62 protein-coding genes and 1 pseudogene (1 of these 63 running past the window's edge) are annotated in these 47503 nt (G+C 38.5%); 27 read left to right on the top strand and 36 right to left on the bottom strand.

Annotated features, from left to right (window positions below; all coding sequences use genetic code 11):
- From G622_RS26325 to G622_RS0114685, 7 genes and pseudogenes are all read left to right on the top strand, one after another.
- Positions 1-225 (top strand): annotated as a pseudogene (locus G622_RS26325) (IS630 family transposase); the annotation flags it as partial.
- 92 nt (positions 226-317) lie between these two features.
- Positions 318-1514: a trans-sulfuration enzyme family protein gene (locus G622_RS0114705; RefSeq protein WP_026511329.1), complete on the top strand. Its 1197-nt coding sequence runs from the start codon at positions 318-320 to the stop codon at positions 1512-1514.
- A gap of 20 nt (positions 1515-1534) precedes the next feature.
- Positions 1535-1693 carry a nitroreductase family protein gene (locus G622_RS27165; protein ID WP_081675345.1) on the top strand — a complete coding sequence of 53 codons (159 nt, stop codon included), beginning with the start codon at positions 1535-1537 and terminating at the stop codon, positions 1691-1693.
- Positions 1694-1696: 3 nt separating this feature from the next.
- Positions 1697-1873: a hypothetical protein gene (locus G622_RS25875; RefSeq protein ID WP_155831514.1), complete on the top strand. Its 177-nt coding sequence runs from the start codon at positions 1697-1699 to the stop codon at positions 1871-1873.
- Positions 1860-2021, top strand: coding sequence for a hypothetical protein (locus tag G622_RS25870; protein WP_155831513.1), 162 nt, complete (start codon positions 1860-1862; stop codon positions 2019-2021). Before G622_RS25875 ends, G622_RS25870 begins: the two co-directional genes overlap by 14 nt.
- Entirely contained in the window at positions 2015-2332 is a 318-nt protein-coding gene (locus tag G622_RS0114690) for a glutaredoxin domain-containing protein (protein ID WP_026511328.1), read from the top strand. Before G622_RS25870 ends, G622_RS0114690 begins: the two co-directional genes overlap by 7 nt.
- Before the next feature lie 26 nt (positions 2333-2358).
- A complete protein-coding gene (locus tag G622_RS0114685) occupies positions 2359-2910 on the top strand; it encodes a flavin reductase family protein (protein WP_026511327.1) in 552 nt (183 codons plus the stop codon).
- A gap of 258 nt (positions 2911-3168) precedes the next feature.
- On the opposite strand, the gene G622_RS0114680 is transcribed toward G622_RS0114685, so the two are convergent.
- The gene (locus G622_RS0114680; protein ID WP_026511326.1) at positions 3169-3369 is read right to left on the bottom strand and encodes a hypothetical protein; all 201 of its coding nucleotides are present in this window, start codon (positions 3367-3369) and stop codon (positions 3169-3171) included.
- A 255-nt stretch (positions 3370-3624) separates the two neighbouring features.
- Here G622_RS0114680 and G622_RS0114675 point away from each other — a divergent pair, with 255 nt between their 5' ends.
- From G622_RS0114675 to G622_RS0114650, 5 genes are all read left to right on the top strand, one after another.
- Positions 3625-4902 (top strand): ATP-binding protein, encoded by a 1278-nt coding sequence (locus G622_RS0114675; protein WP_026511325.1) that lies wholly within the window; start codon positions 3625-3627, stop codon positions 4900-4902.
- A gap of 60 nt (positions 4903-4962) precedes the next feature.
- Positions 4963-6333, top strand: coding sequence for an MATE family efflux transporter (locus G622_RS0114670; protein WP_026511324.1), 1371 nt, complete (start codon positions 4963-4965; stop codon positions 6331-6333).
- Between the two features lie 296 nt (positions 6334-6629).
- A complete protein-coding gene (locus tag G622_RS0114660; RefSeq protein ID WP_026511323.1) occupies positions 6630-8183 on the top strand; it encodes a hypothetical protein in 1554 nt (517 codons plus the stop codon).
- Between the two features lie 28 nt (positions 8184-8211).
- Positions 8212-8757, top strand: a complete 546-nt coding sequence (locus tag G622_RS0114655) for a GNAT family N-acetyltransferase (protein ID WP_026511322.1) — start codon at positions 8212-8214, stop codon at positions 8755-8757.
- A 39-nt stretch (positions 8758-8796) separates the two neighbouring features.
- Positions 8797-9846: a hypothetical protein gene (locus tag G622_RS0114650; RefSeq protein ID WP_026511321.1), complete on the top strand. Its 1050-nt coding sequence runs from the start codon at positions 8797-8799 to the stop codon at positions 9844-9846.
- A gap of 156 nt (positions 9847-10002) precedes the next feature.
- Here the strand turns inward: G622_RS0114650 and G622_RS0114645 are convergent, their stop codons facing one another.
- The gene (locus tag G622_RS0114645; RefSeq protein WP_026511320.1) at positions 10003-10800 is read right to left on the bottom strand and encodes a class I SAM-dependent methyltransferase; all 798 of its coding nucleotides are present in this window, start codon (positions 10798-10800) and stop codon (positions 10003-10005) included.
- Positions 10801-11183: 383 nt separating this feature from the next.
- On the opposite strand from G622_RS0114645, the gene G622_RS0114635 reads away from it, so the two are divergent.
- On the top strand, positions 11184-11609 hold the full coding sequence (locus G622_RS0114635) for a DUF1284 domain-containing protein (protein ID WP_049945886.1): 426 nt from the start codon (positions 11184-11186) through the stop codon (positions 11607-11609).
- A gap of 170 nt (positions 11610-11779) precedes the next feature.
- On the opposite strand, the gene G622_RS0114630 is transcribed toward G622_RS0114635, so the two are convergent.
- Both G622_RS0114630 and G622_RS0114625 read right to left on the bottom strand, forming a co-directional pair.
- Positions 11780-12634 carry a MerR family transcriptional regulator gene (locus tag G622_RS0114630; RefSeq protein ID WP_026511318.1) on the bottom strand — a complete coding sequence of 285 codons (855 nt, stop codon included), beginning with the start codon at positions 12632-12634 and terminating at the stop codon, positions 11780-11782.
- A gap of 166 nt (positions 12635-12800) precedes the next feature.
- On the bottom strand, positions 12801-13826 hold the full coding sequence (locus tag G622_RS0114625) for a DUF2804 domain-containing protein (protein ID WP_026511317.1): 1026 nt from the start codon (positions 13824-13826) through the stop codon (positions 12801-12803).
- Between the two features lie 511 nt (positions 13827-14337).
- Here G622_RS0114625 and G622_RS0114615 point away from each other — a divergent pair.
- From G622_RS0114615 to G622_RS0114600, 4 genes are all read left to right on the top strand, one after another.
- Positions 14338-14562 (top strand): hypothetical protein, encoded by a 225-nt coding sequence (locus G622_RS0114615; RefSeq protein WP_242833009.1) that lies wholly within the window; start codon positions 14338-14340, stop codon positions 14560-14562.
- A gap of 186 nt (positions 14563-14748) precedes the next feature.
- Positions 14749-15138 carry a DUF4342 domain-containing protein gene (locus G622_RS0114610; protein ID WP_026511315.1) on the top strand — a complete coding sequence of 130 codons (390 nt, stop codon included), beginning with the start codon at positions 14749-14751 and terminating at the stop codon, positions 15136-15138.
- 59 nt (positions 15139-15197) lie between these two features.
- The gene (locus G622_RS26705) at positions 15198-15332 is read left to right on the top strand and encodes a hypothetical protein (protein WP_255347450.1); all 135 of its coding nucleotides are present in this window, start codon (positions 15198-15200) and stop codon (positions 15330-15332) included.
- 34 nt (positions 15333-15366) lie between these two features.
- Positions 15367-15561 (top strand): hypothetical protein, encoded by a 195-nt coding sequence (locus tag G622_RS0114600; RefSeq protein WP_026511314.1) that lies wholly within the window; start codon positions 15367-15369, stop codon positions 15559-15561.
- Positions 15562-15744: 183 nt separating this feature from the next.
- Here the strand turns inward: G622_RS0114600 and G622_RS0114595 are convergent, their stop codons facing one another.
- Complete coding sequence (locus tag G622_RS0114595) at positions 15745-16374, bottom strand: lactate utilization protein (protein ID WP_026511313.1); 630 nt, start codon at positions 16372-16374, stop codon at positions 15745-15747.
- Between the two features lie 48 nt (positions 16375-16422).
- Between G622_RS0114595 and G622_RS0114590 the strand changes: the two genes are divergently transcribed.
- From G622_RS0114590 to G622_RS23095, 6 genes are all read left to right on the top strand, one after another.
- Positions 16423-16797: a DUF4342 domain-containing protein gene (locus G622_RS0114590; RefSeq protein WP_081675341.1), complete on the top strand. Its 375-nt coding sequence runs from the start codon at positions 16423-16425 to the stop codon at positions 16795-16797.
- A 5-nt stretch (positions 16798-16802) separates the two neighbouring features.
- Entirely contained in the window at positions 16803-17003 is a 201-nt protein-coding gene (locus G622_RS0114585; protein ID WP_026511311.1) for a hypothetical protein, read from the top strand.
- Between the two features lie 207 nt (positions 17004-17210).
- Complete coding sequence (locus tag G622_RS25390; RefSeq protein WP_044915962.1) at positions 17211-17525, top strand: PspC domain-containing protein; 315 nt, start codon at positions 17211-17213, stop codon at positions 17523-17525.
- A gap of 118 nt (positions 17526-17643) precedes the next feature.
- A complete protein-coding gene (locus tag G622_RS25865; protein ID WP_155831510.1) occupies positions 17644-17814 on the top strand; it encodes a hypothetical protein in 171 nt (56 codons plus the stop codon).
- Complete coding sequence (locus G622_RS25860) at positions 17815-17973, top strand: hypothetical protein (protein ID WP_155831509.1); 159 nt, start codon at positions 17815-17817, stop codon at positions 17971-17973.
- Positions 17974-18231: 258 nt separating this feature from the next.
- On the top strand, positions 18232-19293 hold the full coding sequence (locus tag G622_RS23095; RefSeq protein ID WP_044915963.1) for a tyrosine-type recombinase/integrase: 1062 nt from the start codon (positions 18232-18234) through the stop codon (positions 19291-19293).
- A 41-nt stretch (positions 19294-19334) separates the two neighbouring features.
- On the opposite strand, the gene G622_RS24770 is transcribed toward G622_RS23095, so the two are convergent.
- Positions 19335-20315, bottom strand: a complete 981-nt coding sequence (locus G622_RS24770) for a C39 family peptidase (RefSeq protein WP_049945885.1) — start codon at positions 20313-20315, stop codon at positions 19335-19337.
- 154 nt (positions 20316-20469) lie between these two features.
- Between G622_RS24770 and G622_RS0114555 the strand changes: the two genes are divergently transcribed.
- Positions 20470-21024, top strand: coding sequence for an RNA polymerase sigma factor (locus tag G622_RS0114555; RefSeq protein ID WP_044957767.1), 555 nt, complete (start codon positions 20470-20472; stop codon positions 21022-21024).
- Entirely contained in the window at positions 21008-21907 is a 900-nt protein-coding gene (locus G622_RS0114550) for a DUF4367 domain-containing protein (protein WP_026511308.1), read from the top strand. Before G622_RS0114555 ends, G622_RS0114550 begins: the two co-directional genes overlap by 17 nt.
- Positions 21908-21990: 83 nt before the next feature.
- On the opposite strand, the gene G622_RS0114545 is transcribed toward G622_RS0114550, so the two are convergent.
- From G622_RS0114545 to G622_RS27160, 9 genes are all read right to left on the bottom strand, one after another.
- Positions 21991-22980, bottom strand: a complete 990-nt coding sequence (locus G622_RS0114545) for a DUF4825 domain-containing protein (RefSeq protein WP_081675338.1) — start codon at positions 22978-22980, stop codon at positions 21991-21993.
- Positions 22977-23456, bottom strand: a complete 480-nt coding sequence (locus G622_RS0114540) for a sigma-70 family RNA polymerase sigma factor (RefSeq protein WP_026511306.1) — start codon at positions 23454-23456, stop codon at positions 22977-22979. Before G622_RS0114540 ends, G622_RS0114545 begins: the two co-directional genes overlap by 4 nt.
- A 345-nt stretch (positions 23457-23801) precedes the next feature.
- On the bottom strand, positions 23802-24146 hold the full coding sequence (locus tag G622_RS0114535) for a hypothetical protein (RefSeq protein ID WP_044915970.1): 345 nt from the start codon (positions 24144-24146) through the stop codon (positions 23802-23804).
- 507 nt (positions 24147-24653) lie between these two features.
- Positions 24654-24824 carry a hypothetical protein gene (locus G622_RS25855; RefSeq protein ID WP_155831508.1) on the bottom strand — a complete coding sequence of 57 codons (171 nt, stop codon included), beginning with the start codon at positions 24822-24824 and terminating at the stop codon, positions 24654-24656.
- 39 nt (positions 24825-24863) lie between these two features.
- On the bottom strand, positions 24864-25928 hold the full coding sequence (locus G622_RS0114520; protein ID WP_026511303.1) for a helix-turn-helix domain-containing protein: 1065 nt from the start codon (positions 25926-25928) through the stop codon (positions 24864-24866).
- Between the two features lie 101 nt (positions 25929-26029).
- Entirely contained in the window at positions 26030-26401 is a 372-nt protein-coding gene (locus G622_RS0114515; protein WP_242833008.1) for a hypothetical protein, read from the bottom strand.
- Positions 26402-26450: 49 nt separating this feature from the next.
- Positions 26451-26756, bottom strand: a complete 306-nt coding sequence (locus G622_RS0114510) for a hypothetical protein (protein WP_026511301.1) — start codon at positions 26754-26756, stop codon at positions 26451-26453.
- A gap of 41 nt (positions 26757-26797) precedes the next feature.
- A complete protein-coding gene (locus G622_RS0114505; protein ID WP_026511300.1) occupies positions 26798-29059 on the bottom strand; it encodes an ABC transporter substrate-binding protein in 2262 nt (753 codons plus the stop codon).
- Positions 29060-29188: 129 nt separating this feature from the next.
- Complete coding sequence (locus G622_RS27160) at positions 29189-29338, bottom strand: transposase (RefSeq protein WP_196814226.1); 150 nt, start codon at positions 29336-29338, stop codon at positions 29189-29191.
- Positions 29339-29543: 205 nt separating this feature from the next.
- Between G622_RS27160 and G622_RS0114500 the strand changes: the two genes are divergently transcribed.
- Both G622_RS0114500 and G622_RS24765 read left to right on the top strand, forming a co-directional pair.
- Positions 29544-30827 (top strand): MFS transporter, encoded by a 1284-nt coding sequence (locus G622_RS0114500; RefSeq protein WP_026511299.1) that lies wholly within the window; start codon positions 29544-29546, stop codon positions 30825-30827.
- The gene (locus G622_RS24765) at positions 30817-31944 is read left to right on the top strand and encodes a helix-turn-helix domain-containing protein (protein WP_049945884.1); all 1128 of its coding nucleotides are present in this window, start codon (positions 30817-30819) and stop codon (positions 31942-31944) included. The genes G622_RS0114500 and G622_RS24765 overlap by 11 nt, the downstream gene beginning before the upstream one ends.
- Before the next feature lie 784 nt (positions 31945-32728).
- On the opposite strand, the gene G622_RS0114485 is transcribed toward G622_RS24765, so the two are convergent.
- The 21 genes from G622_RS0114485 to G622_RS0114375 form a co-directional block, all read right to left on the bottom strand.
- Positions 32729-33922 carry an ATP-binding protein gene (locus tag G622_RS0114485; protein WP_026511297.1) on the bottom strand — a complete coding sequence of 398 codons (1194 nt, stop codon included), beginning with the start codon at positions 33920-33922 and terminating at the stop codon, positions 32729-32731.
- 373 nt (positions 33923-34295) lie between these two features.
- A complete protein-coding gene (locus tag G622_RS27155) occupies positions 34296-34370 on the bottom strand; it encodes a GNAT family N-acetyltransferase (protein ID WP_442855611.1) in 75 nt (24 codons plus the stop codon).
- Between the two features lie 167 nt (positions 34371-34537).
- Entirely contained in the window at positions 34538-34828 is a 291-nt protein-coding gene (locus tag G622_RS27150; RefSeq protein WP_026511296.1) for a helix-turn-helix domain-containing protein, read from the bottom strand.
- A 212-nt stretch (positions 34829-35040) separates the two neighbouring features.
- Positions 35041-35178, bottom strand: a complete 138-nt coding sequence (locus G622_RS25850; RefSeq protein WP_155831507.1) for a hypothetical protein — start codon at positions 35176-35178, stop codon at positions 35041-35043.
- Positions 35179-35239: 61 nt separating this feature from the next.
- Positions 35240-35953, bottom strand: coding sequence for a leucine-rich repeat protein (locus G622_RS0114470; RefSeq protein ID WP_026511295.1), 714 nt, complete (start codon positions 35951-35953; stop codon positions 35240-35242).
- Entirely contained in the window at positions 35950-36648 is a 699-nt protein-coding gene (locus tag G622_RS0114465; RefSeq protein ID WP_026511294.1) for a leucine-rich repeat protein, read from the bottom strand. The genes G622_RS0114470 and G622_RS0114465 overlap by 4 nt, the downstream gene beginning before the upstream one ends.
- Before the next feature lie 51 nt (positions 36649-36699).
- Positions 36700-37263 carry a VanZ family protein gene (locus G622_RS0114460; RefSeq protein WP_155831506.1) on the bottom strand — a complete coding sequence of 188 codons (564 nt, stop codon included), beginning with the start codon at positions 37261-37263 and terminating at the stop codon, positions 36700-36702.
- 126 nt (positions 37264-37389) lie between these two features.
- Positions 37390-38073: a leucine-rich repeat domain-containing protein gene (locus G622_RS0114455; protein ID WP_026511292.1), complete on the bottom strand. Its 684-nt coding sequence runs from the start codon at positions 38071-38073 to the stop codon at positions 37390-37392.
- A gap of 243 nt (positions 38074-38316) precedes the next feature.
- Positions 38317-38601 carry a hypothetical protein gene (locus G622_RS0114450; protein ID WP_196814225.1) on the bottom strand — a complete coding sequence of 95 codons (285 nt, stop codon included), beginning with the start codon at positions 38599-38601 and terminating at the stop codon, positions 38317-38319.
- A 227-nt stretch (positions 38602-38828) separates the two neighbouring features.
- A complete protein-coding gene (locus G622_RS0114440; protein WP_026511290.1) occupies positions 38829-39566 on the bottom strand; it encodes a hypothetical protein in 738 nt (245 codons plus the stop codon).
- 368 nt (positions 39567-39934) lie between these two features.
- Complete coding sequence (locus G622_RS0114430) at positions 39935-42421, bottom strand: ABC transporter substrate-binding protein (RefSeq protein ID WP_026511289.1); 2487 nt, start codon at positions 42419-42421, stop codon at positions 39935-39937.
- 367 nt (positions 42422-42788) lie between these two features.
- Entirely contained in the window at positions 42789-43901 is a 1113-nt protein-coding gene (locus G622_RS0114420) for a M56 family metallopeptidase (protein WP_026511287.1), read from the bottom strand.
- Positions 43898-44278, bottom strand: coding sequence for a BlaI/MecI/CopY family transcriptional regulator (locus G622_RS0114415; RefSeq protein WP_026511286.1), 381 nt, complete (start codon positions 44276-44278; stop codon positions 43898-43900). Before G622_RS0114415 ends, G622_RS0114420 begins: the two co-directional genes overlap by 4 nt.
- A gap of 283 nt (positions 44279-44561) precedes the next feature.
- Positions 44562-45068, bottom strand: coding sequence for a GNAT family N-acetyltransferase (locus G622_RS23085; RefSeq protein ID WP_196814224.1), 507 nt, complete (start codon positions 45066-45068; stop codon positions 44562-44564).
- A complete protein-coding gene (locus G622_RS0114405; protein ID WP_026511285.1) occupies positions 45040-45492 on the bottom strand; it encodes a GNAT family N-acetyltransferase in 453 nt (150 codons plus the stop codon). The genes G622_RS23085 and G622_RS0114405 overlap by 29 nt, the downstream gene beginning before the upstream one ends.
- Positions 45470-46024 carry a hypothetical protein gene (locus G622_RS0114400; RefSeq protein ID WP_026511284.1) on the bottom strand — a complete coding sequence of 185 codons (555 nt, stop codon included), beginning with the start codon at positions 46022-46024 and terminating at the stop codon, positions 45470-45472. The genes G622_RS0114405 and G622_RS0114400 overlap by 23 nt, the downstream gene beginning before the upstream one ends.
- A gap of 32 nt (positions 46025-46056) precedes the next feature.
- Complete coding sequence (locus G622_RS0114395; protein WP_026511283.1) at positions 46057-46404, bottom strand: tetratricopeptide repeat protein; 348 nt, start codon at positions 46402-46404, stop codon at positions 46057-46059.
- On the bottom strand, positions 46377-46652 hold the full coding sequence (locus tag G622_RS0114390) for a hypothetical protein (RefSeq protein ID WP_026511282.1): 276 nt from the start codon (positions 46650-46652) through the stop codon (positions 46377-46379). Before G622_RS0114390 ends, G622_RS0114395 begins: the two co-directional genes overlap by 28 nt.
- A 229-nt stretch (positions 46653-46881) precedes the next feature.
- Complete coding sequence (locus tag G622_RS25845; RefSeq protein ID WP_155831505.1) at positions 46882-47025, bottom strand: hypothetical protein; 144 nt, start codon at positions 47023-47025, stop codon at positions 46882-46884.
- Positions 47018-47167 (bottom strand): hypothetical protein, encoded by a 150-nt coding sequence (locus tag G622_RS25840; protein ID WP_155831504.1) that lies wholly within the window; start codon positions 47165-47167, stop codon positions 47018-47020. The genes G622_RS25845 and G622_RS25840 overlap by 8 nt, the downstream gene beginning before the upstream one ends.
- Before the next feature lie 162 nt (positions 47168-47329).
- Positions 47330-47503, bottom strand: the 3' portion of a protein-coding gene (locus G622_RS0114375; protein ID WP_026511281.1) for a hypothetical protein. It continues 279 nt past the right edge of the window; only the last 174 of its 453 coding nucleotides appear in the window; its start codon lies off the right edge, out of view; the stop codon is at positions 47330-47332.

The following is a 47503-nucleotide window of genomic DNA, read 5'->3' as shown; positions in this document are numbered from 1 at the left end:
ATACACTATACTCCCAAGCATGGAAGTTGGCTTGATATTGCCGAAATAGAACTCAATGTTATGACAAGGCAGTGCCTATCACGACGGATATCAAATATTGATTTGCTTATAAAAGAACTCAGCACTTGGGAAGATGAGCGTAATTCAAATAAAGCAACTGTAGATTGGCAATTCAAAACATCTGATGCAAGAATCAAACTCAAATCGCTGTACCCTGTCCTTTAAGGCAGGGAGCGACTTTGATTAATTGTCAACATGTCAGTACACTAGTTGCTTGCTTTTTTCGCTGACTGATAATGTTCGGAGGTGACAAAAACATGGCAAAGAAAGATAATCCCTATAAGGGATTGGGAATTAATACACAAGCAATACATACAGGAACAGGTTATGATGCAGAAACAGGAGCTGTGAGGCGACCTCTTCACATGGCAAACAGTTACAAACTTCCGGATGATCTCTCACAGGTAAACTATTCTTCAACAGATATACTAATGTATGCAAGAAATGGTAATGCTAACCAGCATTGGTTGGAGGAAAAGATAGCAGCATTACATGATGCTGATGATGCAATTGTTTTGGCTAGCGGAGTGGGAGCACTTCACGCTTTATTCTGGACACTTCTGAAAACAGGGGACAGGGTTGTTTACCCAAATGTAAGCTACATGGCAGTCTACAGGATGTTCCATGAGCTTTTTAATAGGAAATTTGGTGTGGAAACAGTAATGGTGGATATGACCGATACCGAGGCTGTTAAGGCAGCAATAACGCCTGGCACCAGACTAGTACATATAGAAACACCGGATAATCCCACTAACGGAGTAACAGATATTGAAGCTATAGTAAAGATAGCACATGAGAATGGAGCGCTGGTCTCTGTTGACAATACCTTTGCCTCACCATTTAATCAGAAGCCACTTGAATATGGGGCAGATTTTGTAGTGGAATCTCTCACAAAATATATCAATGGTCATGGGGATGCACAGGGTGGTGCCATTATATCGAATGATCTTGAAACAATGGACCGTATACGTTATGAAGCGCAGGTTAATGTCGGAGCGGTGATAAGTCCATTCAATGCCTGGCAGATATTCCGTGGCTCTGTGACATTTCCTCTACGTATGCAAAAGATAAATGAGTCTTCTATGAAGATAGCACAGTGGCTGGAGCTACGGGATAATGTTACTTTTGTATCCTATCCGGGACTTTCAAGCAATTCAGGTTATGCGATTGCAAAACGTCAGATGAAGAACGGATTTGGCGGTGTTATATCTTTTGGTATCAATGCTGATGACAAAGAAGTTGAGAGATTCTGTTCAGCGCTGCAGATAATTACGTTTGCAGTTTCATTAGGACATGATGAGAGTCTTATTTTCCCGCAGCCAAGTTATGACGAGAGGATAGACCTGTATCCTGAAAAATTCAGAAAAGGATTTATCCGATTTAGTGTAGGACTTGAGGATGTGGAAGACATTATCGCAGATCTGGATCAGGCGTTAAAAACGATTGGGCTTTGATCCTACAAAAGATGTAGAAGATTGAATATAATCATTGCTTTGATAAGGATGAAGCTCCGGATAAAAAGATAATTGAGAAAATAATAGAAGCAGGACGCTTTGCATCAAGCGGATCTAACAGTCAGTCCTCGCATTTTCTTGTAATCACGGATAAAGAATTTCTTAAAGAGTTGTCATAGCTTGTGAAAACAGAATTTGGCAGAATGGAAATAACAGAAGACACCTATATTTCTCTAAAAAATTCTATAAATGCATCCAAGACAGGTAATTATAATTTCTATTACGGTGCACCGGTGTTTATAGTAACAGCAAACAGAAAAGGATATGGAAATGCCATAGCTGACAGTGCCTGTAGCTGACAGCGATGAAGTACTTCTTGTTGAAAAATGGCAGAACGTGGATGCTACAACGAGCCATGGTAAGCAGCCGCATTATAAAAAGCTTGGTGAGTTGAAAGCAGATTATGTAATAGATACAATAATAGAAAGATTTGAGGTAATATGTTAAAAGTATATGGAAGCGGAATGTGTCCTGACTGCATAGAATGTAAGTACAATCTGGACAAAAACAATATTGATTATGAAAATATCGATATCACTCAGAACTTGAAAGGCCTTAAGGAATTTTTGAAACTCCGTGATAAGGAAGAAGTCTTTAATGATGCCAAGGAAAATGGATATATTGGTATCCCTGCACTTATTACAGAAGATGGGGAAATAACCCTTGATTGGGAGAACTATTTTACAGAACTGAAAATAGAGGTAGTCCATCCTCAGGAAGAAGGTACTTCCTGTTCAGTAGATGGAAAAGGGTGTTAAAAACTACAAATAAAAGGAGATATAGAATGAGCAGAACAAACTTTGGGGCAAAGCCCCTTATGTATCCGCAGCCGGTCCTTATCATCGGAACATATGATGAAAATGGTGTACCTAATGCTATGAATGCAGCATGGGGTATCACAACAGATTTTAATGAGATCTCTATCAGCCTTTCAGAGCACAAGACAACTGATAATTTTACTAAAAGAGGTGCTTTTACTGTAAGCATGGCTACTGAAGATCAGGTAGTTGCGTGTGATTATGTAGGCATAGAATCTGGAAGAAAGGTTCCGGATAAGTTTGAAAAAGCAGGTTTCCATGCAACAAAGAGTGAATTTGTGGATGCCCCGCTTATTGACGAGCTTCCACTGGCATTGGAATGTAAAGTTAAGAGCTTTTCTGATGGAATCCTTGTTGGAGAGATAGTAAACGTAAGTGCTGATGACAGTGTGATTACAGATGGCAAGGTAGATATGAAAAAGCTGAAGCCTATAGCATTTGATCCATTTAACAATGCTTATATTGGAATTGGAGAGAAGGTAGGAAATGCCTTTTCAGATGGACAGAAAATTAAATAATTTTAAAATCGGGCTCTGGATGATATTGCGGTTTAATGTCTCCAGGGCCCGATTTCACAGGGGAGTGGGGCAGTAGGCCATGATGGTAAAATGCACTAATAATATATAAAATATTGATATATAATAAATATATCTATATCAAAATAGAGTTCTATCTAAAATCAGAAAAACAGATTTTGAGAATATTTCCTTATAAAATAGAGTTAAGGGTGTCTGTTCATACAGTTCTGTGCACTGTTGTGCTAAGCGTGAGATTATTTATAGCTTTGAATATTGGATTTGCCCCTTGCCAAAACCTCCTTTTGCTCTGAGCTCAAAATAATTGATGAGGTTGTCGCTGAAGCCACCCTCCTCATCATAGGACAATCCTCCCATAGTCATGGGAATTACAGCGAATCTGTTCTTGATTTCTAAATTCCCGATCTTGTACGGACTACCCAATACATCATACTTAGACATTTGAAATCTCCTTTCATACATTAAAATACCCCACCCATTGAAATGCCTATAGATATTTTACTATCAGCTGGTAAGAGTTGCGAACAATTTTATTGAACAAGACCTAATGATGATGTAAAACCAAAACTTGCACTACGAATGACCAAAAAGAGTAGGGAGTTATCTTAACCATGAGATAAATACGGTTGATTTCGTCGTGTGGACACGATAAAATAAACGTAGAGTATCGTTTAAACATGATAGGTGGAGGCCGCTATGAATCACAATATCTTGAAGCATGTTATTTTAGAGCAGATTGAGCTAATACAAAATGCTGAGATTATAGGCCGTGACTATGATTTCGAAAAAAATGTCAATTATATTTTGGTGGGACTTAGAAGAGCTGGAAAATCGACCCTTTTATATAAGATTGCCAGAGAACTTGTTGAAGCAGGGTGTGACTGGTCTCAAATAGTTTATCTTAATTTCGAGGATGACAGACTTTTGGGGTTCACTAAGGATGACTTTAATGACATAGTCGAGACTGCCTATGAGCTTACAGATGCCAAAGAAATATACTATTTCTTCGATGAAATCCAGATCATAGATGGATGGGAACATTTTGCCAGGAGAATGGCAGATCAGAAAAAACATGTGTATATAACCGGAAGTAACGCGAAAATGCTTAGCTCTGAGATGGAAAAAGTTCTTGGAGGCAGATATCTGTCCAAAATGATCATGCCTTTTTCTTTTAGAGAGTCTCTTGATTATAAGGAGATATCACATGATGATAAGGCACTTTTGACGACCTCTAAAGTTGCAAAGGTTCGTAGAGGATGCCAGGAGTATATTTCGAGTGGCGGTTTTCCTGAAGCACAGCTTTTATCAAACAAAAGAGAATATATTAAGAGTGTCTATGAGAAGGTTCTCCTTGGCGATATTATAGAACGTGAAAAAGTAAATAATAAGATGGCTCTCAGACTCATGATAAAGAAAATAGCCGAGACAGTAATGCATGAGATTTCTTTTAATACACTGGCGGGAAATGTAAAGGCAACCGGAATCAAGACATCAACAGACTCCATGATAGATTATACTTCTTATGCAGAAAATGCATATCTTCTGTTTAGAAACAGGAATTATGTCTCTAAGTTTGCAGAAAAAGAGAGTACTCCAAGATTCTATTTTTACGATAATGGCCTTTTGTCATTGTTCCTGATAGACAAACCATCTGCGCTTTTGGAAAATGCAGTAGCAGTGTATTTAAAGCGCAGGTTTGGCGAAGAGGTTTACTATTTCAAATCCTCACAAACAGGAATAGATATTGATTTCTACCTTCCCGAAGAAAACTGTGCTATTCAGGTTGCATATAGTTTGGAAACAGCAGAAGACAGAGAAACTAAAAGTCTCATATCTTTTGCTGAAAAAACAGAAGGTATACAACGCCTTATCATAGTGACCAATGAGGAAGAACGAATAATAGTTAAAGGTGACCATATAATAGAAGTAGTGCCCGTTTACAAATTTATACTGGGTAACACGGATGCAACATAATATCGCTTTGAAAGGAAAAAACTGTTTTATAATTTATATTACCGTTGTTTAGGAGATAATTTGAGAGATTCGTTATCGGTCATAAGGAATGGCCAGAAATTAACTACAAAAGAAGAAATAATACTTATATTGAGACTGAGTTTCCCGGCTATTCTGGCTCAGATATCATCAATAATTATGCAATACATAGATGCATCCATGGTTGGGCATCTTGGGGCAAATGCTTCAGCTTCCATAGGACTTGTGTCGAGCAGTACATGGCTTATTGGAGGTATACTGACAGCTGCAGCAATGGGCTTTTCAGTATGTGTAGCTCACAGGATAGGTGCAAAAGATGAAGAAGGCGCTCGTGTAATTGTAAGATGGGGACTTCTTTGTTGTCTGCTTTTTAGCTTATTCATTATGGTAATAGGAGTCATGGTAAGTTCAAAGCTTCCTGCATGGATGGGAGGAGAAGCTGCCATAAAAAAGGATGCAACGGCATATTTCCTTATTTTTGCCCTGTCAATTCCTGCAAGGGAGATGCTGTTTGCATCACAGGGAATGATCCAGTCAAGTGGAAATATCCGTGTTCCAAGTATACTGAATGTTATCATGTGTGCGCTGGATGTCTTTTTTAATGCACTTCTTATTCCTCATTATGGGGTAATGGGAGCAGCACTTGGAACAGCTTTTTCCTTTGTAATAATCGCAACGGTCATGTTGTACATACTACTTGTAAGATCATATTCACTTAGCATTGTCAGAAGAAGGGAAAAGAAACCTGTCGGATTAAAAGGATTTGTAGAAAATGAACTTATTGTAGCTTTAAAAATAGCGGTCCCCGTGGCTATTGACAATATCATCATGGGATTTGCCTATGTTGCATTTACCCGTATTGTTTCACCATTTGGAACGGTTTCCGTTGCTGCAAATTCATTCTCGATAACAGCAGAAGGCCTATGCTATATGCCGGGCTATGGAATAGGAGTAGCTGCAACGACGATAGTAGGGCAGTGTATCGGAGCAAGGAGAAAAAACCTCGGGAAAAGGCTTGGCTGGATGGCAGTCATATTGGGGATGATTATCATGGGTATCAGCGGAGCTCTCATGTGGGTATTTGCACCATTCATGATAGGGATTTTGTCCCCTGATACAGAAATCAGGAAACTTGGAACCCAGATACTAAGGATAGAAGCATTTGCTGAGCCTTTATACGGAGCATCAATTGTAGCTGCCGGTGTATTCAGGGGAGCAGGAGAGACTCTTTTATCAAGTGTTCTTAACCTTCTTAGCGTTTGGGTGGTCAGAATTCCTTTGGCATATATTCTCGGTTCAAAATACGGACTTAAGGGAGCGTGGATCGCCATGTGCTCAGAGCTTTGCATAAGAGGAGCGCTTTTCCTGATCCGTCTATTTTTGTGGGATACCAAAGATAGAGGATTTCTATAAAGGATAAACTTGGCAGAGAACAAGGACGCCAATGCAATGTATGAGAAGTATGGTTTTGTGAAAATGAATGATGAAATAGAACTTATTAAGGTACAAAGGTAGTTTCCGACTATTTTTAATCCAGGATAAATGAGAAAGAAAAATCGCGGTTTGTAGTGGAGAAACGTGGATATAGAAACGAGATCATTGACACCGGATTTGTTGGAATCTTATATAGATATTTTTTGATTTCGTTCTTCATTGCAGTTCCCGTGATCATTCGCCAAGGAGCTGTGGGTTTAATAGAGAAAAAAATAATGATAAAAAAAGCGATCAGGGTTGCTCTTACGATAGTATGCACGCTTGCAGGAATCCTGATAATATTTTTGTTGATGATAAAATACGAAATGTCATGGAAGATTACTAAAGTCGGGCTCGAAGAGTCTCCAGATGGGAGATACAGCATCCTTTTTCAATCGGTTGGAGAAGCTGACTGGCCTTTTGGTTATTCTCATGCCAAAGTAACGGTTAAGGACGGTGGCAAGATCATAGAGACATTTTGTGAGGATATAGCCGATGATGGAGGGCAGTTTAGACCGGACAATTATTCCGTGGAATGGATGAAGTATGGTGCTGTAATAACTTTTATGGGTAGCGAACAACCAGATCGGGAAGTCGAGATATTCTACGATGGTCGGGATTCTTTTTCAGGCTATACCAATGAAGAAATTGAGGATATCTTAAAGGATCGGTACGACATTCATAGGGTTGATAAGGTAATCAAAGATAAAGATGGGTATGCCATCAGAGCTGATGGTATTGATTTTCACGCGGATACTGGTCTGGCCATGCATGACAGTTATCCTCAGGAAGTATTTAAGGCTGTGACTGAAGAACTTTTCCCAGAGAGGTTTAACAGAAGCGTAGAATGGGATGTAAAAAAAGGAGAAGATCCTTCAGACATTGTATATATACCGGTTATATCTATGAACGGTCCCGGTGCTCTGGACATAAATCCCTATTGTGATGATATATGCGAGTGGCTTGACAACTGCTTTGAGCGGCTTCCGTACAACAAAGCGAAGACAATGTATGACGCAACCGGCTTTACAGCCGCTACTCCGGGTTATGGCAATGTGCGATTATATTTTAATAATATGCTCAGACTGGATAACTATTCTGAAGACAGGACAGGCTTTTACAATAACCTGTATACCAGTATAGAACGTTACTTAAATTATGAATATAGTGCGTTCGGAGGAGCAATGCCCATTGATTCTGCTGATACTGAATCTGCCGATGAGATTGAAGCTACTGATGAGATAACTGATGATGTAATAAAACAGTGGGCCACATATGATTATGAAGTGGCATATGATTTTTCTGATGGGAGAGAGTATGCTCTTGTGCCCATAGACCGCGCTTTGGGAAGCAGTTTTTACGTTCTTTTGGAATTTAATGAAAAAGGAAATCCTGACACCGCAGAGCTCATAAATCAGGACCCTTTCAACCAGCACGGAGGAGAGGCAAAGTTTATTTCATTCCTGGATGATGGGGATACCGGCTTTGCTGCGTTATCATACTCAGGTGGCAGTGAGGGTATGCTGTTCGAAACATTCGACGGAGGAAAAAGCTTTAGGGAGGTAATTCTTCCTTCCCCTAAAATAGAGCTTCCGACGGGAGAGTATTATAATCCCTTTGTAATGCTGGAAGAAGCTTGGGAAGAGAAGGATACTATCTACCTGAAGGTTGGTCAGGGGCCCGATGGAGATCATCATAGTGAAGCACTTGACGGAGCATATACCGTAGGCATTTATGCTTCAAAAGATGGTGGAAAATCTTTTGAGTTTGTTAGAGAAGAGGCGGAGTGATCAGGAGCAAAGACACAAGGATGAAATTATGCGTGAAGGGATGAAATTAGTATTTCCTACTTTAGTCTATAAAGATAAGGCAATTGAGTATATAAATGAGTTCTATGAATACGGATCAGAAATAAATGGAAGCGGAGCACTTGACTGGTTTTTAAAAGAATCTACATATGAAAAGTGGTTGGACAGACTTATTGGAGCTATGGATATAGCTAATCTGCAGGAAACGAAGGTGCCTGGTCTGACATATTTCTATGTTAGAGAAACAGATAACAGGATCATCGGGATGATCAACATTCGCCTTGCCTTAAATGATTTCCTTCGTAAAGAAGGTGGTCATATAGGCTATTCTGTTAGACCGACCGAAAGAAGAAATGGCTATGGAACAGACATGCTCACTGAAGGGCTCAAAGTATGTAATAAAATAGGAATTCGGGAAGTATTGGTTTCTTGTGATAAGGAGAACCTTGCTTCAGTGGGAGTAATAAAGAACTGCGGTGGATTGTTGAAAGAAGAATTCTATAGTCAGACTTATGATGAAATGTTGCAGATGTATGTAATAAAACTTGAGAAGTGATGGGGGCTCGACTGGGTAAGCCTGGCTGATGAGTTTATAATGCCGACAAACCGTATGTGTATTGAAGATGCAGTGACAAAATATTCAATCACTCTTTTCGATGGCGGAAAATACCATGATTACGAAGGTGATATCGGGGATGTGATTCTTGAATATAAGGACAGGGATCTTGATGGTGATCATAAACCGGACGTGATAAAGCGTGAAGGGCAGCATTATGTCTTTGAGTTTACCCGTAAAGGGACATTTACGACGGATGATTATTCTGCTAGTCCCAATGAGGGAGAGGTGATCCAGTTTCAGGATATTGCATGCAGAAATTTTGATGAGATAGAGATAGTCCATTTTACGTTCGTAACTGGCGGACCGTCTGCATGGGATACAACAGTATATTCCTGGCAGGATGGGGAGTGGAGAGCATTTACTGTCATTGATAAGGATGGAGAAATCAATTCGAGCCAGCTCCAGGAACTTGTTGCAAAAGAGACAGGAAGGCCTTACGAAGCAGGATCAGTAAGGGTTGCAGCTGTTAAAATGAATCTTCTCTTGCTTGATCTCGGAAGTAAAGACGGATCATCTCAAACAACGGATTACAGGACAGCAGATTTACATATGAACTTCTTTCCGCAATACCTTGTTGAGGGAGATTATGAGTGTTCGAGTTTAAATTTCGATATGGCGCTTGTCAGGACATGGCCTTTTGATGTGACCGGTGATTCGGTTGAGCTTACTTCCGGGCTGCAGCGAAAACTCAATATATTCCCGGGGAGGACAGGAACTTCCTTTCAATCAGAACCAAATATGCTATGGATTAATATACCAATCACACAGATGGAGGTGTTCATGGGTAAGATCAGCAAAGCTATTGAAAAGAAAAAGAAAGAGCTAATGTGGCTTAAGATAAAGCTTGGAATAAAGGTTGGTGCCATAGTTCTTTTACCTGTAATAATAGGGATAGTTATCCATATTATCAAAAAGAAGGCAAAAAAGCATGTTAAGAGTAAAATTCAGGAGAGCATCAGAAACCACGCTGTAAAAAGGCAGGAAAATGATGAAGAGCCTGAATTAAACGATGATACTATCGACTGATTTAGGAGTTGCTTTTTATCATCCGGGAAGGATCGATAGTCAACTACCCATTATCTTTAAGTGATGGGGAGTTGACATTAGTTGGATTATGTCAAATAAAATACTTAAGCCGGAAATCAGTATTTATACGGATTTCCGGCGATACTAATCTTTAAATCATTGATTTCTGCACACAGCAAGAAGGTGGCTGGAGCTTCCAAGGAGCTCTCGCTTTTCACAAAAGGCAAGATGGTATTTCACATACTTTTCGAAGTTCTCACCCTCAAGACCAAAGTCTTTTCGGCCCTCAGCAAGCTCAAGAATGCCATCTGTTGCAACTATAGTTTTAATCTCCAGGGGCGCCTTTGCAAGGAGCTGTTCAAATTCAACTATATCAAAACCTGTGAAAAGCTGCTCGGCAAAGTGCCTGTTCTTGAGGTTTTCTGTGAAGTTTTCATTAAAACCATCAATGAAGCTTCCACACTGGCTGCACACATAGTTGTTGTTCATGATTGCATATACAGATAGGAATGCTATAAGGATAATTCCGCTCTTCTTTGTTATACGCTTTGCTTCTCTAAGAGCCGCAAGCTGCTCCTCCTGTGTGTAAAGATGGTACATTGGACCAAAGAGCATTGTCATGTCAAAGCTCTCGTCATCCAGCATGTCCAGCCGCACTGCATCTCCATGAAAAGTCTTAATGTTTGGAATTCCTTCAGCATTTTTTTGGAGTTTGTCAAAATTGGAATCAGAGTATTCAACTGCTGTGACATCAAAGCCTTCCTTAGCAAGTTCAATTGAAAGTCTGCCTGTGCCTGCACCTATTTCAGCTACTTTTTGGCCATCGTTTAAGTATTTGTGGATGTAATGCATGGTAGTGATGTACTCGATCTTACCCTGTTTTGAACCATCCAGTCTGTTCTCCTCCGCATAATGTGCGTAAAAGCCCTTTACGATTTGTTCTCTTTTTTCCATAATTTGCTCCTCCAAATATTATTATTTTTCTGAAAATAATTAGTCTCGATTATAATTGTCAAAAAATAATGTGTCAACATGATTTTTGTCTAAAAAAGGTTTGTTCATCCTTTTGTCTGAAACATCATCTTGTAAATTAAAATTACCGGCTATAAAATCGATATTAGCTGTTTCAAAAAAGAGCCAATGCATCAATCAGCTTAGGAATGACTGGAGATATACACAAATGACAATAAGCGAAAAAGACAGGAAGCTCTTTAGGAAAAACCTCTCGGATGTGATACAAAGTAATCACAATGGATGAGCTTTCTGAATTTACTCCGGAAATAAAGAAATCCTTAAGAAATGGCACTTTAAAAATTCAAGAAAGAAGAAAAATATAAATGACAAATGACGATAAAATCATAAAACTACGCCCGCACCATCTTTTGTGTACGCAGGGCTACAGTGGAAAAGGTTACGATGAAAAATTTGTTCTTAACATGACACTGATAACAGACAGAATGAGGACAGATCCCGATCTCAAAGTCCGGATAGTTTTTTCCACGGACGATATATGCAGATTCTGCCCAAGAAAAAGAGGCGAAGGAATATGCGCTGATGATGAAAAGGTGCTCATATTTGATAAGAGAGCAGTATCCCTCCTTGACTTTGAAGAAAAGACCTATGATTATCAGGACCTTATAACAAAAGTCCATGAAAAGATGACTCATGAAAAAATGAAAGAAATCTGCGGCATCTGTGAATGGTATCATATGAGTGCCTGCGAAAAAAACATACTTACAGGCAAATACCTGCTAAGAAAATGATAGTTGAGTTTTTAAGATAACTTTTTTATTTGCAATAAAAACAGAATTGTGCTTGCAGGATCCTGAGAAAAATATATAAAATTTAAAAACTTACACACTTAACTTGACATTCTCTAAGGCAGACCAACATCACTTAGTATTGTGATAATGGTCTGCTTTTACATCATTCTTTATCTTTCTGAACCATAAAAAGCTTCAATCGCTTTCCCAATGTAATTTGCTGCTCCGTCACCGTAGACGGAATCCACTCCCTTTGCAAGTGCTTCGTTTTCCTGATACCCCTTAGCCATATCAAGCAGAAGCGCTTTGGCGTCCTTTACCTGGTAGAGCTGCTTTGCAACAAAATCGTACTCGCCTATCAGTTGACGGACTTCAAATGAATTAACATCCGTTCCGTTCTTGTCAGCGATTCTTCGCTGGATGCTATCCATTCTCTTTTGATATGAAGCAAACACCTCTGATTTGGGCTGGTTCTTCACAGTCTCCTTTACTGTATCCTTGTCTCCGTACCATTCAACCATCTTCGCAAAGTTCTTCTGAACCTTCTCATTGGAGGTACTGTCCAGCATGTGTTTTTCCCATGCCTCCATACTCCCATAATGATCAATAAAAATCTGCTTCTGTGACTCATTCATATTCTGAAGCATATCCGTAAACATTTCGCGCATTTCCGTCTCATCAAATACCGCAAAGTCCATATCAAGATCCCCTTTCAATATATCATCTATGCTGGCGATTATGCGCTCGATCCGCTGCTTTTTCAGACGCAGCATATCACGCTGTTTTGCCAGAATTGTGTTGCTATCAAGATCAGGGTTGTCCATAATGAGCTTTATATCAGCAAGAGGCAGTTCAAGTTCACGGAAAACGAGAATTTGTCCCAGTTTTTCAATAGCCTTATCGTCATAAAGCCTGTATCCTGCCTCAGTTACTTCGGTTGGCTTGAAAAGTCCGATTTCATCGTAGTAGTGAAGCGTGCGCACAGAGATACCCGTGATCTTCGAAACTTCCTTTACTGTTTTCATGCTTGTGATCCTCCTGTCTCTTGATATAGGTAATCTTAGACCCTGACGGAACGTGAGAGTCAACATTTTTTACCACAATTTGCAGATTATGTTAAAAAACAGTTTTTTGTAATATGGATTCAGAAGATGGTCTAAGGGTAACTCGATAAACCTCAAAAAGAGATTTTTAATATCGGTTATGTACTTTTTCTGCAAAGCACATCATATCTTTCACAGATATTTTAGTGCCATCATCAAGGACTGCAGTTCCACTCATTTTTCCGAAGACCTGATGCTGGTCAGATACGATAAGCTTGTAGTCGAGGCATGCGGATCTGTCCAGGACAGGGACAAAATCCATCTCGAATCTTTTATCTGATGAAGTGAATTTCCAGGGTTCAAGATAGCTTTTTTCCGGTAAATGAAAAGTAATATCATCGAGTTTATGCACTTTTCCGTTGTAGAAAAGGACGTTTTCAGTAGCGGCTTTGGTGTTACCAAAGCCATACCCGATATTAAAGCCAAAGGAATTTTCGTCAATGTCGATATTACCAGATCCCCAGTACCATGTGTTGTCATAAGTCCATACGCCTCTTCCCCAATCAAGGGTGCCGAAATCTGTTTTTGGATTAAATTCATATCGCTGACCGGCGTATTCCATGTAGCCGGATGCTCTCATGGTATTTATCTTTTGATTATAGTAAAATGCATGGTTTTTATTCCAGGGAGTAGCTATCACCATGGAATCCATGTCAGGCTGATTAAGAGATATGTCACATTCAAAGGGTTTGCCCGTATAGAAGTTGTCAAAATGGCATGTAATTCGCCTTTTTCCCTCATTTACTTCGAATTTCATCTGAAGGCGGTTGTCAGAATACTTGGTTATACCAGTTGTTGAAGAAGATGGGAGGGACAGTTTTTCCATTGGAAATGCATTCAATACCGTCTCTGTATGTTCCCAGGGCTTATCGTCAAAGACAAGAAGTGATACGGACTGAAGACCGATGTATCCATCGTCGGAAATAGTGAATGCTCCGGCAAAAGAATCAGACAGTACAAGGTAATAATCCCATTCCTTGATTCTCCATTTTGGAGCCTTGATCATGGATCTGTCGTATTCCTGGACAAGACTTCGCGACCAACCTGGCTCTACGAGATTTCCATCACTTCCAAGTAATGGATGGTTTGTTGTTACTTCGTGATTTCTGCTCATTTTCTACTTGATCCTCCTTACTGTGGAGATGTTTTAGAAAAATGCATACGCCCCCAAGTGATAATTTAATAGTATCACTTACTGTGTGTTCAGGAAACGCATTGTAATAAAAGATAATCTGATACTGTTTTTGCGAAATTTTCTTTAATATTTTCTTGTGCATTATTTAGAAAAAATTATTTCTGCAATTTCTTTGTAAATATTTCATAAATATGTGCATATTCTTTATAGTCATATGGCATGACAAGGAAGATGCAGTAGTCGAGGTACTGGAGGATAAGTTAAAAAGTCTTCAGCCGGACATAAACATCGTTCTTGAGAAAAAGAGTGACTTAACAGAATCATTGAAGAAGTACTCTTCGCTTTTTTCCATGGATTTTTGACATAAGATGCAAAGGATGAAAAATATAGATGTGTTTTTTGCGCTACCTGATATGTAACTGCTTCATCTTTTTGCTTACAATATGACTATAGACAGGAAACAGTTGTTGGAACATATAGAAGGATGGTGATGATCATGTTACTGACAATGCTTTTTATGATTTGTATATTTGGTTTTGTAGGAAAGCTCATAGGATTTGCTTTTAGGTTTTCCTGGAGCTTAATCAAGGTAGCCTTTTTCCTTGTGTTCCTTCCATTCATTTTAATTGCAATGGTAGCCTATGGTCTAATTTACATAGCACTTCCTGTACTGGTAGTTGCAATGATTGTTGGGCTATTGGTTAAGGAGGCTTAAGGAGTTTAAACATGATGGAAACAGTTAATGCCTAGATTACAGATTTTCTTAGCAGGGGCTCAAAGGAAGAGGTCCTTTTAAAGAAAATAGCGGCTATTGGTCTTGTAATGATAGTTATTTACAGGCTATGTTATATAGCTGGCTTAGCAATTTGTCATATAGTTTATTAAGAGGAGGAAGAATATTATGAATATCACATTAGAAGCTATTGAAAAAGTAATGAATGAGGCAGGAGTTGATTATTCTACTGCAAAAGAAGCGCTTTTAAATGCAGATGGTGATGCAGAAAAGGCTATAAAGGAGCTTCAGCCAAAGGCTTGTGAACTTGAAGAGGATGTGCAGAAGCTCATTGATAAGGTTAAGGCAGTTGTTGCTGAAGGAAATGCAGACAGAGTACAGATTCTTAAGGATGATGAGATAGTATTGAGTGTGCCGGTTAATGTAGGTATTGTCGGTGGCATTCTTGGTATTACAGCAGCGCCTTGGGCACTTATTGCAGGTGCTGCAGCAGCATTTGGCCTTGGATGCAAGCTCGTTGTTGTAAAAAAGGACGGAACAAAGGACGAGGTTAAATAAATATCAGCTGTGGCATTATTATTCGTGTCTTAAAGAGGGTTAAGAGTAAGCATACTATTGTGATGGACGATGCACCTGAAAGATCAAAGACCACAGGTTACAATAAAGAAGAAAACAGTTACTCGGCAAATGATTATTATGAAACAAGTGAACCTGTTGGTCTTAAGCTATTTCAGATGATTTTAAGATCATAGGATTTAGTATTTAAGAAAGAGATGGGGAATAAAGATGAACAAGGGACTTAAAATACTTCTTGCAATTCTCTTGGGAGTATATTTATTGTCTCCGGTAGATCTGGTATCTGCCTGTCCTATAGATGACATAATAATTCTTTTTATCGCAATAGCATCCAGTAAAAAACTTGGGCAGAATCAAAGAAGAGGATTGATTGAAGATAAAAATGAAAATGTAATAGATCAGTAGCCGCCATGAGCAGGTATATTATTATTGCATGTTACATCTAGCAAAAAACGAGTCGACCCTATCGACTCGTTTTGTGGTTAATGCTGATTATAGCTGTATAAGCAAGACTCACATTTCTGCATTTTTATTTAATGAGAAAGAGTTCCAAAGTAATTTAAGGAAACTACGCCTGCAGGCTAAAAATTAGAATCCCAGGTTCTCATCTACAAGGATTACGTGGATTCTGCCTTCATGTCTTGAATATCTGGTCATGAGGAATTGACAACAGATGGTATCGGGAGATTTGCAATCCATGCACTTTCCTGTTTTAGCGCAAGGAGTTGCAAGACCAAATCTCTGGGCGTTTATAGGTGCAGCTACATTTCGTGCTCTTTTCATGGCGCTGTCAACATCAGGACAAACCTTGTTCATGCCGACGATGAAGATTACTTTTTTGGGACCCTGAGCTATTGCTGATACTCTGTTCGCATTCCCATCAATATTTATAATAATACCGTCATCTGTCATGGCATTTGCACTGGATAAAAAAACATCAGCGTCATATGCAGCCAACATGGCAGCACGTTTATCTTCTGCCTTATCCCTGTCGATGAAGTTGTAGTCGGGAGTCTGCAGAGCGTCAACAAGACCGATTTCATGAGCGCTCATTGCTCCGCCCATGGTCACACTGCTTCCCTTAGGTATAAGTTTTAGGGCCAACCCCAGAGCTTCTTCCTTTGTTTTTGCATAATAACCGGACATGTTTCTGGATTTAAGTCCTTCGATGATTTTTGTGGACAAAAGATCATTTCGTTTTACAATGTTTTCATTCATAGCCATATTCCTCCTACAGTTTGCATGATGAATTATGATTAGTCTCCTTTGCTTATAAATGTATCATCCAACCGTAGTGATAGCCATAAGAAAATTCGAATTAAAAAATCACTGTACTATATATGGAATGTAAAGAAGGTCAGATGGGGCCTTCTTTTTGTGGTTTGCGCGCTTAAAGCAGATGTGCAGAAGCTCATTGATAAGGTTAAGGCTGTTGTTGCTGAAGGTAATGCAGACAGGGTCCAGATCCTTAAGGATGATGAGATCGTGTTCAGCGTACCTGTTAATGTAGGTATTGTTGGAGGAATCCTTGGATTTGCAGCTGCTCCTTGGGCACTTATTGCAGGAGCTGTGGCAGCTTTTGGTCTTGGATGCAAGCTTGTTGTAGTAAAAAAAGATGGAACTAAGGACGAGGTTAAGTAAGGCAAATGAAAAAAGTTTTATCAGCGGTGGCACTATTTACCGTGATATTTCTTGCAGGTTTTCTAGCTGCGTTGGTTAAGGCCATGAACCGAAATGTGGGTGTGGGGACATGTGCAGCTGCCTCGGCAGTCGTAGCACTTATATCCACGATAGTTTTCTACGTTAAGGGCGCTACTAGTAAAAAAGAGGGATACGAGGAATCGTAAATATCATTTGGGCAGGGCAGGCCGTTATCTTTGCGAGAGGGCTTGCTTATTATGGAAATTACCACTGGAAGGATATGACCAAAAAAATGCTCTAAAAGAAAAATAGCTATGCCGTTTTTGCCTAAATGAACATTTATCAGAAGGGCAGAAAATCCTAGAATAATCTCATAAACAATGAGTTGCTTCAAAGGAAGCGAGGGAAAGGTTATGAGAGAAAGAAGACTTAGAAAAAGTGCAGATCAGAAAGTTTGTGGCGTATGCGGTGGCTTGGGCGAGTATTTTGGGATTGACCCTACGATTATAAGAGTTATCTATTTGGTTCTCTTATTTACTACAGGCATAGGAATCCTTCCTTATATCATCCTTGCTATAGTAATGGATGATGCACCGGAGGGTGCAAAGACCACAGGTTACTATGAGAAAGAAAACAGTTACTCGGCAAATGATTATTATGAATCAAGTGAACCTGTTGGTTTTAAGCCTTTTACAGATAATTCAGAGATCAGAGGCTTTAGCATCTAAGGAATATAAAGGAGGAGTATCCGGATATCCTTTTGGATATGCAGGGCTGTTCAATTAAGCAGGATAATCTCTTTCTACTGACACAGCTATTACTTAAAGAAAAAGGAGATTAAAAGCGATGAAATTAACATCAAGATCAACATTAGTTATGGGAATAGTTTTTGGAATGAGCGGAATCATTTATCTCGTATCTGGCAAGCCACTTTTAGCAGGAATATGGCTTTTCTGCTCAGCAATTCACTTTATTGAAGCATACAGGCTTCATTGTAAGGAAAAGGAAGAGCCCTGATTGACACGACAACCATTAACGGAATATCGTGAAATAGGCAGATATCAGTGCCTTGGCCATGACAGTTTTGGTCCTTTCAAGATTGCGGGTGGGATCCAAAAGGGGCATCCGGATGAAAGTGAGCTCCAGGCGGCTGTTGAGTTTTACAAGAATTTATAATTCTAGGATTAACATTGTGTACGAACCTAGTACACAATTCGAAAGCTTAGCTGAATGATAATAAGAACCTAAGCCCTGAGAGGTGAGTCTACTTAGGGTGAAGACAAGGGCGTGAAAGCGTCCTTGTTTTGCGTTGTGCATAGTGAAATTTAAAGTAGCTTCCTTATACCGCGGAAAATATCAATTTTATGTGGTATAATGGAAATAACAGAAAGCTCCTGCAAAAATCGTATGTTTTTGCGGCTTCGGAGGTATGAAATGGGAAAAGATTCCAGATATTATGCTGAATTACGCAAGGATAAACTTGCAAGAATCACGGAAATCAAAAAGCAGCTTCCAATATATACACATAAATTTATAGAATCCTGTGTCCGCAAATATCAGATAAACACAGCGCTTGCGTATGCAAAGGATGTTCTTTTATTCTTTGAATTTCTTAAAGTACGGAATCCGCGCTGCAGATCTCTGGAAATTAAGGATATTTCCCTGGAAATTCTTGATGCACTCAATTACGAAGACATAAATGAATTTCAGGAATTTATGGTTCTTAATGAATCTGACTCCGGGCATATGGTCAGCAACCGGACGCTTGCCCGTAAAATGGCAACTCTCCGGAATTTCTTTGGATATATGGCTGATAAGGAATATATTGCAGAAAATCCCACGCTTAAAGCAGATAAAAACCAGAAATATGAGGAAAATGACATAAAACGTCTTGATGTTGATGAAGCAAAAAGGCTTATAAAGGCTGTTGAAGAAACCAAAACATCAACAAAAAGAAGCTCTGCAAGGTCCCAAAACACAGCAAAACGTGATCTTGCAATTGTAATACTTCTTTTAAATCTGGGGCTTCGCGTGTCAGAATGTGCCGGACTCGATCTAAATGATGTGAATTTTGAGGATAATACCATCAGAATTGTTAGAAAAGGCGGTAAGGAAGCAATTCTTTATATAAATGAAAAAATCCGCAACACGCTCCGTGATTATATAAAAAATGAGCGTCCCCTGCTGGCACAGGATCCAAAAGAAGAAGCTCTTTTCATATCACTCAAGAACAACAGACTTTCCGTTAGAAGCATTGAGGATATGCTTAAAAAATACGGAGATGGCGCAAAACTTACAGACCGCGTTCATCCCCACAAACTCCGCCGAACCTTTGGAACCACTCTTTACAATTCATCCGGTGATATATACATGGTTGCAGACGTCCTTGGCCACAAGGATGTGAATACCACAGTAAAGCACTATGCAGCAGTTGATGAAGAACACCGGAAGTCAGTGGCAAATTATGATCTTTTTGGTGATGATAAAAATGAATAGTCAGGGAACTGAATCAGAATCAATTAGACATCTAAACTATCCTAAGCATTGCTATATTTCCATACACTTTTCATTTGTGATACCAAAGAATCAACATCCCAATGCTTACTACTATTTTTAGGGCTGTTAGGATCGTTCACTATAATTTTTCCGTCTGCATCAATGCCAGTTAGCACAATAAAATGACCTGTCTTAGTAAAATCTCCGGGTGACATTGAACAGATCATCGGCGCCTGACTGGATAAATTAGCCAAGATGTAATCTGATGAAACATCGCCGGAAACTACATTTAATCCATAGTGTTTGGCACCTTCTGTCATTATGGACCAGGATGTGCCTTCGCCGTATGTGTAGAAACCTTCTTTTGACGCATAAGTTGCAACAACGAATGGATTAAGCTCCGAATCATTCTTAAGGCCGCATGCCACCATAGCTAAACAAGTAGGCCCGCAACCGGCAACGCCTACATAGTTTGCTCCATAGTTTTTATATCCCCATCGCTTGTCCCACTGAATAAAAAGTGGAATATCAGATGCAGCCATTTCCGCTGTGACATCCATATCTAAATCTTTATCAACGTATTCCGTGAAATTTTGGACGTATTCTCTTGCTTCCGGATATTTTTCACCGAACTCAATTACATTTTCCGGAACATCTCTATGAGTATCTTGATTAAAAAAATTGTAACCACCAAACCCTAGCCCAACCAGAAGTAATACAATCAATGTAAAAGTTAAAGCAGGCTTTCTCGTAGAGCTTTGCTTTTTAACAGCTTCTTGGCAATTTTTGCGCATGTTATTGGTTTCAGGACACCCAGACACATTTACTGTAGATTTATTATTCCTTCTAATTCTAATTATTCCTATCCAGCAATGTATTATTGCTGCAAAAATAAGAATAGAGAATGCCGCTTTATCAGTTAACCAGGATGGTGCAAAAAGATAGTCCAGTGCTATAAGACCTATAAATATCAAGATTAACAGAAAAATGCCACGTAAAATCCATAACAATACTCGTTTCATACCCACTTACTTCCCCTTTTAAGTATCCCCCTTATAATTGTATGAAAACTCTGATCATCTGTAAAATAAAATAACGGTGAGAAGTCATTAAACTTTTCCTACAAAACAGCTATTGTGTTATCATATTCCTATACTGATACGGGGAAACCAAAACATGCTATTACTCATACTTTCTGTTCTTGAAGATGATCAGAGAAATCTTGTTGAAAAAATCTATAAAGAGAACTACCAGGATTTTCTAAGAGTTGCGATGCAGATAACCGGATCCACAGCTGATGCTGAAGAAGCTGTAAGCTCTGCACTTCTAAAAATATCACTCAATATTTTAAAAATTTCCCATTTAACCTGTCCCGAAATGAAAGCCTTCTGCGTTACTATAGTGAAGAACTGTTCATACGACGTGCTGAGAAAAAGCAGCAGGATCATTCCTGATTCTGATGAAGCACTAAGCAAAATGGATTCATCCATACAGGGACCGGAGCACCAGATGCTGGATAAAGAAAAAAGCAAATCCCTTTTGAAAATGATTGAGGTCTTAAGCTCCGATGAAAAGGTTCTTCTTGAGCTGCGCTATACCTATGAGATGAAATACTCTGAAATAGCACGGATGCTGTCAATATCTGAAGAAGTAGCCAAAAAGAAAGGTCAGCGCATTATAGGTAAACTACGAAAGCAGTATGAGGAAAATTCTGATGAATACGACTTTTGAAGAATTATTATCCGGAACAGTAAAAGAGAATATGATTCATCTCCTCTCCCCGGAGCTAAATGAATGGGAAGAACGTGTTTGTGAAAAAAGGCTTTCTAGGAAAGATACATCAAGGCTTGCAGATTTCATATGCTCTCTTCCACAGTCCGGACAGTATCTTATATTAGGAACCTATACTTTTGGATTAACTCCGGAAAGCATAGAGATTCTTTATGGTATATCAGATGCAGGTGAGCGCCTTAAATTCTTTGAAAAAATTCTTGCCAGGGAAATGGAACTTGCCTCCGATGAACGCATTTCAGAAGATTCCCTTACATCTGCATGTAAAACTATAATATCCAATCTGTCAAAAGAAACCGCGACTACTCGCAATACTTCCAACATTGTAAGGATATTTACTAAAACAGCCGCTGCAATACTCATAGCCAGCGTTATCTCATTCGGCACTGCGTATAGTGTAAATGCTGAATTCAGGGAAGCGGTAACAAAATGGTTCATTGAAACCTTTAAAGAATATAGTCTTATCAGATTTGACAATACTACCATCTCTGGCAACAATTTAGAAGATTACAGGATTACTTACGTGCCTGAGCGCTTTAGCTTCGACCATATCGATAAGGCCGATTCCTTAATATCTTTCAGCTATCTTGATGCTGATGGTTATTATCTGAGTATAGACATTGAGCTTCCAGGTGGAAACAATTATGTGGATACGGAAAACACCCAGCTGGAAATCCTGGACTTCAGAGGCCATGAAGCTCGCTATTATTCTAAAGAGAACTACAGCCTCCTCGTAACGGAGCTTGATGGATATGCACTTTTCATATCAGGGCCTGTTACCAAAGATGAGATATTGAAAATTGTAAACGGAATAGAAAAATAGCAAAGTGCATGTTCACTAAGTTGAGTGAGCATGCACCATTTATAAGAGCCTTTGGTCACAAAAGGCACCTATTATAATGAATGTCAGAAGACAGCGCGTATGAGTCCGGTTTTCTGAAGAAGTGTATCCAAAGTGCGTATATGTTTACTACATTTCTTGATATCTTCTCCCAAAAACGTACTTGCATCTTCCGCAGTAATCGTAAGCATTTTTTCAACCCCTTCACTGTGATAAACGTATGTCACATGATCAAGATTCTCAATCAGCCCTAAAATCACATATCCAAAGGCCTCCATATCCTGCTCCTTCTGTGCAAGCTTATCCGAAGAAACATCCTCTGATAGAATTATCTTCCACCCATATGGTTCCGATGAAGTTTCAAGTTCATTTGTAAATGCTCCAAGAGATGTTCCCATATTCAAGGCCAAGGCGGTACGATTGTTATCGGACATAGCACCAATATAACTGTGTCTTGTGGCATAAAGATCTGATGCAAAAGACGTCACCGGAGCTCCTTCAGACCAGACAATCCTGTTTCCGATGCGCACTTCTTTAATGGTTTCGGAAGCAACATACCGCCCTTCCAAATTCCCCTTGTGAAATGGACTTACCAAAACAGTTCGGGCATGCATCATAACAACACCAGCTTCCTCGGTATAGTAGATCGAAGCAACAGCATTACCGCTTCCAAATGGCACCGCTAAAAAATCCAACTCGTTATCCTCAACATTAAGATGCATAGCCATCCAATTGGTATCGTTCTTAGTACCTACCACAAAACAGCCTAATGTTATAATAAAAAGGACAAGAAGAAATGCTCCAACTACACTTCCTATGATAATTCTGAAGTTTATTTTTTTATTTTTCCTTAAAAAATCAATTTCCTTTTTATCTTCAGGCGACATTTCCAATATCTCTGAAGACGTTTCTTTCATAGCAGCCAGCACGCTTCTGCATTTCTCGCAACCGGTCAAATGCTCTTCAATCACCACATTAGTCTTCTCGCATGTAAGGCCATCAATATAAGAAGGAAACAAATCCTGTATCACTTCGCAATCTATATTGTTCATCATATTTCTTCCTTTCTCAGTTTTTCTTTTGCACGATAGAAGGTGACACGAGCCCAGTTTTCACTCTTCCCCTGTACCTCTCCGATTTCCCTAAATGACAGTCCACCAAGAGCTCTCAGATACATAACTTCGCGGTAGGGATCTTCAAGTTCATGTAGCTTTCTCAATAGTTCAATCCTTGAAATCTGACTGATTGCATCATGCTCAGCCGAGTCCGCCTGAAGCTCAGATGCTGCCTCTCCCTCGATTTCCGCCAACACTGGATGTTTTCTCTGATAGGTGAGAAGTACATTTTTGGCTATGCCGCACAGCCAGGTCGATATTTTACAGCTACCATCATAGTGATCGATGCTTCGTATTGCCTGATAAAAAGTCTCTTGGGTCAGTTCTTCCGCCAGATCAGCATTACACGTGCGCGCCAGCAAGAAATGATAGACGTTCTTCGCATAACGCTGATAGATTTCGTCCATGGACTGCAACTCCTCACCTCCTTTCCTTAGTTTTCATTAAGTTAATGCAAATTATGATTGTTTCGTTACAGGAATTTAAAAATAAAAAATGCTGCCACACCATATAGTGGGGCAGTGTCAGTTTCAATTGCACTATATATTCTAATATCTATAGACTAACTCATCTCATCCACCCAAACTCATTCATATATGCGCAGTAATCGGATGTAATATATGCGATACATTCATCGTTCAGTAAGAATTCAATTTTCCAGACAGCATATTCTGCGTCTTTATCTGTCTCACTAAACACATCCCAGTCATTAATCTGATACAAGTAATTATATAGAGAATAATCTTTCTTTAGGATAAGCCTTATACCACTATTCCTACCACTTCCATTAATGCAAGAATAAGCAAATATGTAATTAAACATATCCCAATCACAAATGGAATGCCGGTAATGATTCCAGGCAGTAATACCAATACTTTCTTTTTTCTGTTTGTTATTCCGTAAGATGATATCAGGAATAGACAACTTATAAGCATCGGAACAAAGCCTATTCCGAGAAAATTTATACATCTTTCGTATATTGTTTCAGGAAATATAGCATTCGGATCTATAACTATATTTCTTCCTATTATTGCTCCAATTACCAGAAGTAAAACACAGAATACACCTATGCTATAAATAATTATTGCTATAATCTTTTTATTCATTTTTGTCCTCTGCTTTTTATAATCAAAAAATATTTCACAAACTAAAAGCAATCAACCCATCCACAGCTTTTAATATCTTCAAAAGTAATCTGTTGTTCAACCTCTTGCATAGTATCAGTAAAAGACTCTGATCTTGGCCTTAAGATGAAAAATATCGCTGTCACAATAATTGCAGTTACGACGACCCCAAACCATAATATTATTCGCTTTTTTGCATACATAGTTCACCCTCCGAATTCATTATTCCTATATATATAACGCGCGAGCTGCCCATTTCGGGACACAAAGTATAGAAAAAAATGTAATTTTCCATAAAAAAGTAGATACCAGTAAAACACTGGTACCCACCACTATGCGTCTATTTCTTAATCAGAAGCATGCTCCGTTTCCTGAGTCCGGCATAGAGCAAAACTCCCAATTTTAACGCTGCCCACTTGAAATATATGCCGTCTAAAAAGCCTTTTAAATACAGCTTTCAATCTGCCCAGAGAGTATTTCTCCCTCTTCTTAACATCCGCATCCCCCCATGTGCCACATTTCAGCATGCGATACAGTGCGTTCCAATTGTTCATTTTTTGCCCATGTTGGAACAGTATGCAAATCTCTTTTACTTATTCCATATTTTGCTTCTATTATTGTCTGGGTATCCATGATGATTTCCTCCATTAACTTCCTCATGAAATACCCTTCGGCCGAAAGGTTTTATATCCTTTAATACTATTTTATCTTGTCTATCAGTCTTCTCTTTTCCTCCTGAAGCGCATCAACATCCGCGCCTTCAGTAATATTCCATTCCTCTTCCAGATACTTGATCTGAAGCTCAACATACCTGATGGCATCTTCATATTTTCCAAGTATTTCATAAATCCTTGCCTGTGCCTGGAGATGATCCATGCAAATATGTTCCTTATGGTTAGTTACATATATCTCCTCAGCTTTGTGATATCTTTCCAAAGCCTCCTCATATCTTGCATTGGATGCAAAAATGCCTGCTACTTCAAACATTGCATCATAGCTGTCATGGAACTTTTCCTCGATATCAGATACTATTTTCCATGCGTCCTCAGCACGATACTCAGCAAAAGCAATGTATGCTTCATATACCGGAACAAGAACATCCTTATGATCCGGCATTTTTGAATATGAAGTCAGATAATCTGCAGCCTCTTTAGTGCGATGATCCGCAATAAGGTTATCCATAAGAAATAGATAATTCCTGCCAATTTCAGGATGTTTTTCTACTAAATCCTTGAAAAACTCTATAGTGCTGTTATGCTGCCTTGCGTTCCAGTCCCAAACAACTGCACCTTCACTCTTTTGCAGAAGCCACTGGTCCTCCTTCGCATCAGGATGAAAATTCATGGCTTTTCTTGCATACAAACTAACATATCTGCTGTCACTAACTATTCTGTGATGATAAAGATGGGCCAGGAACGTGTAAATCCTGCCATCCATCCTGTCCGGATGGCTCTCATCATACTCATCTTTTATATCCAGCAGGAACTCCTTTGTATTATTAAACGCTTCATCCGTGAGTTCATTTTCATAATCAAGCATGTTTTCGATACGGTGGAGCTTTAGCTCTACTGATAGATCAAACAGTTCATCAATCGTAACCCCAAAGAATTCCGATATGGACGGGAGCAGTGATATATCCGGGGCACACACATTGTTCTCCCATTTTGATATAGACTGACTACTCACTCCTAGCGCATCTGCAAGAGCCTCCTGTGTTGTACTAGACTTTAAACGAAGTGCCTTAATTTTGTTACCAATATTCATTTTCGCGTCTCCTTATATGATTTTGAAGAAACGAAGCTTCATTTCAGTTCTTACAAGAATAATTGTAGAATATAGTCGTATTGCCCACAATGACGCAGTTTTCAAGTCGGTACAACCTGAGGTTGATTATTTATAGCGTATTCTCTGAACACAGTCGCTCTCGAAAGAGATATATCCGACATAACCTGTTCTACAGAAAGGTGCTTGTTCTCACAGATCATGTCGTAAATCTTCTGCTGGCGCTCAGTTAATGTCTTATTATCCTCTGCCTCAGCTGCAGCAGATTTATTCAACGGAATTGAAATCCTAAACACATCATCCTCAAACAATTCCGGTTTTCCCCCATCTACATATATTGGAGTATACATATATAGGTTTCTAACACCGGATCCAATTGAGTCAGTCCTACCTATATTTGCAAAAAAGCTCTGAATAAGCGGATTTTTTGGATATGGTGTAAATTCATCACTCATGATGTTTCCATGCTTGCGCGGAATGCTGTTATTCATATTTCATTCCACGCTATTTACCATTATTTCTTCGAATATCAGCAGTGTCCTGAACTGCCTTAGGCAGCCAATCTTCTTTGACATAATCAAGTGGAATAACCAACTCTTGAATTTTGTCATCCTTGCCAGGTCTCTTGATATCGTCTGGCAAATAATCCAGCCCGACCTCCCTTAAGCTCATGACACTATCATAAATCCAGCCAACAGCCTGATTATCACAATACAAACAATAGCACCCAAACATCTTTTTTACTTTTACATCAAGCTTTATGAGTGCATCTAACCATTCTTGAACTATTTGCGGATCTTCATAAGCCATCTTATTCCCTCCGTAACGGTAACGCTATTACAGTTCCTATTTTATTTTTCATCCAAATAGATCTGCACCCTGCTATTCATCACGTTTGCAGCTTCTTCTGCTGTTCTTTCTCCCGCAAAGAACGGGGCCAGTTCCTCGGAGATGATATCACCAATATAAAACAGTTCGTAATTTATTGGATTAGCTTCCTCTGCCATCATCTTTAGCTTCTCTGCATTTTCCTCAGATACGCCTTCTCCCTTATAGCTTATGCCATTCATATAGCTGGAAGCGCCCTCAGATGTCTCATTTGCCTTAGCAAGTTCCAGCTCCTTATAAAAAGCTTCTTTTTCTATCGGGAAATGACCACCATACTTCTGCTCATTAGTTTTCGAATACTTACTCTGCGCATTCTTCATCTGGGCATCGTGAGAAATGATAAACTTAAGGAACTCTTTTGCACCTTCAGGGCAGGTCGCCTTTGCATTAAGGTACAGCATATTGCAAAAGGCATACGCACCGCTGCCTTCATTTCTCGGATATCCGGCAAGAGATACATTTCCATCAAAACAGGCATCAAGGTAATTCATCACTTCTGGACTACCTACGCTCAGATTTTCAGATATTATCTTCCCTGTGTCGATTTTTTCCTTATAGTTGTTTTCATTGATATTCTCAGGACAAGCATATTTTGAGGCAAACATTATCAACTGGACAAATTCAGGGCTATCAAGATGGCTTTTCCTGTTATCCCAGTCAATAAAGGAATGATTAGTTTCGTCCAAAAGTCCATAATAGAAAACGATATCTTCACCTGATGTATTAAGTGCTATTGCCTCTGCATCAGCTTCTTTGGTTATCTCCATCATTTCCTTAAGCGAAAGAGCAGCTCTGTCACCAAGAATTCTCTTTGGATAGGCTGCAGTTTCCATGTAGAATTCATAAGGGATTCCATATTGTTCACCCTCGAACTGTCCGTTCTGGAGTACAGCATCAAAATATTTTGATTTATCCTGAATCAGATCACCCACAGAATTTATCAGTCCATTTTGAACCATGTCCTTCTGTTCCATTATTCCATTGATAATGAGGTCAGGTCCTGTGCCAGTAAGAAATGCTTTCTTAAGATCCGTCTGATATTTCTCCATATCCTCAGGATCTTCAGGAAGACTAACATTTATGTGATAATCTGCATTAGTCCGGTTAAACATGGCTATATAGTAATCAAGACTGGCAATCTTAAAGGGCATGGAAATAACAACTTCCTGCTTTTCCGCTTCTCTTTTTGAGTCGAGATCAGCCTCCAGTACATAATGGCTGCCTTCAAAGTCAGTAAGCACTTTAAGAGTGTTATCCTGTTTTTCAATCTTACTGATATTACTTAGGAAGTATCCCCTGTTTTTCCAGTCTATAAGCTTATCCTCACTGCCGCCCTCTTTCAGAAGCATTAGTGATTCAGTATCCGTAACATACCAGCCATCTGTTGTTTTAGCCATAGCCTGAATAGCAGATATATCACCATCGACTTTATAGGAAAAAGCGCTTTCCTTTTCGTCTACCGCACCTGCACAAAATGTCTCTTCGTTATTACCATACCAAATCGCAGAAGCATCTTCTGACAAGTCTATTCCTTCAATTTTACCGGAATAATTGTCCTGACGGATTTCTTTTGTGCTGAGATTATATGTGATAATCCTGTTTTCAGCAGGATAGTTCTTATAGGAATAAACAGTATCTTTCCCATCAAAAAAGAACTGGTTGTCAGACCACTGGTTTTCCGGTTCTTTTTCCGTGATAGGATACTCTGAGATCAGTGAAAAAGCACCATCAGCATCCATTTTTCCAAATGCATAGTAGTTCTTATCATCATCCAGATATCCTGATGAGACAAAGTAAACCGCATCTTCATAGATTCCTGCTATCCTGCACGGTTTATAGCCATGGCGGATATCTACAGAATCGTATTCTCCATCCAGGTTCAAATATGGGGCCTCATAATTCTTCCACTCATCGAACGGATACTCAGAAATCTGGATATAATATCCCAAATCCATTTCATCATTATATTCCGTATCCTGTCCCCAAAGCTGGGCAAGGCGATAAACCTTATTCCTAGCCATTTTTATATCAAGTTCCTTAACCCAGTCATCACTATTCTTGATCAGACCGGAATCCGCATCCGGTAATTCATGCTCTTTTATCTGGCATTCAAATATCTTTTTGCTTTCGGCTGACTCTATGCCGCCTATAGCATTCTTATCTCCACAAGCACTGCACAATACCACAGCAGCACATAATAATCCTATACCTCTTACTTTTTTCATACCCTATAGAATCCTCCAAACATTTCCCCCACGCCATATTATACCCATAGAAAAAACAGTACACAAATCAAATATGACTCATGTACTGCTCAGATACTGCTAACTTTTAATGCTAATACTCTAATAAACCTATACTGTCTCAAGTGAAACGGACCCGGTTGTGGCGCAAAAATAGCTCCTGCTCCAGAAAAGAGCATCTCCCCACATAAATTTTTCCAGATGCTCAGGATATTTGATCCTGACTTCTTTAGAGAGCTGTGACTTTAATAATAATGACACGTCTGAAACCCAGACAAAAAGGAGCTTCTGGCACCGTCTTCTGAGAGGGAACCCCTGTACTATACATGTTTAATTAAGCTTGCAATTGTAGTTATTTTCTTAGCAAGAAAGATTTTAATTTACCACTAATACTAGTAGGGTATTATAATAAATATTATAACGACATACAATGAAGCCATACTTGAATTAACAGGAGGGCTTCAATATGAAACAAGCCAGCATTACATACACAACAATTATTAAAGATAGTAACTACAGAAAACTCATTTTTTCAAAAATGATTGACCGCTTTGGCGATTCAGTGGATGTTATTGCCTTTACGTGGCTGATATATCAAATAACGCATAGTGCCATGTGGTCTGCTTTAATATTTGCTTTCAATATGCTTCCAAATGTAATTGTTCAACCATTTGCAGGAGCTCTTGTTGAGAAGAGAAATAAGAAAAATGTGATCATAGCCGCTTACATGATAAGAGCTGTAGTAATAACTCTATTTGCCACTTTGTATATGTTAGGGGGAGTCAATGCACCTATAATGGCAGTCCTTACACTTATTATTACTACCATTGAATCCTTTAGCCTACCAGCAAGCTCTGCTTTTACAGCTCAGGTCATCAAAAAGGAACATCTTACCTCTGGTATGAGTCTTTCAAAAGTACTGACAAATTCTGCTTCGCTTGTAGGGACAGGAATCGCAGGCGTGATAATCTCATTATGGGGCGTGGTTCCTGCCATGATCATTGATATCTCAACATTTATCATTGCATCAATACTCATTCTGCTGATGAATACTAAGGAAATCACACACAACAGAACAGATACTGATACAAACAGTCCTTCTGAAAAGTTCATCACGCTTTTTACAGATGGAATGAAATATGTTACAAAAACGCCTATGGTTAAGAACTTCTGCATATTATGCGTGGCGCTTAACTTTATGCTGGTCCCGATAAACGCTCTTCAGGCACCCATTGCGGAAGAAATATTTAAAATGGGCAGTGAGCTTCTAAGCTTTGGAGGTGTTTTCGCTTCACTTGGTGGCATTGTGGGAGCAGCTCTTTTACCCTTGTTCGCCAGAAAGTTTTCAGCCTTGCAGTCAGTCTGCATCGGAACAGGAATCGAAGGCATAGGTCTTTTTGGAATTGCTATGGGAGGTATTGTGAGTGGTGAAGCAATTCTATGCTATATAGATGTGAGCGCATGTTTTTTTGCCATGATGCTTGCCGCCACACTAATTGGTGGCATCATCGGAATACAATTCATGAAAACAGTTGATTTAGAGTATATAGCACGGGCCTCTGCTGTATTTAATGCTTTTTCCACAGCTGCAATGCCCATTGGTTCACTACTTGTCAGCTTGTTCGTATCACATATATCCACTAAAAATATCATGTTATTTGGTGTTGTCTTTGCTGTAGTTGTTTTATTTGTAATACTGGTATCAAGACCGTCTTTAGAAAAAGGGGAAGAAATTGTCGATGCAGCTTAATTTATGTGAAAATATAAAAAAATACCGAAAAGAGATGGGATTGACACAAGAAGAACTCGCTGAGGCCTTTGGAATCACAGTTGGCGCAGTATCGAAATGGGAAAGCGCCAGTACCATTCCTGACATAATGACCTTAATCGAGCTGGCAGACTTTTTTGGTATTTCCATTGACGTACTGCTTGGGTATAGCATTTCATCAAAAAATGTGGATGATACAATCAAAAACATTAACGCCCTTCTTAGGAAAAACAATTATAATAAAGCAATATCCGAAGCTGACAAAGCTCTGATCAGGTATCCAACAAACTTTAAGATAATCTATGGAAGTGCAAAAGCCTATAAGGTAGCTGCCTCTGCTAACGTATACAAAAAGTATCTGGACAAAACTATCAATCTTTATGAATCAGCCCTTCGATTGATAGACCAAAATACCGATCCCGACATCGATGAATTCTCAATCAGATTATGTATAGCAGAACTCAAAAGTCAGGCTAGTCCCGAGGAAGCCCTTGAAGAATTTAAAAAGATCAACTATAAGGGAATTGCTGATATTAATATCGCAAGAATTCTGATGGATATGGGCATGCATGAAGAAGGGATGGATAGATTTACAAAGGTTCTGGTATCTATCCTATTAAACAGCCTACAATATTCCAATAGTATGGCTATTGCGCTTGTTAAAACCGGTAAAAAAAATAATATCATGGAGGCCCGTGATGTTTTGGACTGGTGCATAAAAATATATGAAGCAACAGCAGGCAGCGAAATAAGCTATCTTACTAAGATGCAGGCCATTTTACTGATTCTTAAAGCTATGACTCTTTCTTGTCTTGGGGATTATAAAAACATGAGACAGTCTATAGATGAGGCATATAAACTTGCTGTTAAATTCGACAGATCTCCAGTCAATAGTATCGACGGAAAGATACGATTTTGGCATGCTAAAGAGAATTATAAGCCAATGCTATACGATGAACTTGGAGTAGGCGCCGTTGAGAGCATTGATTCATTATTTTCTCAGGAGCCTCACCCTACCAATCCCATGCCTGCCAGCATTCAAAAAATGTTAAAAAATGCTGAGAAATACTGGAAAGAGATAAAAGAACATGAGCTATAGATTTCTTTTAACCATCACAACTTCTTCATTTTGATACTTAATCATGAATCCATGGCCATGACAGTTTTGGTCCTTTCAAAATAGTGGGTGGGATCCCAAAGGGGCATCCTGATGAAATTGAGCTCCAGGCGGCAGTAGAGTTCTACTAGAATTTATAATAGTCAAAAGTGATATCATACTTTTTATAAGATTTCTCCAGTTCCTTGTTTGGGGAATAAATGCTGCTTTTTCTGTGATACAATGGTTTCTATGATGACTTGCTAAGGAGGCCAGCATGGACATTATCTATAAGGGAGAAAGGCTGAAATACTAAAACAACTACGCTAACAACTGACATATACCGGATAAAACTATTTATTGCAGCTTGTTTTTGATTTCGTGATGAAATGCTATTATGCTGGTGCTCTTGTAACCATTCAAGAAATCTAATGATATTTTCATATGTCAAATCGGATAACGTTACTTTATCAGCGTCAATGGATTCCTCTTCTGAATAGTATTGCAATCCCCACACAAACAACTCGTGCAAACAGCATTCCTTGTAACAGCCATTAAGAAAGACCTTCGAAAAACTGACTTTCCGAAGGTCTTTACACAAGCCATTATTCCATATTCTACACCCCAAAATGTATCACAAACTTCCGCTCCCTCTCTGCGACCACCAGCATTTCCATCAGCCGCCTCATTTCGGGCACATCCTTGACTGCATAAGAAATAATTTACATTTAAATTCGGAACCGTATATCTATTAGCCATTTTTAATTTTTTTCTGCTTTTGGCTAATTCATGCCTCTAACAGCCAATCAGCTAAATCGACAATTTTTATACCTTCGTATTGGTATTCATCATTTCTTGTACGTGCGATAAGCATTTTAGGATATGCATCTTTTATCTGCAAAAGTGGTGAAACTTCTCTCTCAAAAGTCTTATCATCGCTTATGTTATCGGATACTTGAATATAGATTTTTTCGCTACGTTTTATCGCCACAAAATCTATCTCTTTTTTATATAATACCCCGACATAAACCTCATACCCTCTGCGAAGAAGTTCTATAGCCACAATATTCTCAAGGATTCTTCCATAATCCATATTTCTTGTGCCGAGCTTGGCATACCGAAATGTATGATCACTGAGATAATACTTATCATTACTTGATAAATATTTTTTCCCTTTGATATCGTATCTACGGATTTTATAAAATGCAAATGCATTGCATAGGTATTGCATGTACGATCCAACCGTTGTATGGTGGATTTTCTCATTCATGCTGCCAAGGACATTTGTAATATTCCTGGCCGATGAAAGATTTGAAATGTTATCCATAAGAAAATCTACAATTCTGTCCATCAACTGAGTATTTCTTATTTTATATTTCTGTCTGATATCCCTTACAATCAGAGTGTCAAATACATCTGCAATGTAATCATACTTTGCTTCCGGATCTTTATATAGATAAGAGCCTGCCATTCCACCATATTTAATATACGATGATAGGGCCTCATATCTGTCGCTCAAATCAAAATACCTGACATATTCCTTGAAGGAAAATGGAAAAACTTTTATTTCAAATGTTCGTCCAGTAAAAAGTGTGGCAAGATCTGAACTAAGCAAAAAAGCATTTGAACCGGTTATATATATATCATACTTTTCGGATGCATGCAGTCCATTGATGGCCTTTTCAAAATCCTCACACATTTGAACTTCATCTATCAAAACAAAGTTCTGCATATTCTCTTTATACAAAGAGTTTATATGTTCATACAGCGCTCGAAAAGTGAGCAGTTCTTCAAACTCCGGCAGGTTAAAATTGATATGGATTATATTTGCATCTTGTATATTTTCATCTATATATTTTTTAAATGATTCCAAAAGCTTTGACTTTCCGCATCGTCTTACACCGGTAATGACTTTTATATCCGGAGTTCCTATTACATTGATTATTTTCTCCATATAGGAATTTCTTGGGATGAGCCTCATAATATCCATTTCTCTCCTTCTGTTTGATGAGATTATTCTATCATGTCTATTAGCCATTTTCAAATATTTTCCATTTTTGGCTAATAGAAGCATAGCGTTAAAAAACAGCACCGGACATTTGACTATCCGATGCTGTGTAATCTATCTGCTAATCTGGGTCTCAATATAGCTTGTTACAAATGAAATAATGTTGATATTTTTTCTTGGTCTCCCAAATATCGAGTACCATACCGAGTACCACGGGAGTACCATTTTTCTATAAAATACATAGAGTTATAACAAGTTAGATGTGAGCTGTAATTTCTGCAAGTCCAGTATTTATGCGGATTCATAGAGTTTTATAACTCTTTATGGAGATATATGAAAACAGGCTTCAAATAACATACTCTAATAAATCAGAACCATAGCCATTGTTTTGATGTTCAGGTATCACATATAAATCCTCTATAAGATCATTTTTTCCGATACAATGGCAAATAGCTCATAATCTTCCTCTCATATTCATTTTATTTCCCATACTAATAACCCATTATTATGGCTTCCAAACAAACAATCCTTCCCCTGATGATATTGCTGTGATTAGCCTTATCAGCTTCTCGTCCGGATTATATACTGTCATATGGAGATCATCCGGTTCCGAAGCAATATTTCAAAGAACTGTCCCTTACTTTCCCTCGGGACTTGTTCAGGCAATATATCAATGACCCAGTAAGGTTTTTGAAGCAGCTCATCAGTTGAAATTTCAAGTAGCCTTGCTATTGGCGCAACCAATCCTATGTCAGGAAGTGTATTCCCATTCTCCCATTTATTTACAGCAGGAGTTGTTACTCCCAGACGAGCCGCCATCTCTTCCTGGGTTATACCCATTTCTTTACGATATTTTCTGATAATCTTTCCGATATTCATCTGTTCTACCTCCAACATAATATTGGAACCGGTTCAATTGATATGATATCGAAGATAGTATCAAAAATCTATTGAGCACTTGTTAAACAAAAAAGAATTTTATTAACCAATAAGCAAATAACCTCTCTTCCGGATTACGGTCGAGAGGTTATCGTCCTTCGTTAGCCAGATTATCACCTGACTAGAATAACTCGATTTATTCCTACTACAAATCAATTATTCACAGGAAATGCCATCATTCCCGCCATTAAAAACACAATGAAAAGTACCAGTATTACACCTATAGTGTATGCGAGCTTCACATCAAAAATTGTTATGTCTTCATCCCCAAATGCCTTTCTCCCGTACAAATATTCCCTTTGATTATTCTTAAAATGTATTTGCCGTTGTCCTAAGCTACACCTCAATCCATTACTTGAGGCATCGTGCAGGTTTAAAGTGTCTACCTATAACGTTCTTGCCACCAGCCTTCTTGAATAATGACTTCAACTTTTTCATATGCTTCGAGTTCATATCAAAACCAACAATTTTCATCATAACAGATCTTGTATCTCTGAAGGCATCATTACCTACTCGTTTTAATTTATTTCCTTTTAACTCAAATTTATACATGGATTTGCAGCCATAAAAAGCTCTTTCCTTGATCATTTTAAGGCTATCAGTATCGCTGATAGAAAAGTACCTGAGATTTGTACATCCTTCAAATGCACTTTTTCCTATATATTTTAAAGGAGCAGAATAGACTATAAACTTTTTTATCATCTGGTTGTCCCTAAAGGCATTATCAGCTATTCCGACAATCTCATAGTCTTCTAAGTAATAATCTTCACAAGCTACATTTTCATAATTCTTTTTTGTATATTTTGTTTTTGGAGAAGGATTAAATCCTGTTATTTCAACTTGTATGTACTTATTTTTAGATTCACTTGCGGTTTTTACAACCCTGAATTTGAATAGATCATATTTTTCACATATAAATTCGTCTCCCTTCATGAGGTGATCAGCACTGACCTCTTCACCTGTTGAGACATATGTCTCGGCACATGCATTTATTGAATATATATTAAATGAAAAAACCATAGCTAAAACTGCCATCAAATACCAATATATTTTTTTCATACTCATTTTTTGTCACTCCAATACTTTTTTCTTTTCTTGAAACATACCTTTTTAGCACCTGCTTTTGTAAGCAACTTCTTAGTCTTTTCAAGCTGCTTCGGACTGATGTCATAGGCTCTTAACTTGAGTTTAGGCTTCGTTTTTGCAAATGCCTTTTTACCTACGCGTTCCAACTCACTTTTATCAAACATAACTTCACTCAGTTCGCTACAGCCATAAAAAGCTCTTGCTTTAATCTCAGTAAGTCCTGACGCAAAATAATAGTTAAAACTTCTAAGCTGAGTACATCCTTCAAATGCACTTTTTCCTATATATCTGAACTTATCGACATTTTTAATATTGACCTGTTTAATATACTGATTGTTCTTAAAGGCGTTATCCGCTATCCCAACTACATGAAAATCCCAAAAATCATCTATATCCCCTATAACATCAACCGTTTCAAACGGATATGGATATGTGTCGGTAAGCTCCTCATCCGGAGTAGGATTAAATCCGGTAATTTCCACTTCTCCATATGAGTGTATCGTTGCAGGCTTTAGTACTCTATAAGTACAAAACTCATACGCAAATTCTGCCCCTTCCGGCAGGTTGTCCCCATAATAATCGTAGTAGTCGGCCGCAGTAGACTTTATAGGATGCACATTAAAAATGGCAATCATAGCCAGTACTGCCCCCATAGCAAATAAACTTTTCTTCATTCCAACATCTCCTTTATATTTTTAAAATATGCGTTACATATTAATAACGTTTCACCTTCTGATTTCGGGACATCTTTTTCTTATTACTGTTAAATCCCACACTTCCAGACTCAGATATCCCATAATTCCGCCTAAAACATTCATGATGATATCATCCACATCAAAGCAGCGTCCGCCACTCATCTGTATAATTTCAATAATCAGCGTTGCCATGAAAGAAAGTATAAAAATTGAAACCAAACTCCATCTTTTCCTGGTAAATACTATTGGTACTAACAATCCCAAAGGAACGAAAAGTATAATATTTGCCACCGCTTGCGACCAGCAAATGTTTTCAAATGGGACAAGATTTCTCATATATCCGCCAATACGTAATGTATATAGGCTTAACTTCATTTCAGCCAATCCGGTAATTCTTAGTAAAACAACAATGTATGAAATGAAAATGGCATTCTTGGCCATCTGCCATTTATTGGAAATTCTTTTTCTAAAAAAGATAATTTCTACGAGGAAAAATAATACAGAAACAAAAACCATAAATGTGAAGACGAACAATCCAGCATAAAATATTCTCTCCCAACTTCTGCTAGTAATACTCATAAAACTGTAAACCACCCCACTTCCGGCAAAGTAATCTCCTCCACGTTTTCCAGACTTGTTCCTGGATCTGAAGTTGTCTCGCTTTCACTACTATATGCTCCGCAAAAATCACTTATAATGAAAGACTCTTTATACTTTTCATTAATGACAAGGATCCCTCTTTACCTTTTTGTAATAATCCATTTTAAAATACGTCTTCTTTGCACCTGCTTTTTTAAATAGCTTCTTTACTCTTGCTTCATGCTTTGTACTCATATTATAGGTCTGGATCTTTATTTTGTGCTTATCATTTCTAAAAGCATCCTTCCCGACATGTTTTAACGCATTTTCATACAAGATAAATTCTTTCAATGAAGTGCAGTTATAAAATGCTCTTGATTTGATTTTACTGAGTTTTTCACTACCACTACCAAAGATCTTAAGATTGGAGCAACCCTCGAATGCACTTTCCCCTACATATTTTAAACTTCTTGGAGTATAGAATTTACGAATGTTCAAGTTATCTTTAAATGCATTGTCAGCTATTCCGACTATATGGTAATACTCATCTGGCCATAGATCACTTACATGATAGTATCCACCTTTATTCCATCCCCAATCATAATCGGCATCAAAACCTGTAATTTCAACTTCTCCTATGCACCTCTTTTTTGTTATTGGTTTTGTAACTCTGTAAACAAACCCCTCACATTTAAATTCCCCTCCCTTAGGAATATAGAGATCATTTTTAGTATCATAATACGCATTGGATTCTGCATGTACTTCTGCCATTGGTGTTGAAAGCGCAATAACACTAGCCATCATTAAAGCGAATACTTTTTTCATATTCTTAAAACTCCCTTCAATTATTATATTTTTGCTTGTGTGTAAAGCATTTACTATATTGATTATAAAAGCAGTTTCGTGATTGTCATTATTTAATAGTTACATACTAATAACGTTTGAACATATCATTTCGGGACACAAAAATTGGAAATTTCTGATTACATAATAATAATGTTTGATGACTTGCTCTTTGTGACATGCTTTGCCTGATTTTTCTCCCCCCCCTTGTTTTTCAATATGATGTCAGCTTATAAGCATATTTGCCCTTTCCAAATTCTTTTTACTTACAAATACGTGATATACATATGAAACAGGTCCTGCTGACTGTGAAAAAGTAAAGGCTCCCCCACCACCTACACTAGCTCCCATTGAACCATGCACCATAGTTCCAATTGAAGATTCATTCTTTTTTGTAACACACTCATATTCAATATTGTTCTGCTTTAAGATCTCTGTAATTCTGGCAATTTCCATTGCTGATGAATCTGTTAAAAGCTTTGCTTTATCCCATGGCATTAACATACTCATAATCTCCCGTAAACACGTACTAATTGTTTTTCTAATTCAGTCCCATAGGCTCATTTTTTCCGCTTTTTCAGATAAGCTTCTGCCTTTCTGATCAAGGCCGCTATTATCTCTTCTTTTCTTCTAATAAATTGAACAATCAATAATACTATTAAGACTTGTAATGTGAAATTAATTATTTGAGTAAATAATATCATTTCTCCGTACCTCCACTCATAATCTGCAAGAAACTAATAGTAAAATTCAATCGTTCCGGATTCATAACATTCATCATTTCCGAAAGCAGCTTCTCCTTTGCACCATCCACTCATGAAAAACAAAACATTTTCATATTCAAACGTGCTATCCGCAAGGCACTGCTTTGTATCATATACATATTCTATAGCATAATCCTGCTTCGCTTCTGAAACAGTCTCATCCTCTATCATAGTCTCAAGTTTTTCTGTTGATGGGACTTTTAGCATTTTAACAATCTTGTTATATTGAGATGAACCTTCATCATAACGCTCTGTAGTTCCATCTTTATAAACTACAACATGATCCGGCTCCGGAAGCATTTCTATTACTGCATTTTCATCAATGGTACTGCCTTCAACATCGGAAAAATTTAATACAATCCGCACAACAGCACAGACAATAACTAACGCAAAATACCCCCACGCCTGCCATTTTTGTGAAAAGGATTCGCCATCAATCTTTTTAAACATAGAATGAAAGAACAGAATAGTTAGAATTCCATACGGTAATGCCATTGCTAATATTTCTCCAAATCCAAGTGACGAAGGAGCGCAGATTATAACCCAAGGTAGGCAGGAAAAACCATACCCGCCAAACAGAAAAATAATTAATCTGGTTAGTTTTTTATTATCAGGACTCCATGCCCATCGTTCTCTAATAAAGAAAAATATTATAGCGATTAAAAGAGTAATTCCGATAGCCAAAAATGCATTCCAAATGTTAGAAAGCATACCGATTCTCCTCTCAATGTAAACAGTTTTTCTATGATTCTTATATATATAACGTTTGAGCTATACATCTCGTGACATAGAATATTCTTTTTATTAGTAATGAAAAATCATTTTTTTCTGATTTCTTCAAGACAACGTCCAAGCGGTGTTTCACCCTTCTTACATGGAATATTGGGTGCTGTTCCCTGAACTGCATTAATACTTCCATCAGGATTTTCGCCTACGCAGTCTGAAAAACCGATCAGTATACCCGAATCAGGAAGTAACAATAGAATCGGTGAAGTATGATTACCATCCCCCGATGTCTGTGTGCCTACTACAGTAGCCCAACCAGTAAATCATCAGATATAACAGTTTCAACCTCTGCATCATCTATTCTCACTAAGGTAAATGCTAACCCTGCTCTGGATGATATCGGCTACTTCTTCCGCAGATTTCTGATCCTCATAGAAAGCATCTGCCTCTTCATATATGATGGTCCATATCTTATTTTCATACGATACAGTATTTGTCAGGGATTTGATGAAATCCATAAGTCTGTCTGTTTCTTCCTTTGACATCTCTGTAATCTCAACTTCCTCTCCTCCTGCATACCAGGATTCAGAGGTCTCAACTTTTTTGCCATCACTATCGATGTAATACGGCTTATGCTGAGCCTTCTCAGCCTGAGCTTCCAAGGCACTTGTCTTGATTGGGAATCCATAATCCAGACGGTCCTGATAATCATCTACAAGAAACGATTTCATGAATTCCCATGCTGCTTCCTTGTTTTTACAATCCTTGTTCATTGCTATTTGTGTATTAACTGAAATATAAGACTCTCCACCATCGACTGTGGGAAAGCCGTTAAACACTATATCTTTGCCAAAATATCCCTTTTCCAGCACCTGATATTCTTTGAAGGAAGAAATATTATAAGAAAGGAGAAGTGACTTGTTTTCCCTGTAATAGGTATCATATTCTTCGTAATCCATATCCTCATCCATTTCCTCAGGGAACTGTTTTACAAATTTCAAAAGATCAACAAAGCCTTCAGAATCATAGTTGCAGGTCGCATTTTCATAGTTTATATATGTAGTTCCTGTAGTGGCATACAGTTCAGAAGCTGAATTTCTGGTCATTGCTCCCATGCCGACAGCAGGGTCTATACCGTTCTTTTCACAAATATCCTTATAATTCCCAAGTGTGACCTTTTCATCTCCTACATTATCCTTAGCAGCAACACAAGTGCTGACCGAGAACGAAGGAACAACTGTATAAAGCTTTCCGCCAACACGGGTCGAATCCACAATATTTGTCACATAATCAGAGAGCTGTATGTCGGTATCGTTTTCAATATAGGAATCCAAAGGCTCAAAAACGCCCTTTTCGGCATAGCTCTGAATCGGCATATCATAGTCAACAATCAGCATATCCGGGCCCTGTCCCTGTACAAGGTCAAGTCCCAGTTTATTTATGGAATCGCTGTAGGCATCGCCTGTATCATCCAGGTTATCCTCTGCATAGTCGATCAGACTTATCCTGTATTTGTCGCTCTTTCTGTTGAACCTGACTACCTGCTTTCTAACATCCATTGGTGTCCAGACGGTACCGATTGTGATCGTCTCCTTATCAGCAATTTCTGACGGATCAACTTTTACCATGCTTGCAAGCATCGGTTTACTGTCTTCATCGTTATTAAGCACATACAGCTTTCCACTCTCATCATCTCCTATATAGCTGAAATAATTGGACAGTATGTCAGATGATGTCAGATCGCAGATAAGGGTTGTTTTCTCATCACCAATATTAAATGCACTTATGCTTGTTGAATCAGCTATATAAAAATCATAGCATTTTCCGGGATATAAACTGCTTCCGCCATATACGCCTTCTGGAAGGGATGCCTCTCCGTCAAATGACATGTTATCCGGGTTGAATTTAACAAGCCCTGTCGAATCACCATCCCAATTATCTTCATAGATGTATATGCTGCCATCCCTCATGGCATACATGTATGCATAATAGTAATCGTCATCACCATCAGGCTTTCTCTCTGCGATCTGTTTTCCCTCACCGGTATTCTCATCATAGAATGAAAATTTTCCACTACTCTGAGTAAGGATACCTTTGTCCTTAACATATATCATGGAGCGGACATAATCCTTGGCATCAGATTCCGTGAGAGGCTGTTCCCATATAACATCCCCTGAAGGAGACAGCTTGACCATAGTGGTTTTGACATCGGAATCAGTAGCTTCTTCTGACATTGTTGTATCGTCAGTTGCTGCTTCTACATTTTCTTCATTATTATTAGCTGAGTCTGCTTCTTCTGTAGCCTTATCTGAATCTTCATCCTCTTTTGAACCAGCTTCTTCCACGGATGTTTCTTCCGCTGTTTTAGCACTTTCGCTATCTGAAACAACTTCTTCATCAGACTCTTCTTCGTCCTCCATCGCCTGGATCTTAGCCATGTATTCATCAGAGTACACAGTCTTTATAAGATAAAGATTCTCTTTCTCATCAACTGCCAAACATCTGTATGAGGTATTACCTTCTGTATCAAGCGGGATCTTCTCGACATTTTCTGCATCAAATCCCATTTTGAGCAGGGAGATCTCATCCTCATCTCCACCATAAAAATCTACCAGCGTATAGAAATTCTCCTTTGTTGTACAGCAATTCTGAATATAGCTGTCCCCATTGACCGGCAGTTCTATATCCTCCATCCGGTAGACATGATCCTTATCAATCTTGGATTCCACTTTGGTTTTTTCCTGCTCAAGTGCAGTCTCTTTTTTCCCACACGCACTTGTAAAAACCATGGTGCATACCATCCCCATGGTAAGCACCTTCTTCCAAAAACTCTTTTTCATAACCCTTTTCTCCTATTTTGAAAGCCTTATCTCCATCTCGCTTTGCTGATCTTACTAAGCTTATGTCTCGCCCCTATTGGGCATTGCTTTCTTTCTTGAAATTTCTGCCTTTTCTACTGCAATACAGCCCAAGACAAAGTACAACGCACCCAAACAGTCCTATAACAGATCTCCAAGCCATACCTGAAATCCCCAGTAATGGCGGAAACGGACAAATATTAGCCAATATAATCAGCAATCCCCCAATGACCATTGCAAATATATTTTTCATGCAAATCCTCCCAACAAAGTTTTTCCCTTCTCAAGTATCTTTAATTCCCTCATTTATATAACGCATGAGCATTTAATTTCGGGACAGAAAATCTACTTATTTTTTATATTTCTTTAAGTCACAGTATGGCTCCGCCCCAATTTCTTCTTTGCCAATAAGATCTATGTATTCCCCATCAACATAGAGTCTGTATCCCTCACTACATTCAATAAGCTCAGCATTATCCTCTGTTATGAATATTTCGTCCTCAACATAAGGCGGATCATAGTGAGGCTGTATGACCGGTACGTATGATGCAAAAAGAAGAACCAGTCCCAGCATTATGATCACAGAATTCTTCCTTTTATCTGTTCTTATATCCAAGAATACCCGGCGTGCTCTTGATACAAGCATTCTTTTCTGCGTAATTCCTGAAAAGCTTGCCACGCTGTATCCATAAGGCTTCATCGCTCTTATGACTGCCATCTTTTTCATGGTCTCGATATAACTGATCTTCTCTTCCTGTGAGTAACCTCTTACAGCAGCTTCATCGCATCTTCTTTCAGAAAGCATTTCAAAATCAACTTCAAGGAGTCTAAGCACCGGATTCCACCACAAAATACAGCTCGCAAGATGAAGCAGCATTTTGGTCAGGACATCCCTGTGTTTGATATGTGATGCTTCATGGAATAAGATATTTCTGATATCCAGGTCCGAATAATCCACCGCTGGCAATATCACACCATAATTTATAACCCCAACCGAAACAGCCTCTTCAATAAATTCAGACATTACTATTTTCTTCGGATCCAGGCCCGCGCTCCTTGCTATAAAGGCATATTCCTTAGGAAGCTCTTTACCCTGTATAATTAAAAGTCTAATACTGTTTCTGTTTTTTAAGACCTTATATCCCCAGAAGCCAATTGCAAAAGCAGCACCGGCAATCCATATGACTATCATCAGTGAACCTATAGATATAACATTGCCTATCCTTGAGTTCAAAAAATCATTAAGGCCTGTCATCACTATCCTCGATGGGATTTCAAATGAAATGCATGTTTCTATGGGAATTATGATCCTTACGAGAAGCATGACAAATGCTGCAATCCATGGGGTCATTCCTGCGGAAAACATGTTGCTATCTCTTTGCACAGCTATATGAAAAGCCAGCGCAACCGCTGTTCCAAAAAACATCGCAGTAAACACAGACCAGGTACTTATACTTATCATTTCCCGATTTCCTTCTTCTTTTCTTTTACAAGTCTGTCCAGTTCTTCTATTTCATTTGCATCAACTTTTCCAGTCCCAATTATCCCTGAAACCAGCTGAGGCAAAGATATCTTCCCTTCATACTGCATCAGTTCTTCCATCATATATTCCGTGCAGCTGACCTCAGGTGCAAAAGTCCTGGCAATTGTCTTCCCACTGTGAGTATATCCCACTTCTTTAAGAAGGCCTTTTTTTATAAGACTGTTTATGATAGAAAAACCTGATCTGTCCTTCCAACACCTGTTAGGACTTGCCTCGATCAACTCTGCCAAAGACATCTCTTTCTCCGCTGTCCAGTATGCCTGCATTATCTCCATCTCACTCTGTGTTAAGTACATCCGTTATCTCCCTGTATTTTTTTTACAATTTGAATTTCGCCTGATACGGCTGATTTCCCCAAATGTCACAATAAAAGTATATGTCATTTGTTAGTATGAGTCAATTTGATTTGACTGTATCTTTTTGCTTTTATTAAACAAAAAAGCTCTTAGGAAATCCCAAAAGCTTTTCAGTAAATCATTTTATAAATCTTCTCGAACCATTCTAATTTCTACAGCGCCAAGACTCTTAGTTTCCATAGTTTTTATTATGATTTCTATATCATAATCACCCTTTCACAATTCATAATTCTTTAACCTGTTGCGATATTCTGACATTACCTCCACGGATAAGCTGCTCCCCAACTTCATGAATACCCATATTTGCGTGAAAAGCCAGACTCTCTTTATTATAAGGAACAGTAGTAATCGCAGCGCCTACTATCTCTATGTCATTTCCTTTGGCATAATCGAATGCATATTGATATAACTTACGTCCTATACCCTTTTTCCAGTATTCTTTATCAACAACAATTCTGTCTATATAAAGGAATTTGGAATACCGCTCTTTAAACCATCTATAACTCTTGAAATCATAGTCCTCAAGACCTTCTCGTAAGGCAATGATAAAACCAGCAGGACTCTCATCTACATAGATAACATGAAAGAGCACTGCTTTTTCTGCAAAATATTCCAGTTCTCCTCTGTCCGTAGGTATCAGGACATCGACATATTCTTCATTTAATTTAAGGATATAATCATAAACCTTAGGTTCTATTCTTTTAATCATCAGCATATACCTTGAATTCATACCACTCTTCATCTGTTTTCTTAAATCCTACAGATTCAAACATACACTGACTCTGTGTATTAAAGGAATAAATATTAGCCTTGACTGTCTGCATGCCTTTTTCTTTCGCCAATCTCAGCATATCCTCAATGCAACGTCTTCCAATATGCTGATTCTGATATTCCTTGCACACCACAATGGCAACTTCCGTATTATCTCTTAGGGAGACATCTCCAACCAGCGTCCCCTTGTACTCTATATAGTAACAATCTCCATGAGAACTGAGATAATCATACATACAATGCAAAAGCTCCAGATCATATGGTTCATCCCTGTTGTCAACCTGTTTACATACATCAAGGTCTTGATACCAGGGAAGTGATACCTTATCGTTTCTGTAATATGGAATAAGTCTTATTTCATCATCTATAAGCCGTTCTTTCATCTTCCTTTTTAATACTCTCCCAATACTTCTTTACTTCAGTTATTTTCTTAACCACACTTTCCGGGAAAGGCTCATTATCATCCAGCGCAAGTAACTTTTCAATACTATCAACAGCGCTCTGTCCCAAATCATCATATAGAGCTGGCTTAAAGTCTTCATTTGCATGCCAAAACTTTATTTTCCCGGAAAGACTATTGGTTGGATTCTTATCATACTCCTGTGCTAACGAATATGCTTCATCCACACTATTTCTCATATCTTCATACTCTTTAAGGCAGGCCAGACACATAGCCTTGAGAATCAGAAGCGTAACTTTCACTTTGGATAAATAGCTGTTTTCCTCTTTGGAGATAGAATCAAAAAACTCCATCCCCCACTGTATAAGATCATAGGCTTCACTGAAGGCTTTGGTTTTGTTTGTAGCAATGAGTGCTCCTGTCATACTCATGGAAAGACCTATCATCCTGACAATTACTGAGACCAAAACTCTTGTAAATACATGTAGTGATTCATCAATCCTGCCTGTCTTCATTAATATGCGAGCTATATTTATATCTGCTATGCCTAAATAATTATTTTTTTGAAATCTTCAATAGCCTCCTCCGGAGCTTTTTCGCTTTTGAGCTCAGCAATCATAAACCGTATAAATATCTCATTAAAATCCGGATCATCATTTTGAGATATATATCTTAGCGAAGCTTCATACAACTCTATTGATCTTTTCTTATGTGCCTCTGAACCGTCTAAGGTGTAAATTACCGAGTATAACTGTGCAGACTCTTTGAGAATTTTAAAGTTCCCAGGGTATCTTACAATTGCCTTTTCCGCCACAGCCATTGCCTCATCATGCTTTCCCTCATTTAACAGCTTATTTATTCTTCTTACTATGTCCGTAACCCTCTTGGAGGACATATCATATCCAAGACCATCTTTTCGACAATAGCGCCTGCAAATGGCTGCACTACTACATTGGGAAGGAAATTAACTCCAAATACTATTGCTGACCACGCCGCACTGTGAGTGATCTGATATACAATCCATGTGAAAGCTATTGAATCTATAGAATCCCCAAAACGATTGACCACGTTGGAAAGAATAAGCTTTCTGTAATCTGATATTCTAAATATTTGTCTGTATGATATATCTTTGTTCTGTTCCATAAAATGAAGCCTCCCATCCGGTTCTGTTGCCTTCATTTTAGGTGGATTTCATATAAATAATAATACACTAATTGTATAGTTTAGAAAGATATATATTTCCTGTCAGGAAAACTATATTTGTGGATTACCTTTATACCAATCTATTTGCCTCCCAGTCTTATTTAAGGGTTGAGGCTGCATACTGTTCAAACACTGAACTGCATACAGCCTCGAATTCATTGATCCCCCGTCACATTATCTTCTCACCAAATTTGATTTTTCTGTACACTTTCCATATCAGGACAGCTGGAAGTGCAAGCACAACATATATAGTAGAAAGGCCTCCAAAAATTGCCATAAAAAATATAAATATGTATGTAATCACATCACTCATGCTTCCTACCCTCCTTAATTTCTTCAGTCTTATCTTCCTTTTCACCAGACTTGCGATAAGCAATAGCCATCCATATAAGGGAAGCGATCACAAGAAGCGTGCAGATTACACCTATAACTGTTGTCATTACTGTTGTATACATTTTTCATCTCCTTGTCTGCTGCTTCTTTGCAGCAATAAGCGTACAAAACTGGCTGCAGTCAAATATCAGTTAGTCTCAACTGACCTGCAACGCGCACGCAAACAAGAGCAGACTATATCTGCCCTTCAAAACTGATAGTTTCTTGTTGGAAATGAAATAGGATTATTTAGCCCCGTCCTGGCTATGGATATACTGAATCATTGTCCGCCTGGAACAAATAACATCTGTCCACGGAAAAATAGACGGTAGTACTGATGTATAGAAAGCACCCTCAGAAATCAGGATGCATAAAATCAATGACAGAACAAGCACCCTCTTGCTGGTGGAACCTTGCTC

Source organism: Butyrivibrio sp. LC3010, from assembly GCF_000424385.1.
Classification (GTDB): domain Bacteria; phylum Bacillota; class Clostridia; order Lachnospirales; family Lachnospiraceae; genus Butyrivibrio.
The sequence above is the reverse complement of the archived record's forward strand: the minus strand, read 5'-3'. Positions and strand labels throughout refer to the sequence as shown.

Excerpts from the sequence above, each read along its gene's own strand:
- G622_RS0114685 (WP_026511327.1), top strand. The coding sequence starts at position 2,359 with ATGAGCAGAACAAACTTTGGGGCAAAGCCCCTTATGTATCCGCAGCCG.
- G622_RS0114485 (WP_026511297.1), bottom strand. The coding sequence starts at position 33,922 with ATGAGGCTCATCCCAAGAAATTCCTATATGGAGAAAATAATCAATGTA.
- G622_RS0114470 (WP_026511295.1), bottom strand. The coding sequence starts at position 35,953 with ATGAGTATGAAAAAAATATATTGGTATTTGATGGCAGTTTTAGCTATG.
- G622_RS0114690 (WP_026511328.1), top strand. The coding sequence starts at position 2,015 with ATGTTAAAAGTATATGGAAGCGGAATGTGTCCTGACTGCATAGAATGT.
- G622_RS0114500 (WP_026511299.1), top strand. The coding sequence starts at position 29,544 with ATGAAACAAGCCAGCATTACATACACAACAATTATTAAAGATAGTAAC.
- G622_RS0114430 (WP_026511289.1), bottom strand. The coding sequence starts at position 42,421 with ATGAAAAAGAGTTTTTGGAAGAAGGTGCTTACCATGGGGATGGTATGC.
- G622_RS0114520 (WP_026511303.1), bottom strand. The coding sequence starts at position 25,928 with ATGAATATTGGTAACAAAATTAAGGCACTTCGTTTAAAGTCTAGTACA.
- G622_RS0114655 (WP_026511322.1), top strand. The coding sequence starts at position 8,212 with ATGCGTGAAGGGATGAAATTAGTATTTCCTACTTTAGTCTATAAAGAT.
- G622_RS0114610 (WP_026511315.1), top strand. The coding sequence starts at position 14,749 with ATGAATATCACATTAGAAGCTATTGAAAAAGTAATGAATGAGGCAGGA.
- G622_RS0114630 (WP_026511318.1), bottom strand. The coding sequence starts at position 12,634 with ATGAAAACAGTAAAGGAAGTTTCGAAGATCACGGGTATCTCTGTGCGC.
- G622_RS0114680 (WP_026511326.1), bottom strand. The coding sequence starts at position 3,369 with ATGTCTAAGTATGATGTATTGGGTAGTCCGTACAAGATCGGGAATTTA.
- G622_RS0114455 (WP_026511292.1), bottom strand. The coding sequence starts at position 38,073 with ATGAAAAAAGTATTCGCTTTAATGATGGCTAGTGTTATTGCGCTTTCA.
- G622_RS0114550 (WP_026511308.1), top strand. The coding sequence starts at position 21,008 with ATGAATACGACTTTTGAAGAATTATTATCCGGAACAGTAAAAGAGAAT.
- G622_RS25845 (WP_155831505.1), bottom strand. The coding sequence starts at position 47,025 with ATGAGTGATGTGATTACATACATATTTATATTTTTTATGGCAATTTTT.
- G622_RS27150 (WP_026511296.1), bottom strand. The coding sequence starts at position 34,828 with ATGAATATCGGAAAGATTATCAGAAAATATCGTAAAGAAATGGGTATA.
- G622_RS0114545 (WP_081675338.1), bottom strand. The coding sequence starts at position 22,980 with ATGATGAACAATATAGATTGCGAAGTGATACAGGATTTGTTTCCTTCT.
- G622_RS0114440 (WP_026511290.1), bottom strand. The coding sequence starts at position 39,566 with ATGCTTTCTAACATTTGGAATGCATTTTTGGCTATCGGAATTACTCTT.
- G622_RS0114395 (WP_026511283.1), bottom strand. The coding sequence starts at position 46,404 with ATGTCCTCCAAGAGGGTTACGGACATAGTAAGAAGAATAAATAAGCTG.
- G622_RS0114450 (WP_196814225.1), bottom strand. The coding sequence starts at position 38,601 with ATGAGTATGTTAATGCCATGGGATAAAGCAAAGCTTTTAACAGATTCA.
- G622_RS0114705 (WP_026511329.1), top strand. The coding sequence starts at position 318 with ATGGCAAAGAAAGATAATCCCTATAAGGGATTGGGAATTAATACACAA.
- G622_RS0114615 (WP_242833009.1), top strand. The coding sequence starts at position 14,338 with ATGATCATGTTACTGACAATGCTTTTTATGATTTGTATATTTGGTTTT.
- G622_RS0114515 (WP_242833008.1), bottom strand. The coding sequence starts at position 26,401 with ATGAGTGATGAATTTACACCATATCCAAAAAATCCGCTTATTCAGAGC.
- G622_RS25865 (WP_155831510.1), top strand. The coding sequence starts at position 17,644 with ATGAAATTAACATCAAGATCAACATTAGTTATGGGAATAGTTTTTGGA.
- G622_RS0114420 (WP_026511287.1), bottom strand. The coding sequence starts at position 43,901 with ATGATAAGTATAAGTACCTGGTCTGTGTTTACTGCGATGTTTTTTGGA.
- G622_RS0114585 (WP_026511311.1), top strand. The coding sequence starts at position 16,803 with ATGAAAAAAGTTTTATCAGCGGTGGCACTATTTACCGTGATATTTCTT.
- G622_RS0114400 (WP_026511284.1), bottom strand. The coding sequence starts at position 46,024 with ATGAAGACAGGCAGGATTGATGAATCACTACATGTATTTACAAGAGTT.
- G622_RS0114635 (WP_049945886.1), top strand. The coding sequence starts at position 11,184 with ATGACAAATGACGATAAAATCATAAAACTACGCCCGCACCATCTTTTG.
- G622_RS0114675 (WP_026511325.1), top strand. The coding sequence starts at position 3,625 with ATGAATCACAATATCTTGAAGCATGTTATTTTAGAGCAGATTGAGCTA.
- G622_RS0114505 (WP_026511300.1), bottom strand. The coding sequence starts at position 29,059 with ATGAAAAAAGTAAGAGGTATAGGATTATTATGTGCTGCTGTGGTATTG.
- G622_RS23085 (WP_196814224.1), bottom strand. The coding sequence starts at position 45,068 with ATGAATTCAAGGTATATGCTGATGATTAAAAGAATAGAACCTAAGGTT.
- G622_RS0114625 (WP_026511317.1), bottom strand. The coding sequence starts at position 13,826 with ATGAGCAGAAATCACGAAGTAACAACAAACCATCCATTACTTGGAAGT.
- G622_RS0114465 (WP_026511294.1), bottom strand. The coding sequence starts at position 36,648 with ATGAAGAAAAGTTTATTTGCTATGGGGGCAGTACTGGCTATGATTGCC.
- G622_RS0114510 (WP_026511301.1), bottom strand. The coding sequence starts at position 26,756 with ATGGCTTATGAAGATCCGCAAATAGTTCAAGAATGGTTAGATGCACTC.
- G622_RS24765 (WP_049945884.1), top strand. The coding sequence starts at position 30,817 with ATGCAGCTTAATTTATGTGAAAATATAAAAAAATACCGAAAAGAGATG.
- G622_RS0114535 (WP_044915970.1), bottom strand. The coding sequence starts at position 24,146 with ATGAATAAAAAGATTATAGCAATAATTATTTATAGCATAGGTGTATTC.
- G622_RS25840 (WP_155831504.1), bottom strand. The coding sequence starts at position 47,167 with ATGTATACAACAGTAATGACAACAGTTATAGGTGTAATCTGCACGCTT.
- G622_RS25855 (WP_155831508.1), bottom strand. The coding sequence starts at position 24,824 with ATGAGGAAGTTAATGGAGGAAATCATCATGGATACCCAGACAATAATA.
- G622_RS24770 (WP_049945885.1), bottom strand. The coding sequence starts at position 20,315 with ATGAAACGAGTATTGTTATGGATTTTACGTGGCATTTTTCTGTTAATC.
- G622_RS0114645 (WP_026511320.1), bottom strand. The coding sequence starts at position 10,800 with ATGGAAAAAAGAGAACAAATCGTAAAGGGCTTTTACGCACATTATGCG.
- G622_RS0114660 (WP_026511323.1), top strand. The coding sequence starts at position 6,630 with ATGATAAAAAAAGCGATCAGGGTTGCTCTTACGATAGTATGCACGCTT.
- G622_RS0114390 (WP_026511282.1), bottom strand. The coding sequence starts at position 46,652 with ATGGAACAGAACAAAGATATATCATACAGACAAATATTTAGAATATCA.
- G622_RS0114415 (WP_026511286.1), bottom strand. The coding sequence starts at position 44,278 with ATGTACTTAACACAGAGTGAGATGGAGATAATGCAGGCATACTGGACA.
- G622_RS0114600 (WP_026511314.1), top strand. The coding sequence starts at position 15,367 with ATGAACAAGGGACTTAAAATACTTCTTGCAATTCTCTTGGGAGTATAT.
- G622_RS25390 (WP_044915962.1), top strand. The coding sequence starts at position 17,211 with ATGAGAGAAAGAAGACTTAGAAAAAGTGCAGATCAGAAAGTTTGTGGC.
- G622_RS0114595 (WP_026511313.1), bottom strand. The coding sequence starts at position 16,374 with ATGAATGAAAACATTGTAAAACGAAATGATCTTTTGTCCACAAAAATC.
- G622_RS23095 (WP_044915963.1), top strand. The coding sequence starts at position 18,232 with ATGGGAAAAGATTCCAGATATTATGCTGAATTACGCAAGGATAAACTT.
- G622_RS0114555 (WP_044957767.1), top strand. The coding sequence starts at position 20,470 with ATGCTATTACTCATACTTTCTGTTCTTGAAGATGATCAGAGAAATCTT.
- G622_RS0114405 (WP_026511285.1), bottom strand. The coding sequence starts at position 45,492 with ATGAAAGAACGGCTTATAGATGATGAAATAAGACTTATTCCATATTAC.
- G622_RS0114650 (WP_026511321.1), top strand. The coding sequence starts at position 8,797 with ATGCCGACAAACCGTATGTGTATTGAAGATGCAGTGACAAAATATTCA.